This window comes from Rhizobium sp. YTUHZ045, from assembly GCF_051124255.1.
In the GTDB taxonomy this organism is placed as follows: Bacteria; Pseudomonadota; Alphaproteobacteria; order Rhizobiales; family Rhizobiaceae; genus Rhizobium.
In genome coordinates, this window is sequence record NZ_CP101433.1 from 965,337 (window position 1) to 1,023,007 (window position 57,671).

General features: G+C 61.4%; 49 protein-coding genes and 1 pseudogene (2 of these 50 cut by a window edge). 31 read left to right on the plus strand and 19 right to left on the minus strand.

What is annotated here, in order from left to right:
• Together NMA58_RS26755 and NMA58_RS26760 are read left to right on the plus strand one after the other, a co-directional pair.
• Positions 1–368: the final stretch of a carbohydrate ABC transporter permease gene (locus tag NMA58_RS26755; RefSeq protein WP_434713875.1), read on the plus strand. It extends 628 nt beyond the left edge of the window; only the last 368 of its 996 coding nucleotides appear in the window; its start codon lies off the left edge, out of view; its stop codon occupies positions 366–368.
• Position 369: 1 nt separating this feature from the next.
• Complete coding sequence (locus tag NMA58_RS26760; RefSeq protein WP_434713876.1) at positions 370–1,416, plus strand: carbohydrate ABC transporter permease; 1,047 nt, start codon at positions 370–372, stop codon at positions 1,414–1,416.
• Positions 1,417–1,683: 267 nt separating this feature from the next.
• On the opposite strand, the gene NMA58_RS26765 is transcribed toward NMA58_RS26760, so the two are convergent.
• On the minus strand, positions 1,684–2,835 hold the full coding sequence (locus NMA58_RS26765) for an ROK family transcriptional regulator (protein WP_434713877.1): 1,152 nt from the start codon (positions 2,833–2,835) through the stop codon (positions 1,684–1,686).
• 168 nt (positions 2,836–3,003) lie between these two features.
• Between NMA58_RS26765 and NMA58_RS26770 the strand changes: the two genes are divergently transcribed.
• Entirely contained in the window at positions 3,004–4,032 is a 1,029-nt protein-coding gene (locus NMA58_RS26770) for an AraC family transcriptional regulator (RefSeq protein WP_434714414.1), read from the plus strand.
• 90 nt (positions 4,033–4,122) lie between these two features.
• On the opposite strand, the gene NMA58_RS26775 is transcribed toward NMA58_RS26770, so the two are convergent.
• Positions 4,123–4,968 carry an SDR family oxidoreductase gene (locus tag NMA58_RS26775; RefSeq protein ID WP_434713878.1) on the minus strand — a complete coding sequence of 282 codons (846 nt, stop codon included), beginning with the start codon at positions 4,966–4,968 and terminating at the stop codon, positions 4,123–4,125.
• Between NMA58_RS26775 and NMA58_RS26780 the strand changes: the two genes are divergently transcribed.
• Both NMA58_RS26780 and NMA58_RS26785 read left to right on the plus strand, forming a co-directional pair.
• Complete coding sequence (locus tag NMA58_RS26780; protein WP_434713879.1) at positions 4,897–5,970, plus strand: LysR family transcriptional regulator; 1,074 nt, start codon at positions 4,897–4,899, stop codon at positions 5,968–5,970. The two genes, NMA58_RS26775 and NMA58_RS26780, sit on opposite strands and share 72 nt — an antisense overlap.
• A gap of 63 nt (positions 5,971–6,033) precedes the next feature.
• Positions 6,034–6,570, plus strand: a complete 537-nt coding sequence (locus NMA58_RS26785) for a DUF4269 domain-containing protein (RefSeq protein WP_434713880.1) — start codon at positions 6,034–6,036, stop codon at positions 6,568–6,570.
• Here the strand turns inward: NMA58_RS26785 and NMA58_RS26790 are convergent.
• Positions 6,563–7,618: a LacI family DNA-binding transcriptional regulator gene (locus NMA58_RS26790; protein ID WP_434713881.1), complete on the minus strand. Its 1,056-nt coding sequence runs from the start codon at positions 7,616–7,618 to the stop codon at positions 6,563–6,565. The genes NMA58_RS26785 and NMA58_RS26790 overlap by 8 nt on opposite strands.
• Before the next feature lie 112 nt (positions 7,619–7,730).
• Positions 7,731–8,363: a TetR/AcrR family transcriptional regulator gene (locus NMA58_RS26795; protein ID WP_434713882.1), complete on the minus strand. Its 633-nt coding sequence runs from the start codon at positions 8,361–8,363 to the stop codon at positions 7,731–7,733.
• A 110-nt stretch (positions 8,364–8,473) separates the two neighbouring features.
• Between NMA58_RS26795 and NMA58_RS26800 the strand changes: the two genes are divergently transcribed.
• The 6 genes from NMA58_RS26800 (at position 8,474) to NMA58_RS26825 (ending at position 17,819) form a co-directional block, all read left to right on the plus strand.
• On the plus strand, positions 8,474–9,547 hold the full coding sequence (locus NMA58_RS26800) for an efflux RND transporter periplasmic adaptor subunit (protein ID WP_434713884.1): 1,074 nt from the start codon (positions 8,474–8,476) through the stop codon (positions 9,545–9,547).
• Positions 9,544–10,629, plus strand: coding sequence for an efflux RND transporter periplasmic adaptor subunit (locus tag NMA58_RS26805; RefSeq protein WP_434713885.1), 1,086 nt, complete (start codon positions 9,544–9,546; stop codon positions 10,627–10,629). The genes NMA58_RS26800 and NMA58_RS26805 overlap by 4 nt, the downstream gene beginning before the upstream one ends.
• A complete protein-coding gene (locus NMA58_RS26810; protein WP_434713886.1) occupies positions 10,626–13,697 on the plus strand; it encodes an efflux RND transporter permease subunit in 3,072 nt (1,023 codons plus the stop codon). The genes NMA58_RS26805 and NMA58_RS26810 overlap by 4 nt, the downstream gene beginning before the upstream one ends.
• A gap of 184 nt (positions 13,698–13,881) precedes the next feature.
• On the plus strand, positions 13,882–15,033 hold the full coding sequence (locus NMA58_RS26815; RefSeq protein WP_434713887.1) for an alpha/beta hydrolase: 1,152 nt from the start codon (positions 13,882–13,884) through the stop codon (positions 15,031–15,033).
• Between the two features lie 141 nt (positions 15,034–15,174).
• Positions 15,175–16,626 carry an NCS1 family nucleobase:cation symporter-1 gene (locus tag NMA58_RS26820; RefSeq protein WP_434713888.1) on the plus strand — a complete coding sequence of 484 codons (1,452 nt, stop codon included), beginning with the start codon at positions 15,175–15,177 and terminating at the stop codon, positions 16,624–16,626.
• 149 nt (positions 16,627–16,775) lie between these two features.
• Positions 16,776–17,819 (plus strand): magnesium and cobalt transport protein CorA, encoded by a 1,044-nt coding sequence (locus tag NMA58_RS26825; RefSeq protein WP_430957377.1) that lies wholly within the window; start codon positions 16,776–16,778, stop codon positions 17,817–17,819.
• Here the strand turns inward: NMA58_RS26825 and NMA58_RS26830 are convergent, their stop codons facing one another.
• From NMA58_RS26830 to NMA58_RS26840, 3 genes and pseudogenes are all read right to left on the minus strand, one after another.
• The gene (locus NMA58_RS26830; RefSeq protein WP_434713889.1) at positions 17,820–18,593 is read right to left on the minus strand and encodes a phosphotransferase enzyme family protein; all 774 of its coding nucleotides are present in this window, start codon (positions 18,591–18,593) and stop codon (positions 17,820–17,822) included.
• Positions 18,590–19,480 carry an MBL fold metallo-hydrolase gene (locus tag NMA58_RS26835; protein WP_221138260.1) on the minus strand — a complete coding sequence of 297 codons (891 nt, stop codon included), beginning with the start codon at positions 19,478–19,480 and terminating at the stop codon, positions 18,590–18,592. Before NMA58_RS26835 ends, NMA58_RS26830 begins: the two co-directional genes overlap by 4 nt.
• Before the next feature lie 70 nt (positions 19,481–19,550).
• A pseudogene (locus NMA58_RS26840) lies at positions 19,551–19,909 on the minus strand (hypothetical protein).
• Positions 19,910–20,149: 240 nt separating this feature from the next.
• On the opposite strand from NMA58_RS26840, the gene NMA58_RS26845 reads away from it, so the two are divergent.
• From NMA58_RS26845 to glgB, 3 genes are read left to right on the plus strand one after another with little or no spacing between them, the layout of a single operon-like run.
• Positions 20,150–23,374: an alpha-1,4-glucan--maltose-1-phosphate maltosyltransferase gene (locus NMA58_RS26845; RefSeq protein WP_434713890.1), complete on the plus strand. Its 3,225-nt coding sequence runs from the start codon at positions 20,150–20,152 to the stop codon at positions 23,372–23,374.
• A complete protein-coding gene (gene treS / locus NMA58_RS26850; protein ID WP_434713891.1) occupies positions 23,375–26,656 on the plus strand; it encodes a maltose alpha-D-glucosyltransferase in 3,282 nt (1,093 codons plus the stop codon).
• Positions 26,653–28,851, plus strand: a complete 2,199-nt coding sequence (gene glgB / locus NMA58_RS26855; protein WP_434713892.1) for a 1,4-alpha-glucan branching protein GlgB — start codon at positions 26,653–26,655, stop codon at positions 28,849–28,851. Before treS ends, glgB begins: the two co-directional genes overlap by 4 nt.
• A gap of 21 nt (positions 28,852–28,872) precedes the next feature.
• On the opposite strand, the gene NMA58_RS26860 is transcribed toward glgB, so the two are convergent.
• Entirely contained in the window at positions 28,873–30,498 is a 1,626-nt protein-coding gene (locus NMA58_RS26860; protein ID WP_434713893.1) for a thiamine pyrophosphate-dependent enzyme, read from the minus strand.
• Positions 30,499–30,527: 29 nt separating this feature from the next.
• The gene (locus tag NMA58_RS26865) at positions 30,528–31,703 is read right to left on the minus strand and encodes an amino acid aminotransferase (RefSeq protein ID WP_434713894.1); all 1,176 of its coding nucleotides are present in this window, start codon (positions 31,701–31,703) and stop codon (positions 30,528–30,530) included.
• A gap of 150 nt (positions 31,704–31,853) precedes the next feature.
• Here NMA58_RS26865 and NMA58_RS26870 point away from each other — a divergent pair, with 150 nt between their 5' ends.
• Entirely contained in the window at positions 31,854–32,321 is a 468-nt protein-coding gene (locus NMA58_RS26870; RefSeq protein ID WP_221127112.1) for an Lrp/AsnC family transcriptional regulator, read from the plus strand.
• Positions 32,322–32,333: 12 nt separating this feature from the next.
• Here the strand turns inward: NMA58_RS26870 and NMA58_RS26875 are convergent, their stop codons facing one another.
• The 6 genes from NMA58_RS26875 to NMA58_RS26900 form a co-directional block, all read right to left on the minus strand.
• Positions 32,334–33,095: an ABC transporter ATP-binding protein gene (locus NMA58_RS26875; RefSeq protein ID WP_434713895.1), complete on the minus strand. Its 762-nt coding sequence runs from the start codon at positions 33,093–33,095 to the stop codon at positions 32,334–32,336.
• The gene (locus NMA58_RS26880) at positions 33,092–34,132 is read right to left on the minus strand and encodes a FecCD family ABC transporter permease (protein ID WP_434713896.1); all 1,041 of its coding nucleotides are present in this window, start codon (positions 34,130–34,132) and stop codon (positions 33,092–33,094) included. The genes NMA58_RS26875 and NMA58_RS26880 overlap by 4 nt, the downstream gene beginning before the upstream one ends.
• Entirely contained in the window at positions 34,129–35,154 is a 1,026-nt protein-coding gene (locus NMA58_RS26885) for an ABC transporter substrate-binding protein (protein WP_434713897.1), read from the minus strand. The genes NMA58_RS26880 and NMA58_RS26885 overlap by 4 nt, the downstream gene beginning before the upstream one ends.
• 141 nt (positions 35,155–35,295) lie before the next feature.
• Positions 35,296–36,174, minus strand: a complete 879-nt coding sequence (locus NMA58_RS26890) for an alpha/beta fold hydrolase (RefSeq protein ID WP_434713898.1) — start codon at positions 36,172–36,174, stop codon at positions 35,296–35,298.
• Positions 36,175–36,176: 2 nt separating this feature from the next.
• Positions 36,177–36,458, minus strand: coding sequence for a hypothetical protein (locus NMA58_RS26895; protein ID WP_221112738.1), 282 nt, complete (start codon positions 36,456–36,458; stop codon positions 36,177–36,179).
• Positions 36,459–36,485: 27 nt separating this feature from the next.
• A complete protein-coding gene (locus tag NMA58_RS26900; protein ID WP_434713899.1) occupies positions 36,486–36,938 on the minus strand; it encodes a hypothetical protein in 453 nt (150 codons plus the stop codon).
• A gap of 168 nt (positions 36,939–37,106) precedes the next feature.
• On the opposite strand from NMA58_RS26900, the gene NMA58_RS26905 reads away from it, so the two are divergent.
• The 8 genes from NMA58_RS26905 (at position 37,107) to NMA58_RS26940 (ending at position 50,114) form a co-directional block, all read left to right on the plus strand.
• On the plus strand, positions 37,107–43,406 hold the full coding sequence (locus NMA58_RS26905; protein WP_434713901.1) for a HAMP domain-containing protein: 6,300 nt from the start codon (positions 37,107–37,109) through the stop codon (positions 43,404–43,406).
• A gap of 10 nt (positions 43,407–43,416) precedes the next feature.
• Positions 43,417–45,090 carry a response regulator gene (locus NMA58_RS26910; protein WP_097600556.1) on the plus strand — a complete coding sequence of 558 codons (1,674 nt, stop codon included), beginning with the start codon at positions 43,417–43,419 and terminating at the stop codon, positions 45,088–45,090.
• A gap of 282 nt (positions 45,091–45,372) precedes the next feature.
• Positions 45,373–47,148, plus strand: coding sequence for a malto-oligosyltrehalose trehalohydrolase (gene treZ, locus NMA58_RS26915; RefSeq protein WP_434713902.1), 1,776 nt, complete (start codon positions 45,373–45,375; stop codon positions 47,146–47,148).
• Positions 47,149–47,161: 13 nt separating this feature from the next.
• A complete protein-coding gene (gene malQ, locus NMA58_RS26920) occupies positions 47,162–49,123 on the plus strand; it encodes a 4-alpha-glucanotransferase (protein WP_434713904.1) in 1,962 nt (653 codons plus the stop codon).
• A 139-nt stretch (positions 49,124–49,262) separates the two neighbouring features.
• Positions 49,263–49,478, plus strand: coding sequence for a hypothetical protein (locus tag NMA58_RS26925; RefSeq protein WP_221127102.1), 216 nt, complete (start codon positions 49,263–49,265; stop codon positions 49,476–49,478).
• A gap of 10 nt (positions 49,479–49,488) precedes the next feature.
• Positions 49,489–49,671 (plus strand): hypothetical protein, encoded by a 183-nt coding sequence (locus tag NMA58_RS26930; RefSeq protein ID WP_221127101.1) that lies wholly within the window; start codon positions 49,489–49,491, stop codon positions 49,669–49,671.
• A gap of 9 nt (positions 49,672–49,680) precedes the next feature.
• Positions 49,681–49,869, plus strand: coding sequence for a hypothetical protein (locus NMA58_RS26935; RefSeq protein WP_088685813.1), 189 nt, complete (start codon positions 49,681–49,683; stop codon positions 49,867–49,869).
• 83 nt (positions 49,870–49,952) lie between these two features.
• Positions 49,953–50,114, plus strand: coding sequence for a hypothetical protein (locus NMA58_RS26940; RefSeq protein WP_164517833.1), 162 nt, complete (start codon positions 49,953–49,955; stop codon positions 50,112–50,114).
• A 301-nt stretch (positions 50,115–50,415) separates the two neighbouring features.
• On the opposite strand, the gene NMA58_RS26945 is transcribed toward NMA58_RS26940, so the two are convergent.
• The 3 genes from NMA58_RS26945 to NMA58_RS26955 all read right to left on the minus strand — a co-directional run bounded on the left by NMA58_RS26945 (position 50,416) and on the right by NMA58_RS26955 (position 51,372).
• Positions 50,416–50,613 carry a hypothetical protein gene (locus tag NMA58_RS26945; RefSeq protein WP_434713905.1) on the minus strand — a complete coding sequence of 66 codons (198 nt, stop codon included), beginning with the start codon at positions 50,611–50,613 and terminating at the stop codon, positions 50,416–50,418.
• A 74-nt stretch (positions 50,614–50,687) separates the two neighbouring features.
• The gene (locus tag NMA58_RS26950) at positions 50,688–51,050 is read right to left on the minus strand and encodes a hypothetical protein (protein ID WP_097600563.1); all 363 of its coding nucleotides are present in this window, start codon (positions 51,048–51,050) and stop codon (positions 50,688–50,690) included.
• 133 nt (positions 51,051–51,183) lie between these two features.
• Positions 51,184–51,372 (minus strand): hypothetical protein, encoded by a 189-nt coding sequence (locus tag NMA58_RS26955; protein WP_221127100.1) that lies wholly within the window; start codon positions 51,370–51,372, stop codon positions 51,184–51,186.
• A gap of 442 nt (positions 51,373–51,814) precedes the next feature.
• Between NMA58_RS26955 and NMA58_RS26960 the strand changes: the two genes are divergently transcribed.
• The 5 genes from NMA58_RS26960 to NMA58_RS26980 all read left to right on the plus strand — a co-directional run bounded on the left by NMA58_RS26960 (position 51,815) and on the right by NMA58_RS26980 (position 53,642).
• Positions 51,815–52,105 (plus strand): hypothetical protein, encoded by a 291-nt coding sequence (locus NMA58_RS26960; RefSeq protein ID WP_430957602.1) that lies wholly within the window; start codon positions 51,815–51,817, stop codon positions 52,103–52,105.
• A gap of 15 nt (positions 52,106–52,120) precedes the next feature.
• Complete coding sequence (locus NMA58_RS26965) at positions 52,121–52,528, plus strand: hypothetical protein (protein WP_434713906.1); 408 nt, start codon at positions 52,121–52,123, stop codon at positions 52,526–52,528.
• A gap of 65 nt (positions 52,529–52,593) precedes the next feature.
• Positions 52,594–52,842 (plus strand): hypothetical protein, encoded by a 249-nt coding sequence (locus tag NMA58_RS26970; RefSeq protein WP_434713907.1) that lies wholly within the window; start codon positions 52,594–52,596, stop codon positions 52,840–52,842.
• A gap of 205 nt (positions 52,843–53,047) precedes the next feature.
• Complete coding sequence (locus tag NMA58_RS26975) at positions 53,048–53,278, plus strand: hypothetical protein (protein WP_430957397.1); 231 nt, start codon at positions 53,048–53,050, stop codon at positions 53,276–53,278.
• A 100-nt stretch (positions 53,279–53,378) separates the two neighbouring features.
• On the plus strand, positions 53,379–53,642 hold the full coding sequence (locus NMA58_RS26980) for a hypothetical protein (RefSeq protein ID WP_434713909.1): 264 nt from the start codon (positions 53,379–53,381) through the stop codon (positions 53,640–53,642).
• 30 nt (positions 53,643–53,672) lie between these two features.
• Here the strand turns inward: NMA58_RS26980 and NMA58_RS26985 are convergent, their stop codons facing one another.
• A complete protein-coding gene (locus tag NMA58_RS26985) occupies positions 53,673–54,743 on the minus strand; it encodes a LacI family DNA-binding transcriptional regulator (protein WP_434713910.1) in 1,071 nt (356 codons plus the stop codon).
• 179 nt (positions 54,744–54,922) lie between these two features.
• Here NMA58_RS26985 and NMA58_RS26990 point away from each other — a divergent pair, with 179 nt between their 5' ends.
• The 3 genes from NMA58_RS26990 to NMA58_RS27000 form a co-directional block, all read left to right on the plus strand.
• The gene (locus tag NMA58_RS26990) at positions 54,923–55,750 is read left to right on the plus strand and encodes an ABC transporter substrate-binding protein (protein WP_434713911.1); all 828 of its coding nucleotides are present in this window, start codon (positions 54,923–54,925) and stop codon (positions 55,748–55,750) included.
• Between the two features lie 78 nt (positions 55,751–55,828).
• On the plus strand, positions 55,829–57,367 hold the full coding sequence (locus tag NMA58_RS26995) for an amino acid ABC transporter permease/ATP-binding protein (protein WP_434713912.1): 1,539 nt from the start codon (positions 55,829–55,831) through the stop codon (positions 57,365–57,367).
• A gap of 65 nt (positions 57,368–57,432) precedes the next feature.
• Positions 57,433–57,671: the 5' portion of an NAD(P)/FAD-dependent oxidoreductase gene (locus NMA58_RS27000; RefSeq protein WP_434713913.1), read on the plus strand. The gene runs 898 nt beyond the window's last position; the window shows 239 of its 1,137 coding nt (coding positions 1–239); its start codon is at positions 57,433–57,435; its stop codon lies beyond the right edge, outside the window.

Consider the following 57,671-nt stretch of genomic DNA (forward strand, 5'->3'; position numbering starts at 1 on the left):
CGCTGATTCTGCTCGCCGGCCTCCAGGCGATCCCGAAAGATCTTTACGAGGCCGCGTCGATCGATGCCGCTTCGCCGCGCCGCACACTGTTCAGGATCACGCTTCCGCTTCTTGCCCCGAACCTGCTTGTTGTATTCATCCTTCTGATGATCAAGTCGGTGCAGATCTTTGACGAAGCCTGGGTTCTGACCAATGGCGGCGGTCCGGGCACGGCCAACAGCTTCATCGTCCAATATATCTACCAGATGGCTTTCGGCAGCGATCTCCGTCTCTTCGGGCTTGCGTCGGCCGCATCGGTTCTCATGGGGCTGGTGCTTCTGGTTCTCACCCTCATACAGCTGCGCTTGGGCAAACGAATGGAGTCCTGAGATGAACCCGATCAGTTTTCTCTCACGCACACGCCGGGCCGGACGCATCGATATCACCGATATTTTGTCATGGGTCTGGCTGATTGGCGGAACACTCGCCGTGCTCATCCCCGTCGTCTGGGCAGGCCTCTCCTCACTGAAGCCGGCGGCCGAGATCACCCGCTTTCCGCCGTCGCTGCTTCCGCGGGCCGCCGTGGAGCAGACCGTGCCCGGATTCGACAAGCCGCTCAGCCTTTGGAACGTCACGATTGACGGCCAGCAGCGTGAAATGGCCATGATCAGGCGCATCGGTCTCAAGGCCCAGATGGTCGATCCTGCAAATCCGGGACAACCGGTCAGCGTTGACGTGAAGGGAATCACGCCGGTGCAGCATCTGACCGTTGCCACCGAGAACTTCACCGATCCGCTGACGCGCTTCAACTTCCTGACCTTCCTGAAGAACTCGGTCTTCGTCACTGTGGTTGCCACGCTGCTGACGCTTATCGTCAACGCCATGGCTGCCTTTGCGCTGTCGAAATACAAGTTTCGGGGCGATACGACTGTGTTCGTCATCATCATCTCAACGCTGATGATCCCGCTTGCCGTCGTCATGGTTCCCGCCTATCTCGTCATCGTCGGGGTCGGGCTCGCCGATAACCTCTGGGGTGTCATCCTGCCGACCGTCGCCTCGCCGACGGCCGTTTTCCTGCTGCGGCAATACATGCTGACCATACCGGACGAGCTGATCGAGGCGGCGCGCGTCGATGCGGCGAGCGAATTCTGCATCTTTTGGCGGATCATCCTGCCGCTGACGGCGCCGGCGCTTGCGGTGCTGGCGATCTTTTCCGTGCTCTGGCGCTGGAACGATTTCCTCTGGCCGCTCATCGTCCTCAACAGCCGTGAGAATTTCACCCTGCAGGTCGGTCTCAACGCCTTCCAGGGAGAGTTCTCGGTGCAGTGGCACTATATCCTGGCGATGACGTTCCTCAGCCTGTTGCCCGTCACCGTCGTCTTCCTGTTCCTGCAGAAATACATCACCACAGGCATTGCCGGTACGGGAATGAAATGAATGAATCCTGGCGCGCCCCGATTGGGGTCGAGATGAGGAAACCTCCCAAGCATCGAAGACTGCCTTCCCATCTCATCGCGCCGGCTGAAGCGCACCGCATCTGGTCCTGCGGTGCGCTTCAGTCCGTTTAGAGCAATTCCAGGAAAAGTGTGAAGCGGGTTCCGTGGGGAATTGCGTAAAAAAAGACTTAGAGCGGTTCAGCGCTTCCATGAAAAGCTGAACTGCTCCATAGGGGAGGCCGCGCGAGCTTGATTAGCTGAGCCACCATCACAAAACGGTTTCGAAGAGCGGGATCAAGGCCGCGCCGATCGCGCCGGGGGCATCGATGATCTTCGCCACGGCCAGCCCCGGAACGTCGCGCAAGGCGCCATGCCGAGGCAGATTATTGAACTCGGTCCGTTCGATCAGCATTCTCGCAAGTGAATGTGGAAGCTCGCCGCCAAGCACGATCAATGCCGGGTCGAAGATCGCGCAGATCGCATTGACGGCTCGATTGTGGGCCGGAGTGACGCGGTCGATCCATTCCTCGACACCATCCCACTCCACCATATTTTCGTTCTTCAGATCCTTCAGGGTCAGGCCGCCGCGCCCCTTGCTGCGAAGATGCTCGAGCAGCTGGTTGAGAGCGGGGCGATCATCGTAGTCGTGACGCCCGAAAAGAACGGAGATTTCGCCGGCATTTCCGAAACTGCCGCGAAACGGCACGCCGCCGGAGACAAGGCCGCCGCCATAGCCATGAAGGTGGGCGATATAGGCAAAATCGGCAACGTCACGCCCGACGCCGAAAATTGCTTCCGCCAAGGCCGCAGTCCTGGCGACATTGTCCGCCCAGACCGGCAGGCCAAGCCGCTCCCCAAGCAATGGCGCCAGGTCGATCAGCGACCAATGGGCGAGCGGCAGGGGACAATTGAAAGCCGTATCCAGCATGCGATGGCCGGAGACTGCGAGACCGACGCCGAGGATGTCGCGCCGCTTGGCGCCGCGCCGGGCGAGGATCTGTTCGACGGCTACTTCGATCCGCTCCATTTCCAGGGATAGCGACGAGCCGGCCTGGGGAATTTCCATATTGTCCAACGGTTCGCCGAAACCCATGAGGCAAAGACCAATCGTTCCGACGTTGATGGAGATGCCGAGCGTCAGACACCACTCCCTTCGCAGTGTCAGCTCCGGACTTGGTGGACCGGCGCGCCGGTTTTCCGATTGGGAAAAAACGACCATTCCCCGATCATGAAGCCGGCCGACGATTCTGTGCAGCGATTGCTGGGTGAGATCGAGTGGATCGGTCAGACTGGAGCGCTCGATGCCGGGCGACTTCCAGATCAACCGCAAAAGGTCCCGTTCGTTACGGGAGGCTACTCTCGCGGGCTCTGTGTCTCGCAGGAAATGTGGGGCAACGTGGTCCAGCGGAGCGTACTTCATTTTCCAAACATATTGATTTACACTGTAGGTGTGAAGCAGGTGGAGGGGACGCTTTGCTTCTGCGGGGCAACGAAATCATCCGTGGTTTTGCCGGTCCTGCTTAACCCATCAAGATTGGCCAGACCAGTCGCGATGATGTCAGGCGGCAGAAGAAAAGAACCGAGCGGCATGGATGCGTTAAGACGGGAGAAAATGGCAATTGCCGAGCATCGGGGTTACGGATTCGAGCCCACGCATGGAGGCACCAGCTTCGAATCAATGGTTCAGGCCTTTACGGCTGGTTACGGCGTTTTCGGCGCACAGCCGTTGAAGGATGACCGAAACTTCGCTTGGGCCGCGGATCTGAGAAGGACCGAGGCGCTCACGGTGCTTCATTCGGTCTATCAGAGTCCCTGGACGATCCGGACGCTTGATGAGTCTCCGCAGCATCTCGCGTTTTTCATGCCGCACATAGGCTCTTTTCGACTGTCGATGGGAAAGAGAACGGTCGAAAGCGGCGCCGGTTACTTTCTCATGGCCAACAATCACGAAGTCGGCGATCGTGTTGTCCAGGGAGGACCGCACCGCTCGGACGCCCTTTTTCTGGACTGGAAGGTTGTGAAAAGGGTGCTCGCCTCGCTGGTGGAAAAGCCCCTCTCGGAGTCGTTCGATCTCGACCCGATTCTGGATCGCGCGACGCAGTCAGGCCAACTCATCGGCAATCTGCTCCAGACGATCGTGCAGGGGATGCGCGGCGCCGGTCCGTTGCTATCTTCGCCTCTTGCCGCAGCCGCGATGAGCGAAACTCTTGCTCACCTCGTGATCCGATTTGGCCGGCATCGGTTTTCCGATCATCTGGAAAAAAAGAAAGTATCGTTGATTGCACCTTGGCATGTCCGACGCGCTATCGACTACATGCATGCCAATATCGCGGAACCTATCACTATGACGATGGTTGCCGATGGCGTCGGCGTTTCGCTTCGGGCGCTGCAAACGGGCTTCAAGGCGTTCAGGGGAACCTCACCGGCCGGCTATCTTCGCACGATCCGGCTGCAGGCGGCCCGCGAGCAGCTGCGGGATCCAACAAACCAGCAATCCGTCCGCGAAATCTGCGCGATATGGGGTTTTGCGCACGCCGGCAGGTTCTCCATCATCTACCGCAGCACTTTTGGTGAAAGTCCGAGGGATACGCGGTTACGGGCTGAGCGATTGCGCTGATGGGAGCTTCCGAGAAAGCGGGGCGGCCAGACCTGCCGGAGGTGCAGCGCGTAACCTTCCGCTGCCAACGGCCGCTTCGCCCGTCCAACATTAAGGGATGCTTTTCAGGTTCGGTGACATGCGCTCACGCATGAAAGCCATATATTCTTCCTCGGAACTCTCCCGGCGCTTTGCAATCAGGGGTCTGATATCGTCCGTCGCCACATAGCGCAATTGCTCCTTGCCGTCTGTTGCGGCTGTGAAGATAACCTCAGCAACTCCCTCGCTCGTGGCCGCGCCCCTGGCGTGACGAAGGCCGTCGAAGATCTTGCCGGTGGCTGTCACGAAATTGGCATATTCCGACGGGGTAGATATCTGGGAAAGCTCGGTGCCGCTGCGGCTGGTGAAACGGGTGTCCAAAACACCACCGGGCTCGATGATCTTTACCCCGATCCCGAGGGCGGCGAGCTCGTATGAAAGCGATTCAGAAAAGCCTTCCAGTGCGAACTTGGAAGCGTTGTAAAGCGAAATCATGGGCAAGCCGAAGACGCCCGCCCCCGAGCTGACATTAATGAAAAGCCCGCTCCTTTTCTGACGAAAATGGGGAAGGGTTGCCCGCACGACGTTCATGACGCCGAAGAGGTTCACGTCGAACTGTTCGCAGATTTTTTCACGGGATGTTGCTTCAAAGATCCCGAACAGGCCAAAGCCAGCATTGTTGACGACGACATCGAGGGTGCCGAATTTGGCTATGGCTGAGCGAACCGCATCTTCGATGCTTGAGTCATCCTGGACATCAAGCCTGATCACCATCACGCCCGGCAGCGAGGCCAACCCGGGATCAACTTCCGGACGCCGCATGGTGGCGACAACGTTCCAGCCGGCTTGTGCGAAGCGCTTGACACAGGCCTCTCCGAAGCCGGAGGAGCAACCAGTAATGAGAACGGTTTTAGGCATTGGAGCATTCCTTTCTTTTGCTCTGTTGACTTAGATGATGACAATCTGCCAGGTAAGACGGATATTCCGGGACAGGTTGTTGAAGGTTTTTGGACAATGGCTGGTCTTTCGCTCGCGGATCTGAAGGCGGTTTCGCTGGTTGACGCAGCTGGCAGTTTTAGAGGAGCCGCTCGAGAGATGGGTATTTCCGTCTCCTCGCTCAGCCATCAGATCGCCAGCGTCGAGCGCCGCGTAGGAATTCGCCTGTTCAATCGTACGACGAGAAGCGTTTCCCTCACTGAAGCTGGGTCCGCCTTTCTGAATCGGGTCCGCCCGGCCTTGGCGGACATCGATGAAGCGCTTGCCACGGTCGAGCATCTTCGCAGCACGCCCACCGGCCTTTTACGGCTGAATACCTCGGAAGGTGGAGCGGAACGGATCCTTCCGCTCGTGCTCGATTACCTCGCCAAATACCCCGACATGAAAATCGATCTGGTTACCGACGGGCGCCTCGTAGACATCGTTGCGGAGGGCTTCGATGCCGGTCTGCGCCTGCCGGAAACGATACCGCGAGATATGATCGCGATATCGCTCGGAATGACAGAGGCCTTTGTACTCGTCGCTTCGCCTGACTATCTTGCCAATCGGCAAGAGCCGTCGACGCCGGGGGATTTACTGAAGCAGGAATGTATACGGGCACGGATGCCGAGTGGCAGGCTGATTGATTGGGAGTTGGAGAAGGACGGAGAGATCGTGCGCGTTCAGGTGAGCGGAAGACTTATAGCGGGCAGCAGCGATCTCGCCCTTGCTGCTGCCCGCAGAGGGGCGGGAATTGCTTATGTGCCTCTCCGATCAGTCGAGGAGGAGCTTAAGTTGGGCCGGCTTATCCAGCTGCTGAGCGGATGGACGCCTCCATATCCTGGTCTCTCCCTCTATTATCCCAACCGAAAGTTGCCTTCAGCCGGTCTTCGAGCCTTCATCCGTCATATCCTCGAAGGGCGGCGATCCGGCGGCGAAGAATGAATTCGCGAGGATTGGCTTTCTCTCTCGGGTTAGCATTGCCAAGAATATCGGGAATAAACGATCATGCCAGAGCGAGCTGATTTTGCCGCAGCTGTCGAAGCAGTCGGAGTGAGCACGGCGCTGTCGGGATGGCCATGGACTATTGCCGGAACGCCGCCACTCGATATCGCTGTCGAAGGCAGTGATATCGATGTGATCTGTTGCGTCGGGGATAGCGTCAGCTTTTCTCTGACCCTCTGGCACGCCTTCGCGATGATGGATGATTTCGCGCTCTGGCAATGGATTTCGGGCGAGCGTTCTGTTGTGGCGCGGTTCAAGGCAGCCGGCTGGGAGTTCGAGATCTTCGGAAATCCGTTGCCCCTCGCGCAGCAGAAGGCCGTGCGTCATTTCCGGATCGAAAAACGGCTGATCGAACGGGGCGGCCCTTCACTGCGGGATGCGGTTCGCGACGCAAAGCGACAGGGTGAGAAAACGGAGCCGGCTTTTGCAAGGATTCTCGGTCTCACAGGCAGTCCTTATGACGCCTTGCTCGTTCTCGAGGCATATGACGACGACGCGCTGGATGCATTGCTGACAGGCCGCGGTTTCTGCATTACCTGACGGGTGCCGCACACGAAGGCGGTGCGATGCTGCCCCGCAGGACGAGATGGCAGCCGAGTTCGAGGCGATGGGCCGGCCGTTGCGGATCGTTGGCGATCAGCCGCTGTTCGATGAGCGCGAGCGCTGCCGCCCCGAGACGGTCGGTCGGCACGCTCACGGTGGACAGCGGCGGGCGGCTGAACTCGCCGGGAACGATGTCGTCGAAGCCGAGCACAGATATTGCGTCGGGCACGCGTATCTCGCCATCGGCCAATGCCTTCAGGCAGCCGAGCGCCAGATTGTCGGCCGCGCAGAAGACGGCGGTGGCGCCTTTCAGCGTGGGGTCGCGATGGAGCAGCGCGTTGATGGCCGCTTCGCCATGCCGGGGCTCATATCCCTCGGCCTCGATGATCATGTCCTTCGGCACCGGAAGCTGTGCGGCCAAATAGGCATCGGAAAAACCGTCATACCGGCGCTGGATGGTCGTGCGGCCCTTCCAGGTCAGATGCAGGATGCGGCGGTGGCCGAGCGCCATGAGGTGCTCGATGCCGAGCCGTGCGCCGAAGCGGTTTTCAGGCGTCACAGTATCGACCAGCATGGCGGGATCCTCGCCGTTGACGATGACGACGGGCATGTTAGCCGAGGCGAGGCTGCGGATGAGTTCGGGCTGATCATCGTTCAGCACCACGATGCCGTCAGCGCGTTCTGCTATCGCGATCTGCCTGACCTCGGCGCCGTCGATGCGCCGGCCGCTGCTGACATAGGGTACGATGCGGATGCCGCGACGCTCGCATTCCCTGCGAAGACCGTTGAGAATCGTCCAGCTCACCAGGTTGAGATCGCTCTCCGGCGCGGCATCGCGAGGAATGGCGAGAAGCAGAACGTGCAAGGCGGCAATCGTCGCCTTCTTTCTGCGGCGGTCGAGATAACCGAGCCGTTTTGCCGAATCCAGCACTCTTTCCCGCACCTCGATCGTGAGCGGCGCAGTTCCGTTCAGGGCGTGCGAGGCCGTGCTCAGCGACACGTCGGCATCGCGTGCGACATCTTTGAGATTGACTTTGCGTTCCACTTTTTCCGCCAGGAATTCAGATCGTACCTTCGAAGCATAAGCTAACTCGATGTTTTCACATAGAGACTTTCGAAAAGCTATGTGCTTGCGTCGATATTTTCGTCATTCGCAATCAGCGGCGATCGGCAAGCAGCCCGTTGAACAGCAGGTCGAAATAAGCCCGCATGAAGGCGTCCTTGTTGGGCGTCGGCACGCGGCGATCATCGAATATCAGCCGCAGAACCGTCGTCGTCAGAATCGGCGCGACCACGAGGTCGGAGAATTCGACAGGAATTTCGCGAAATTCCCCCAACGCAACACCTTCCAGGATGAGAGCGTCGATCCTGGCGATAATCGGCGCTATGAATTCATCATGATGGCGATCGATCAGGTCGGGGAAGCGCTGTCCTTCGGAAATGACCAGACGCGTCAATTCGCGGGTTGTACGATCCTCCGCGATTTGGTCGTAAAGCAGACCGAGAATGGACATCAGCCTGTTAGTGGCGCTGCCGCTGAGGCGGGCGGTGATTTCAAGCAGTTCCTGAAAGGGGACGGAGAAGTGACTGATCATGGCTTCGAACAGCTTTTCCTTCGTCTCGAAGTAAACGTAGACCGTCCCCTTGGTGACGCCGACCCTGTCTGCGATGTCGTCGACGCGGGCGCCGGTGAACCCGTTTCTGACGAATTCCTCGAATGCAGCATCCAGGATCTGGATGGGTCGCAGCGCCTTCTGTTCCGCGCGTGTGAGTTTCTTCTGAGCTGCCATGCGTGCCTCGCCTCCCTCGTTTTTTGCGCAATCGTTCCTGTGCAAAAGTTTCATTGACTAATCCGTCAGTCAATTATATAGCAGCTGCCGTTGAGAGCAAGAGGTCAACTATGAGAACCATTCTGATCGCCACAGCGATCGTATGCACGATCGGTCTCGTCTCCTGCAGCGAGCCTGGCGGGCCGAGCGAACCTGCCGCGCGCCAGGTCGGCGTCGTCGTCGCGAGGTCTGAGCCGCTGAGTGATGGCGGTGCGCTGACGGGAGAGGTGCGCGCCCGGGTCCAGACCGATCTGTCCTTCCGGGTCAGCGGCAAGATCATTGAACGGCTGGTGGAAGTTGGTCAGTCAGTAAAGGCGGGGCAGGTACTGGCGCGCATCGATCCGGAAGAGCAGAAGGCCGATCTCGATGTGGCGGCGGCCAATCTTCAGTCGGCTGAAGCCCAGCAGACCCAGGCACAGCTCGCCTTCGACCGTCAGCAGAGCCTGTTTCGAACGCAGGTGACGACGCGGGCCGCACTCGACCAGGCGCAGGAGGCGCTTCTGACGGCGCAGGCCTCGACGAAGTCGGCGCAGGCGCTCTTCGAGACCGCGCAGGACACCCTGTCCTATACGGAGCTGAAAGCCGATGCCGATGGCGTGATCACCGCCCGCAATGCCGAGGTTGGCCAGGTGGCGCAGGCCGCGCAGGTTGTCTTCACCCTTGCCCATGACGGCGACCGGGACGCCGTCTTCGAAGTCGTCGAGAGTGCGTTCCTGCGTCCGATCGAAGGCGACGGCACTGTGAACCTGCTGTCGAACCCCTTGCAGAAGATCACGGCGAAGGTCCGCGAGATTTCGCCGACGATCGATTCTTCCACCGGCACCATCAGGGTCAAAGTCGCCATTACGAGCGATGCTCCCATTCCGCTCGGCGCTCCCGTCGTCGGGAAATTCAGTTATGTCCCCCAGGACGTCATCCAGCTGCCCTGGTCGGCAATGACCTCCAAGGATGGCAAGCCAGCCGTCTGGATGGTCGATCCTGCATCCTCAGCGGTTTCGATGAGAGCGATCGATGTCGCCAGCTACGAGACCGGCAGCTTCGTCGTCAAGTCGGGTGTGTCGGCGGGAGATGTCGTGGTGACCGACGGGACCAAATTCCTCAGGCCCGGTGAAATCGTGTCCTATGTCAAGGAAGCATCCAAGTGAGTATTCGTCCGAAGATAATCGTACTGATGATGGGTACGGCCCTAATCTCCTCCTGCACCAAGAAGGAGGAAAGCACGGCGGAAGCGCCCCGTCCCGTGCTGTCGATGACGGTCAGGCAGACGCCCGCCACAAGCCTCAGCCTGACCGGCACGATTGAGCCGACGATCGAGACCGAACTCGGCTTCCGGATCCTCGGGCGGATGATCGCCCGCAATGTCAATGTCGGCGATGTCGTCAAGAAGGGTGACGTGGTTGCTGCCATCGATCCGCTGGCGCTGGAGCTTGCCGTGCGCAGCGCCCAGTCCGACGTCGAGAACAGCGACGCCCAGCTTCGAAACGCAGTGACGACGGAGCAGCGCCAGCGCGCGCTGGTGGAATCGCGCTCCGGCACGGAGGCCTCGCTCGAAGAAGCCGAGCAGGCGAGACGGACGGCCGCGGCCGCCGTCGCCAAGGCGCAGGCCAATCTCGACAAGGCCAAGGAGCAGCTCGGCTATGCGCAGCTTCAGGCGGAGTTTGATGGGGTCGTCACGGCGACATCGGCCGAGGTCGGCCAGGTCGTGTCGGCCGGCCAGACCGTCGTCACGATAGCCCGGCCGGACAAGCGTGATGCGGTAGTCGACGTGCCTCAGGCCGCTGCCCAGAAACTGAAGATCGGCGCGCCCTTCGACGTGACGCTGCAGCTCGAGCCTTCGATCCGCACGACGGGCGTCGTGCGCGAAATCGCGCCGGAGGCGGAAACCGCCACCCGCACGAGCAGGACCAAGATCGCACTTGCCGATCCGCCTGAAGCCTTCAGGCTCGGCGCGGTCATCACAGCCTCCGCAACCATCGCCGCCGACCCCGAGATCGTGCTGCCTTCCTCGGCGATCCTTGCCGGCCCCGACGGCGCCAGCGTCTGGATCGTCGACGTAGCGGCCAAGAAGGTCTCTCGCCGCCATGTCAAGGTCGACGGCGACGTCGTCGACGGCGGCACCGTCCGCGTCACCGAAGGGCTCGCTCCCGGAGAGCGGGTGGTTGTGGCGGGCGTGCATAAACTTGAGGATGGCCAGGCCATCAGGATCGACCAGGAGATCAGCCAGTGAAGTCCTTCAATCTTTCCGACTGGGCGCTCGAGCACCGTTCGCTCGTCTGGTACTTCATGATCGTCTTCATTCTCGCAGGCGCCTTCTCCTATTTGAACCTCGGCCGCGAGGAAGACCCGAACTTCACCATCAAGACAATGGTGATCACCGCCCAGTGGCCCGGTGCTTCCGCCGAGGAAGTGACGCGGCAGGTGACCGACAGGATCGAGAAGAAACTCCAGGAACTGGAATCGCTCGACTACACCAAGAGCCAGACCGTCGCCGGCCAGACGACCGTTTTCGTCGAGCTGCTGCCGACGACCAAGGCTAGGGACGTCGCGCCGACCTGGCTGCGCATCCGCAACATGATCGCCGACATCAAGGGGGATTTCCCGAGCGGGGTCGTCGGTCCCTTCTTCAACGACCGCTTCGGCGACGTATTCGGCAATATCTATGCCTTCACCAGCGACGGGCTGACCCAGCGCCAGCTTCGCGATCTCGTGGAAAATGCCCGCTCCGAAGTCCTGACGGTGCCGAATGTCGGAAAGGTCGACGTGATCGGCGCCCAGGACGAGGCGATCTATCTGGAATTCTCCACGCGCCAAATCGCAGCACTCGGTATTGACCAGCAGTCGGTCATCCAGACGTTGCAGGCCCAGAATGCCGTCACGCAATCCGGGTTCGTCGATGCTGGGCCGGAGCGCATCGCATTGCGGGTGAGCGGGCAGTTCACCTCCGAGGAGAGTCTCAGGTCGATCAATCTTCGCATCAACGACCGCTTCTTCCCGCTGACCGATGTCGCCACCATCAAGCGTGGTTATGTCGATCCACCCTCGGCTTTGTTCCGCTTCAACGGCGAGCCGGCGATCGGGCTAGCCATCGGCATGAAGCAGGGCGCCAACCTTTTGGAATTCGGCGAGGCGCTCGACGCGCGGATGAAACAGGTCGTCGCCGATCTTCCGATCGGCGTGGATGTAAACCGTGTCTCCGATCAGCCGCACGTCGTCGATGAAGCAGTCTCCGGTTTTACCAGGGCGCTCTTCGAAGCGATCGTCATCGTGCTCGTCATCAGCTTCATCAGCCTCGGCCTGCGCGCCGGCATGGTGGTAGCGATCTCCATTCCACTCGTGCTCGCCATCACCTTCGTGGTGATGGAATATTCCGGCATTTCGCTTCAGCGCATCTCGCTCGGCGCACTCATCATCGCGCTCGGGCTGCTCGTCGACGATGCCATGATCGCCGTCGAGATGATGGTGGCTCGCCTGGAAGCGGGCGATGATCTCAGGAAGGCCGCCACCCACGTCTATACGTCGACGGCCTTTCCGATGCTGACGGGAACGCTGGTGACCGTCGCCGGCTTCATCCCGGTCGGGCTCAACAGCAGTGCGGCCGGCGAATTCACCTTCACGCTTTTCGTCGTCATCGCGGTTTCGCTCGTGGTCTCCTGGATCGTCGCCGTGCTGTTCACGCCGCTTCTCGGGGTCACGATCCTGCCAAAGACGATGAAGTCGCATCATGAGAAGAAGGGGCGTTTCGCCGCCGTCTTCTCCTGGTTGCTGACGCTCGCTATGCGCTGGCGCTGGCTCACCATCGTGCTGACGGTCGGCGTCTTCGCCCTTTCGGTCGGCGGCATGGGCCTGGTGCAGCAGCAGTTCTTCCCGAACTCCGACAGAACCGAGCTCGTGATCGACTGGAACCTGCCGCACAACAGCTCGATCGCCGAGACTAACAGGCAGATGGGCAAGTTCGAAAAGGAGATGCTGGCCGACAACAAGGATATCGATCACTGGACGACTTATGTCGGCCAGGGCGCGCCGCGCTTCATCCTGTCCTTTGACGTGCAGACGCCCGATGTCACCTTCGGACAGACCATCATCGTCACCAAAGGTCTCGACGTGCGCGACAAGGTGCGGGCGGAGCTGCAGGATTATCTGACGAAGACCTTCCCCGGCACCGACGCCTTCGTGAAGCTTCTCGATATCGGCCCACCAGTGGGCAAGCCGGTCCAGTACCGGATCAGCGGCCCGGATATCCAAATGGTCCGCGATATTTCCCAGCAATTTGCCGGCGTTGTCGGTACCCATCCGCTGCTGTCGAACATGGTGCTGGACTGGAACGAGCCTTCCCGCGTTGTGAAGGTCGATGTGCTGCAGGACAAGGCGCGCCAGCTCGGCGTCTCTTCCGAGGACATCGCGACCGCCCTCAACGGCATTGTCGAAGGTTCGACCGCGACGCAGATCCGCGACGACATCTACCTGGTCAATGTCATCGGCCGGGCCAGGGCGTCCGAGCGCGATTCCGTCCAGACGCTTGAGAATCTGCAGCTCTCGACCTCCAACGGCAAGGTCGTGCCGCTCTCGGCCGTGGCGAATTTCCGCTTCGAACTTGAGCAGCCAACGATCTGGCGTCGCGACAGGCAGCCCACCATCACGCTCAAGGCGGCCGTCATCGGTTCGACACAGCCTGCTACGATTGTCGATCAGCTGAAGCCGAAGGTGGAGGAATTCCAGAAGAACCTTCCTGTCGGATACAAGCTGGAAATCGGCGGCGCCGTCGAATCCAGTGCCGAGGCGCAAGGGCCGATTGCGGCGGTGGCTCCGCTGATGCTGTTTACGATGGCGACGATCCTGATGATCCAGCTGCAGAGCTTCAGCCGCCTCTTCCTGGTCTTTGCGGTGGCGCCCACGGCCCTGATCGGCGTGGTGGCGGCGCTTCTGCTGAGCAATGCTCCAATGGGCTTCGTCGCCATCCTCGGCGTGCTGGCGCTGATCGGCATCCTGATCCGCAACTCGGTCATCCTGGTGGTGCAGATCGAGCATCTGCGCGCCGAAGGCGTGGCGCCATGGCAGGCGGTCATCGAGGCGACCGAGCACCGCATGCGGCCGATCATGCTGACGGCGGCGGCGGCAACCCTCGCGCTGATCCCGATCTCGCGCGAGATCTTCTGGGGGCCGATGGCCTACGCCATGATGGGCGGCATCGTCATCGGCACCGCGCTCACCCTGCTGTTCCTGCCGGCACTCTATGTCGCGTGGTTCAGGATCCCCAGGGATGAAAGTGTTCGGGCCGAAGCCTTGGCTGAGGCATGAAGACCGGGCTTCGCCGGCCATCGCCTACGGCCGCCGCGGCGGCCGCTGCAACACGGGCCGCGACGAAATCGGTGGGATGGCGCAGTCGATGCCGTCCCACACCGGAGCGGGAACGGCATGGCGAATGATGTCGTGGTCAGAACCACACGCCGGAGAGCGTCTGGCTGAGGGAAACGGATCGATAATGCAGCGACATTTCCGAGGCCTGCCAAAGCCAATGCTCGCGATCATCGTCACCATCGGCCTGGCGACGCTCGCCGGCTGCGCCACGCGGCCATCGCCTGAGGTCTTGACGCCTGTTCATCTGAGCGAGCCGGCCCGTTCGGAAACGGCGCCGGACAGGGTGAGCGTGCTCGTCGCGACTAACAGAACCCCCGATCGCGTGCGGGGCGGGTTCGACAGCACATGGGCCGAGAAGCTGACCTATGAGCAATACGCGTTCTCGGTTCCTCCCGGGAGAAAGGATACCGCGATCACCTATCCCAAGGCAAAGCTGGATCCGGTGCGGCAATTTGCCGTCGTCAAGCGCAGCCAGCTGCCGAGCGATGCTTTCGTGCAGCAGGCGCTCGCCTCCGTGCAGCCCGACGGCACCGTCGGCATCTTCGTCCACGGCTACAACTACAGTTATCAGGAGGCACTTTACCGCACCGCGCAGATTGCCGCCGACGCGAAGATCCCGGGCGCTCTGATTCTGTTTTCCTGGCCTTCGGCGGCATCCGTCGCCGGATATGTCTCCGACCGCGACGCTGCGCTTTCCTCGCGCAGCGAACTCGATTCTCTCGTTACATCTCTCTCGGCATCGGGCAAGGTGAAGCGCGTCATCCTGTTCGGGCACAGCATGGGGGGGTTCCTAGTGATGGAAACGGTGCGAGAGCTCAAGCTGCAGCATCGCGACGCCGTGATCGGCAAGCTGGCGGTGGTGCTCGCCGCTCCAGACATCGACGTCGATGTCTTCCGGTCGCAGCTGAAGGACATCGGTCCAATGCCGAACCCGATCTCCCTTCTGGTTTCCAAGGACGACCGGGCGCTTGTGGCCTCAAGCTTCATCGCCGGCGAACGGGCGCGCGTTGGCCGCCTCGATATCGACGATCCCGTCATCCAGGAGGCGGCCTTCCAGGCGAGGCTCCGGGTCATCGACATTACCTCGATCAAGACCTCCGACGGGTTGGGCCACGACCGCTACGCATCGCTCGCGAAGTTCGGCGCCCAGCTTGCTTCCTTCGAGAGCGGCAGGCGGTCGACCGCCGGCGATGTCGGCGCCTTCGTCTTCGATGCCGCAGGCGCTGCAGTCGCAAGCCCGTTTCGCCTGGCAGGACGTGTCGTTCGCTCGCAATAGAGCGGTTTGCTCCAAGTCGGGAGCCTGTACATCCTGATCATCAGGATTGTGTACAATGTGACTATTAAATTGTCAGATGCCTAAATGAAGCGCAGACTTTCATCGTGGCCGAGTCGGCCACTGGGGACATGGGAGGGCATTATGAGCATTCAAAATCCGTCTCCCTCGTTGTACAACGAGGATCTTGCGCCCGCGGAGCAGCGTAAGTGGGGCGCATTCAGCATCTTCAACGTCTGGACGTCGGACGTCCATAGTCTTTGGGGCTACTATCTGGCGGCAAGCTTGTTCTTGCTCTGCGGCAGCTTCGTGAACTTCGTCATCGCCATTGGCATCGGCTCTCTCGTCATCTTCTTCCTGATGAGCCTTGTCGGCAATGCCGGCGTGCGCACCGGCGTACCCTTTCCGGTTCTGGCGCGCGCCTCCTTCGGCACGTTCGGCGCCAATGTTCCGGCGCTCGTCCGGGCGGTGGTCGCCTGCTTCTGGTACGGCGCGCAGACCGCCGCCGCATCCGGTGCGATCGTTGCCTTGTTGATCCGCAACGACAGCCTGCTCGCCTTCCATCAGAACAGCCACATGCTCGGACATTCGACCCTCGAACTCATCTGCTACATCATCGTCTGGGCGCTGCAGCTGCTGATCATTCAGCGCGGCATGGAAACCGTCCGCAAGTTCCAGGATTGGGCGGGTCCTGCCGTCTGGATCATGATGCTGATCCTCGCCGTCTATCTGGTCGTCAAGTCAGGCACCTTCTCCTTCGGTTCAGAAATCCCGCGTGACGTGCTGATCGAAAAGACCAAGGACGCGGGCGTGCCGGCCGAGCCAGGCTCGATTGCGGCACTTGCCGCCGTGGCGGCCACCTGGATCACCTATTTCGCCGCGCTCTATCTGAACTTCTGCGATTTCTCGCGTTACGCGACGAGCGAAAAGGCGCTGCGGAAGGGCAATCTCTGGGGTCTGCCGATCAACCTCCTGGCATTCTGCCTCGTCGCAGGTGTCACGACCACGGCCGCCTTCACCGTATACGGTGAAGTCCTGCTGCATCCGGAAATGATCTCGGCGAAATTCGACAGCTGGTTCCTGGCGCTGCTTGCGGCGCTGACATTCGCGGTTGCAACGCTCGGCATCAACGTCGTGGCAAACTTCGTCTCGCCGGCCTTCGATTTCGCCAATGTCTTCCCGCGCCAGATCAACTTCAAGCGCGGCGGATATATCGCCGCTTTGATCGCCCTCGTGCTCTATCCGTTTGCTCCCTGGGAGACGGGTGCTGCGCATTTCGTCAACTTCATCGGTTCGACGATGGGGCCGATCTTCGGCATCATGATGGTCGACTATTATCTCATCCGGAAGAGCCAGTTGAACGTCGAGGCGCTCTACCGGGAGAATGGCGAATTCCGGTTCCAGAATGGATGGCACGGCAATGCCTTCATCGCATTTGCGGTGGGGGCGCTGTTCTCGTCGATCCTGCCGACCTTCACCTCCATCCTGCCGGATTGGTGGGGCACCTACGGCTGGTTCTTCGGCGTCGCCATCGGCGGGGCGATCTATTTCGTGCTGAGAATGGGCGCTCGGCGCAATCCGGCCTTCGCCTCATGACGAAACAAAGGCGCCTGGCCGTCGCCGGGCGCCTTCATGTTCTGTCAGAAGCGGATGCATGTTTTGCGAAATGGCATTATGATCGGCGCAACGCCTGACCGGCGTTTGTTGCGGATACGTGATCCGCGGGACGGGGAGGACGGCAGGATTTGGAGCGGCTGAAGGATCTGGACAGTGTTTCCGCGCGGGTCGGCAGCGGGTCGGCGTCGCCTCCTTATGAGCGGCGCGGCGTCGTGGCCGCGGCCGTCTACGAGCATGGGCAGCGTATTCGCGACATCAGGATAGAGGAAGCCGGCGAGTGGCGAAGCCGGGAGAATGCCATCGTCTGGATCGGCCTGCACGAGCCGGATGAAGTGCTGCTGCACCAGATCCAGGCCGAGTTCAATCTGCATCCGCTAGCGATCGAGGACGCGGCGCAGCCCCACCAGCGCCCGAAGCTGGAAATTTACGGCGAGGCGATGTTCATCGTCGCCCGCACCGCCCATATGAAGGATGGCGAAATCATCTTCGGCGAAACGCATCTCTTCGTCGGCCGCGGTTACGTCGTGTCCGTTCGTCACGGCGAATCCTCGTCTTATCTTGCGGTCAGGCAGCGGTGCGAGGCGACGCCCGCCGCCCTTGCCCACGGCGAGAACTACATCCTCTATTCCATCCTCGATTTCATCGTCGACAACTACATGCCTGTCATCGAGGTGGTGCAGGAAGAGGTCGAGATGCTTGAGGATCTCGTGCTGCGCGAACAGCTGGGAAAATCCGACATCGAGCGGCTTTACATGCTGCGGCGCAAGCTTCTGCGGCTGCGCAACGCCGTGGTGCCGCTCGTCGACGTCTGCCGACGATACGAGCATATCGATCTTCCCGGCATGGATCCGACGCTGCAATCGCTGTTTCGCGATGTCACCGATCACGTGCGCCGGGTTCAGGAAGATATCGATGCATTGCGCGAGGTGCTCGCCTTCGCCTTCGAAGCCAGCGTCATGATCGGCCAGACGGAACAGACGGCGATCGCCCGCAAGCTCGCCGCCTGGGCGGCGATCCTCGCCGTTCCCACCGCGATCGCCGGCATCTACGGCATGAATTTCAGCGATATGCCGGAATTGAAATTCCAGTATGGCTATTTCGTCGTATTGGGCGTCATCGCTGTCCTGTGCCTCAGCCTTTTCGGCTTCTTCCGCCGGCGAAAATGGCTTTAGTCAGGACAGCGCTTTCAACAGCCGATTTCGGTGCATGCCGATATAGCCGATGTCGTTCAGATAACGCCTGGCGTCTCCTGCATCGACGTCTTCCGCAAAGGTCTCGTCTCCGGCGGCGGCACTTGCCAGCATGAACTCGACGAGGGCTTGAAGCCGCCTGCAGATCATCTCGGGAAGCCCATGCCGTTCTTCCGTCGTCGCGCCATAGGCGTTGCAGAAGATTTTCGCCCGCCGCAGCTGGTCGTCCAGACCGAATCCCACCGAGGGGTTGGCAGGATCGGAGAGGGGCGCCCAGCGATAGACCGCATAGGCGAGATCCCAAAGGGGCGGGGCGGGATGGGCAGTGTCGAAATCGATGATCCCGACAGCCTCCTCATTGACGGTCGCCACATTATAGGGCGCATAGTCTCCGTGACAGACGATCTCACGTGGCTCCTGCGGCGGCAGCATCCATATCTGAGCATCGTCATCCAATTCCAGAAAGCCTTGAGATGCAGTATGAAAATCGCGCAGAAGTCTCGCTGCTGACATCAGCATGCGCTCCGATCCGACAAGGGGATCACTGAGGTCTTCACAGACGCGCCCTGCGACGTAGCTGACGACTTCCTGATCGTCGGCGGTAATTTGAATGGGCTGCGGAGCCGCCGAAAAGCCTTTGCTTCCGAGATGGCGCAAGAACCGGTGCGTGGTCGGCGTCCATGCGCCGGACGGTCTGATGACGGTATCCCCGTCGCGCCAGATCTGTCCGGTTCGCCCGCCCTCCAATAATTTCACGCATGGCCTCCAGATTTCAGTTTTTCGATGTGGGCCTGAACCGTAGCGGCAAGATTCGTCTCATGGCAGTTCCGGTAGAACGCCGCCGTATCCAAAGGCATCCCGTCGGGAATGGCGACGAAGTCGTCAAGACGGAAACCACTTGTACTGCCGAGTTCAGGGTCAGCCAGCTGGCTTTCACTCAGGCCGCCGATGCGAACAGCCAGGGCTTCGAAATAAGCAAGGTTCTCATCCACTACCGAAGGTGAAGATGACCTGCCGTGCGCGGGAATGACCAGTTTCGCATCAAGGTCACGGATCCGTCTGAGCGAGGAACGGATCTGGCGAAGATCATCGGCACTCCTGCTCCAGACTTCGGGAATGGGATATTCCACCGCGTCGACGGCCAGGCAGATGCGGAGTTCCGGAATCCAGACGGCGATATGGTCAGGCGTGTGTCCCGGCGTATGAATGAGTTCCAGCGTCAGATCGCCGCCGTGCAGGACCATCGAGCCGGAGAAGGTGATATCCGGGCCGATGAGCTCGACATTTGCAAACCGCGTTTCCTGGCTCGCCTTGTCCTTCAGGATCTGCTGCGTGGAAGCATCACGCAGACGGTCGAGAGCTGCGGCATGCGCAATGATCGGAGCACGCCCTGAAACCGCAGAGTTTCCCCAGAAATGGTCCCAATCCATATGCGAATTGACGACGATCAGCGGGCGATCCTCGCCTCTGTCGCCAAGCAGATCCAGCGCCATCCGGCACAGCTCGGGCGTGCCGAGCGTATCGATCAGGACATTGAACCTCTCGGTCCGCACAAACACGGCATCGACCTCGTCTCCCGCCCGGAGGATTATGATGCGCTCGTCAAGTCCGGGATAGGAGCACAATTCTACCGCTTGGTTCACGTCTGCCCGCCTTCGTTGCAATCGCAGTGATATTGTCTACTACCTCAAATCTCGTCTGAATGCTCGCCCTCTAAGGGCTCCCCGATGTCCGCTCCACCGGCACTGGCACATCCCACCGTTCCATCACGGCGTTCGGCACGGTCGCGCAGGTCACCATCACACTGGGCTTCGAGCGGCCGAGGCTCTTCGGCGTCCATTGCGCCTGGAGCGGAACGACGCATCGGGGAACCAGCACCTTCGCGTTCGGTTCCAGCACGTCCCAGCGCTCGTGACCCTTGGCGTTCTCCTGCGTGATGAAACGCCTGCCTCCTCGCGGATTTCGAACAGGCCGTGCTTATCAGGTGTCGAGTGGTCGGTCTCGATGCTCCAGGAGGCGAGGAAGGGTATGCAAGCCGTGAGGGCGGTAATGACGACTATTGATCGAAGCATTGATGGGCTCTAACCGCTCGATGATTTCTGGATCGGAAACAGTCAGAGGATCTTTTAGCGCATGGCGGCAATATCTCTACCGGCAAATCCCAAGACTTCCTTCTCTCGTTGAGCGCGACGACCTGGCTGATGATGTCGTCTCCCGTCCCGCATGCCCCATGCAGCCGTGAATTGACGGTTTGAGTGGAACAACCTCCGCCAAAGGAAGTTTGCCTGAAAAGCAACTCGAGGCGGCGGCCGATGTTACTCTCTGCGAAGCAGGGTGCTTTCAGCACCCCACCCCGGATCTATTATGTCAACCCGCTACTTCTCCAAGGTATCGATGCATGGCGCGAGGTTTTCGGCCATGCGGCGGATACCGGCTTTGATTATGTTCTGACGGCGCCGCTCTTCGACCGAGGCGGGAACTGCAGCGTCTTTACCTTCCGGGATTTCGATCGCCTCGATTCTGAATTGCAGCTCGGAAGCGAGGTCGATGATGGGATATCGCGCTTGGCGGAGGCCGCGGAGAAGAGCGGCGTCGGCCTGATGATGGACCTGATGCTCGACGGGAAAGTCGGCGATGCGCAAGCGGGCTTTCGTCCGGTCGATCCTCGACGCTCGCCGCTTGATCCGGCGGAGCCGATGAACACGATCGGGTCCGAGCGGCAATTGCGTTTGTTGGGGGAGTGGACCGAACGGCTATGGCGGCTGTCCGGGCTCGGCCTCTCCGGCTACCGGGTGCTCGGGATCGACCGCGCCGCACCATCGCTTTTCAAATCGCTGATCGCTGCGGTGCGCGAGAAGGCTGACGCTCAATTTCTCGCCTGGACGCCCGGCACCGATTTTGCGGTAAGAAGAGCGATCGCCGATGTAGGCTTTTCAGGATGTTTTTCATCGATGGCCTGGTGGGATCTCGACGAGAGATGGTTCGTTGAGGAGCACCGCGTCCAGGAGGCGCTCGGCTGGCAGGTTGCCTTTCCCGAACCGCCCTTTGCCAGGCGGATCGCGCATGGGACCGAGAGCCGTGAAATCCTCGAGCGGCGTGCCGTCAGAGCGCTGCGGCTTGCCGCCTCGCTCGGCGGTGGTCTCATGGTTCCGATCGGTTTCGAATATGGTGCGGCGACACCGCTCGATCCGACCCATGGCGACGGTTCCGGGCTGCGGAGGCTGCGCCATGATCTCGCCTTCGACATCTCCTCCGAAATACGCGTCGCCAATGCCGAGATCGGCAGGTCCGGCCACGCGCGCGCTCCATCGCTTCGCCTGATCCGCAACGCCAATGGGCCGGTTTCGGCGCTTGTGCAATCCGAGGAGCAGGATCTTCGCAGCGCATCGAATGTGCGGTTCGTCCTGATTAACAAGGACCTCAGGAGAAGCGCTTCCGCACCAATGACGGCCCTTCGCGAAGCTGCCTCCGGTTATCTTCCCGTCGCCGCCGATGCGGTCCTGCGCTTGCGGGCAGGGGAAATGCGGATCATCGAAGCCAAAGCGCCCGAGCCGATCGCATCCCGGCCAGCTATCGACGTTGAGCAGGCAATCGCTTCGCCGCGGCTTGCCATCGAAAACATCATGCCTCGGGTCGATGACGGACGATTTCCCGTAAAGCGTGTCGTCGGCGAAACCGTCACAGTCGAGGCCGATATATTCGCCGACGGCCACGACCCGATCGCCGCCGTGCTGCTCTGGCGGCCGCACGATGCCATGGCGGAGTGGAACGAGACGGAGATGCAGTTGGTCGAGAACGACCGCTGGCGTGCCGAATTCCTGCTGGAACGCGTCGGGCGCTATGAATTCGCGGTCGAAGCGTGGAAGAACCCGTTCGCGATCTTCCGCTACGAGCTGACCAAGAAGAACGATGCCAGGCTGGACCTGAAACTGGAGCTGCAGGAAGGATTGGACCTCGTCCGCGCCGCAAAAGCCGAAGCGCAGGCGGCACTCAGCGCAGAGTTGCAGGCGCTCATCGACAGTCTTGAAAACGCTTCCGATGCCGAGCGCACGGCGATCTTGCTCGACCCCGAGACAGCCGAGTTGATGAAACGGGCCGATAAGCGGCCTTTCCGGCTTCGCTCCACGGCAAGCGCCGTCGATGCCGAACGCAAGTCGGCGGCCTTCGCCAGCTGGTACCAGATCTTCCCGCGTTCGCAAAGCGGCGATCCGAACCGGCACGGGACCTTTGACGACGTCATCCCGAGACTGCCGGATATCCGCGGCATGGGCTTCGACGTGCTCTATTTCCCGCCGATTCATCCGATTGGAACGACCAACCGGAAGGGGCGCAACAACAGCCTGAAGGCAGCACCCGGCGATCCGGGAAGTCCTTATGCCATCGGCTCCGAGGAGGGCGGCCATGATGCAATTCATCCAGAGCTTGGCGATTTCGAGGATTTCGGCCGGCTGGTCGAGGAGGCGGGCCGGCATGGGCTGGAGATCGCACTCGACCTTGCGATCCAGGCTTCGCCGGATCATCCCTGGCTGACGGAGCATCCCGGCTGGTTCGATTGGAGGCCCGATGGCACGATCAAATATGCGGAGAACCCGCCGAAAAAATACGAGGACATCGTCAATGTCGATTTCTATACGAAAGACGCGCTGCCCTCTCTGTGGGTGGAACTTAGGGATATTGTCCAGCTTTGGGTCGACCAGGGCGTCAAGCTGTTTCGGGTCGACAATCCGCACACCAAACCCTTCCCGTTCTGGGAATGGCTGATCGGCGATATCAGGGCGCGCCACCCCGAGGTCGTCTTCCTGTCGGAAGCCTTCACCAAGCCGAAGGTCATGTACCGGTTGGCGAAGATCGGCTTCTCCCAGTCCTATACCTATTTCACCTGGCGCAATACCAAGTGGGAGCTCGAGCAATATATGCGGGAGCTCACCGAGACGGCGCCGAAGGAATTCTTCCGCCCGCATTTCTTCGTCAATACCCATGACATCAATCCGGATTTTCTGCAGAACGCGCCGCGCCCGGCCTTTCTGATCCGCGCGGCATTAGCCGCGACGCTTTCCGGACTGTGGGGCGTCTATAACGGCTTCGAACTCTGCGAGGGGCGTCCCGATGCCAAGCGCAAGGAATATGCCGACAGTGAGAAATACGAGATTCGCGCCTGGGATTACGACAGGCCGGGCAACATCATCGCCGAAATCCGGATGTTGAACCGCATCCGGAACGAAAACACCGCGCTGCATTCGCATCTCGGGCTGACGCTGCTGAACGCGTGGAATGACAATATCCTGTTCTTCGAGAAGGCGAGCCGCGCCCGCGACAATGTCCTGCTGATCGCGATCAGCCTCGATCCCCACAATTTTCAGGAGAGCAATGTCGAGCTGCCTCTGTGGAAATGGGGGCTTGGGGACGGCGGCGCGCTCGACGCCGAGGATTTGGTCACGGGGCACCGGTTCAGGTGGAACGGCAAATGGCAGAGAGTGAGTTTCAATCCTCAGATCCTGCCCTTTGCGATCTGGCGCGTTCGCGCAGCGGAGGCATGAATGGACACGATGAATCCCGGTAGCGTCGACCCGCTGCTCTGGTACAAGGATGCGATCATCTATCAGTTGCACATCAAGTCGTTCTACGACGCCAATGGCGATGGTGTTGGCGATTTTGCCGGACTGCACCAGAAGCTAGATCACATCGCAGCGCTCGGCGTCAACGCCATCTGGCTTTTGCCTTTCTTTCCCTCACCGCGCCGCGACGACGGATACGACATCGCCGACTACGGCAATGTCAGCCCGGATTACGGGACCATGGAGGATTTCCGCGCCTTTGTTGATGCCGCCCATCAGCGAAATATCCGCGTCATTATCGAGCTCGTCATCAACCATACCTCCGACCAGCATCCCTGGTTCCAGCGCGCACGCCATGCACCTGCGGGATCGCCGGAGCGGGATTTCTATGTCTGGTCAGATAGCGACCAGAAATTCCCGGAAACGCGCATCATCTTCCTCGACACGGAGAAATCGAACTGGACGTGGGATTCGGTCGCCGGCGCCTATTATTGGCACCGCTTCTATTCTCACCAGCCCGATCTCAATTTCGACAGCCCGCTGGTTATGGAGGAGCTGCTGAAGGTGATGCGCTTCTGGCTGGAGACCGGCATCGACGGTTTCCGCCTCGACGCAATTCCGTACCTCGTCGAGCGCGAGGGGACGATCAACGAAAATCTGCCCGAGACCCATGCGATCCTCAAGCGCATCCGTGCCGCTCTCGACGCCACTCATCCCGGCGTGATGCTGCTTGCGGAGGCCAATCAGTGGCCCGAGGACACGCGGGAATATTTCGGCGAAGGCGACGAATGCCACATGGCGTTCCACTTCCCGCTGATGCCGCGCATGTATATGGCGATCGCCAAGGAAGACCGCTTCCCGATCACCGACATCCTGCGTCAGACGCCTGAAATCCCGGAGAATTGCCAGTGGGCGATCTTCCTGCGCAATCATGACGAGCTGACGCTTGAGATGGTCACCGACGCGGAGCGGGACTATCTGTGGGAGACCTATGCATCCGACAAGCGCGCCCGCATCAATCTCGGCATCAGGCGGCGCCTTGCGCCGCTGATGGAGCGCGACCGCCGGCGCATAGAGCTGATGAACGCGCTGCTTCTGTCAATGCCGGGAACGCCCGTGATCTATTATGGCGATGAGATCGGCATGGGCGACAACATCTATCTCGGCGACCGCGACGGGGTGCGGACGCCGATGCAATGGTCGCCCGACCGCAATGGCGGCTTCTCCCGGACGGATCCGGCGCGACTCGTCCTGCCGCCGATCGCCGATCCGCTCTACGGTTTCGAGGCCGTCAATGTCGAAGCCCAGAGCACCGACGCGCATTCGCTGCTCAACTGGACGCGAAAGATGCTGGCGTTGCGTGGCCGGCATCCGGCCTTCGGACGCGGATCGCTGCGTTTCCTGTCGCCTGAGAACCGCAAGATCCTGGCCTATCTTAGGGAATATAACGGCGAGACGCTGATGTGCGTCGCAAACCTCTCGCGACTGCCCCAGGCGGTCGAGCTCGACCTCTCGGCCTTCGAGGGCCGCGTGCCGATCGAACTAACGGGCATGTCGCCGTTTCCACCGATCGGGCAACTGACCTATCTCCTGACACTGCCGCCCTATGGCTTCTTCTGGTTTCAGCTGGAGGCCGATGCCGATCCGCCGGCATGGCGCACTGCTCCACCCGAACAGCTTCCCGATCTCGTGACGATGGTGATCCGCCGCGGTCTGCTCGACCTGGTCGATGAGCCGCGGTTAGGACGCGTCCTTAGCAACGAAATTCTGCCCGCTTATCTCGCCAAGCGGCGCTGGTTCGGGGCGAAGGATCAGCCGCTTCAGGCGGCTCGGCTGATCTCGGCAACGCCGATCCCCTATGCCGAGGGGATCGTTCTCGGCGAATTGGAGGTGGATCTGCCGGATCACAGCGAATCCTATCAGTTGCCGCTGGCGGTCGCCTGGGATGATGCGCAACCCTCCGCTCTGACGCAGCAGCTCGCCCTCGGGCGGGTTCGTCAGGGCAGGCGGGTCGGCTTCCTGACGGATGGGTTCGCGATCGAGCCGATGGCGCGCGGCATCCTGCGCGGGCTGGCCGACCGCTCGCGCATCACCGGACGCACCGGCACACTCGAATTTCTCGGCACCGAGCGACTCGACCGCCTGCAGGTTACCGACGACATGCCGGTTCATTGGCTCTCGGCCGAGCAATCCAACAGTTCGCTGATCGTCGGCGACGTCGCCATGATCAAGCTAATCCGGCACATCTTCCCCGGCGTCCATCCGGAGGTCGAAATGACGCGGTTTCTGACCTGCGCGGGTTACGACCATACCGCGCCGTTGCTTGGCGAAGTAGCCCACACCGATTCCAGCGGCCGCCGCTCGACCTTGATCATCGTCCAGGGTGCGATCCGCAACCAGGGCGACGCCTGGAACTGGATGCTGAACAATCTGCGCCGCGCGGCCGACGAGCTCGTGTTGAACGATCCGGCGGTCGAGCCCGGCGACGATGTCTTTCAGCCGCTGATCAACTTCGTTGCCATGGTCGGCATGAGGCTTGGCGAATTGCACGTCGTGCTGTCCGGTGAAAATGCGGACGAGGCTTTCAGCCCTGTCGTCGCCGGCAACGATGAGGTCGAGGCGATCAAGAAGGCGGTGGCGGGCGAAGTCGCCTATGCCATGTCGAAACTGGCAGAACGCGAGGAAAATGCCGAGCCCGCGATCGATCAACTCGCCCGCCCGCTTCTGGAGCGCCGTTCCGAACTCATCGAGCTTGGCGCGCGTCTGGCGGAGAGCGCCCGCGGCGCGCTGATGACGCGCACCCATGGCGACTTCCATCTTGGCCAAATCCTGGTCAGCGAGGGTGACGCCGTCATTATTGACTTCGAAGGCGAGCCCGCCAAAAATCTCGCCGAACGCCGCGCCAAGACCGTTCCGCTCCGCGACGTCGCCGGACTTTTGAGATCGCTGAGCTATCTCGTCGCCACTGCCCAGCTCGACAATGACGCGGTCACCGAACACGAAAACGAGGTGCGCCGGGACGCGATCGCGCGTTTCGGGCGCAATGCCGAAGAGGCTTTTCTCGATGCCTATTGGCAGGCGGTCTCCGTATCGAGGGCGCTCGCCATGCCGACCGAACAAAGACGGAGGATTCTCGATGCCTTTCTTCTCGAAAAGGCAGCCTATGAAATCGCCTATGAGGCCCGCATCAGGCCGAAGTGGCTGCCGATCCCGCTTGCCGGCCTTGCCGAAATCGTATCGCGCTTGGCGAGGGTCGAGGCATGAATGTTGAACGCTCCGAACTTCTCGCCGGCATCGGGCATGATGCGCTCTGGGCCCTGATCGAGGGACGCCACGGCGATCCCTTCTCGATCCTCGGTCCGCATGAAAGCGGCGGCATGACGATCGTGCGCGTCTATCTGCCGGGTGCCGAAGGCGTCGATCTCATCGAAGCGGCGAGCGGCAGGGTGGTGACGCCCTTCAGCATCGCTCACCCCTCCGGCCTGTTTGCGGCGGCGATGGGTTCGAGGATGCCCTACCGGTTGCGGATCACGTGGCCGGATGGCGAGCAGATAACCGAGGACCCCTATAGCTTCGGGCTTCTGCTCGGAGAGCTCGATCTCCACCTGATCTCCGAGGGCACCCATTACAGCCTGAGCCGGACGCTCGGCGCGGTCGAAATGTCGGTCGACGACGTCGCGGGCGTCCGCTTCGCCGTCTGGGCGCCGAATGCCCGCCGCGTTTCAGTTGTCGGCGATTTCAACGCCTGGGACGGGCGACGAAACCCAATGCGGCTAAGGCAGCCGGCGGGCGTCTGGGAGCTGTTCGTGCCACGGCTGGCGCCTGGCGAGAGATACAAGTTCGAGATCATCGATCCGCATGGAAACTGCTTGCCGCAGAAAGCCGATCCGGTGGCGAGAGCGAGCGAAGCCGCCCCGTCCACCGCTTCGATCGTCGCATCCTCGACGCGATTTCGATGGACTGATGACAATTGGATGAAGGGCCGGTCGCGGCAGCAAAGACTGGAAGGGCCGATCTCCGTCTACGAGGTGCATGCCGGGTCCTGGCTGCGGGAGAATGGCGGGCGGTCGCTCGACTGGGTCGAGCTCAGCCAGCGGCTCGTTCCCTATGTTCGCGAGATGGGATTCACCCATATCGAGCTGCTGCCGATCATGGAGCACCCCTTCGGCGGCTCCTGGGGATATCAGCCGCTAGGCCTCTTCGCCCCGACCGGCCGTTATGGCACGCCTGAGGATCTCGCCTATTTTATCGACCGCTGCCATGGCGCCGGGATCGGCGTCATCCTCGATTGGGTGCCGGCGCATTTTCCCACCGACGTCTGGGGGCTCGCCCGCTTCGACGGCACCGCGCTCTACGAACACGAGGATCCGCGTGAGGGCTTTCATCGCGACTGGAACACGCTGATCTACAATCTCGGTCGCAATGAGGTGAAAGGCTTCCTGATCGCCAGCGCGCTCGAATGGCTCGAACGCTACCATATCGACGGATTGCGCGTCGATGCCGTCGCCTCGATGCTCTACCGCGACTACAGCCGCAACGAGGGGGAATGGATTCCCAACCGGTATGGCGGCCGTGAGAACCTGGAAGCGGTGGAATTCTTCAAGCACCTGAACAGCATCGTCCATGAGCGCTGCCCGCATGCGATGACGATCGCAGAGGAGTCGACCGCTTGGCCCGGCGTGACGAAACCGCCGGAAGAGGGTGGGCTCGGCTTCGACATGAAGTGGAACATGGGCTGGATGCATGACAGCCTGAGCTATATCGAGAAGGATCCGGTTTACCGGAGTTACCACCACGGCACGATGACCTTCAGCATGATCTATGCCTATTCCGAACGCTTCATTCTGCCGATTTCGCACGACGAGGTGGTCTACGGAAAGGGCTCGCTGCTCGGCAAGATGCCCGGCGACGAGTGGCAGAAGTTCGCCAACCTGCGCAGTTACCTCGCCTTCATGTGGGGCCATCCCGGCAAGAAGCTGTTATTCATGGGAAGCGAGATCGCTCAACCCGGCGAGTGGAACCATGACGCTTCGGTGAGCTGGGATGTGCTGGATCGGCCCGCGCATGCAGGAATCCAGCGGCTGGTCAAGGATCTGAACGGCTTTTACAAAGACGAGCCGGCCTTGCAGTTTGGCGATTTCCATCACCAAGGCTTCGAATGGGCGGCGGCTGATGACGCCGTGAATTCCGTCCTCGGCATGCTGCGGTATGCCCCTGACCGCTCCTCGTCGGTGCTCGTCGTCTCGAATCTCACGCCAGTGCCGCGCTATGGCTATAGGATCGGCGTGCCGCAGGATGGCGTTTGGATCGAGAAGATCACGACGGATGCGGGCGAATATGGCGGCTCGGGCCTCGTCAACGGCGCAGTGTCGAGCGAACCAGTATCTGCCCACGGGAGGCCGCATTCGCTCTCGCTGACGCTGCCGCCGCTGGCGACGATCTTTCTCAAGTCGCCTTGATAGGGCTTCGCCTCCTTCCGGTCATTCGTGCGGAGCCGGATGGATGAAGGGCCAGGGGCTTGCCTCCGATCCCTTTTCAACTGGAACTTCGATGAGGACGGGCTCGTCGAGTGCAAGGGCTTTCTCCAGCACGTCCCTTAATTCGCCGGGGCTCGTCGCCTTGAAGGATCGGATGCCGAAGCTTTCGCCGAGAGCGACGAAATCGGGATTGGTCAGATCCGAGCCGAGAGTGCGGCCCTTATAGGTCTGCTTCTGGTCGCGCAGCACATTGCCATAAGCGGAATTGTTGAACACGATGGCGACGACGGCGATCCTGTGCTGTACGGCGGTGGCAAGCTCCTGAACGCCGAACATGAAGCCGCCGTCACCCGAAACGGAGATCACGGCTTTGTCGGGATGGGCGACTTTCACACCCAAGGCGGTGTTGAAACCGAAACCAAGATTGTCCTGATAGCCGCATGTCACGTATCGGCGTGGACCATAGCTCGGGAAGGCAAAGCGGGCGGCAAAGCCCATCTGACTGATTTCCTCGACGAAGAAGCCGTCTCTCGGCAGGGCCTCGCGAATGGCTTCGAGATAGCCAAGCTGCGGCTGCACCGCCGAAAAACGAGACCTTGCTTCTTCATTGAGTTCGGTAAATTCACGTGTGCGATCCTCGCGGCCGGAACCGGCCAGCGCATCGATCAGCGCCTTCGTTCCATCCCTGGCGTCCGCGACGATACCGACATCCGGCTTGAGGCGGACCATTTCGGTCGGATCGATATCGATGCGGATGATCTTGAGCCCCTTGGGAACCCACTTCCAGCGCATGAACTGCAATTCGAGCCGGCTGCCGACCCCGATCAGCACGTCGACCTTCTTCCAATATTCATAGGCGGCGACGAAATTCAGATAGTTCGGATGGTCGTCGGGGACGATGCCCTTGCCGGAGCGATGCGATGTCACCGGTGCCTGCAGCAGTTCCGCAAGCGCGGCGATATCCGCGCCGGCATCCGCCGCGCCACCGCCAACCATGATCATCGGATTACTGGCGCTTGATATCAGCGCCGCCGCGGCCGCGATCTGATCGGGATTGATTGCCGGATGAGGCGCTCTCGCGTCAATGGGAATGTCGATTTCAGGGCCGGATTGTCCGAACACGTCCCAAGGGGCTTCAACCGCTCCCGGGCCCTGGCGGCCGGATAGCATCTTGGCGACGACCCCCGCCGTGATGACACCGGCTTCGGACTGGTGATTGATGCGTTCGGCCGTCTTGGCAATCCCGCGCATTGTCGTGAGTTGATCCGGCAGTTCGTGCAACTGTCCTCTGCCTCGGCCGATGAGCTGCGACAGGATGTTGCCGGTGACGCAGAGCACCGGCGCGTTGGCGCCGTAAGCGGTGCAGAGGGCCGCGCCCGAATTGAGAACGCCCGGGCCGGGCACGACGGTATAGGCGCCGATCCGGCCGGTGGATTTGGCATAGCCGTAGGCCATATAGGCCGCACCCTGTTCGTGCCTTGTATGGATGAACCGGATCTTGTCGCCGGCGTCATAAAGCGCATCGTTGAAATCATACATATGGGCGCCGGGGATGCCGAAGACCGTGTCGATCCCATGGGCGACAAGCGACCGGGTGATCGCCTGGCCGGTCGTTTCTTTCCTGCTCATTCGGAGGCTCCAACGGAGTGTTGATTTATTTACTTCAGGCAGCCTTCGGCCCTGAGCGCGGCGACGATGGCGCCGGCATCGGCGGGCTGCATGCCGGCAAGATTCATGCGGCCGGAATCCGCCATGTAGATGCCATGGTTTGCCCTGAGCGCGATCGCCGTTTCCTTACGCATGGAGAGATTGGAAAACAGGCCGCGCTGCCGGCGGATGAAGGCCAGTTCGGTCGAGGCAGCAGCCAGCGCCGCGCGATTGCCGTTAATGCGCTCGCACATTTCTTCGAGTTCGGCGCGCCACATTGCCGTCATTTCTGCGCTTTCGAGAATGGCCCTGACGACGGCAGCCCCATGATCCGGCGGCATGGACCAGTTGACGCGGGCAAGCGCCGCCATGTTGCTTTCCGCCTTTCTGACGTCATCGGCATTGCGAGCCACGACATAAAGTGCGCCGACGCGTTCGCGATAGAGGCCGAAGTTCTTGTCGCAGGAATAGGCGATCAGCGCCTCGTCGACCGCATCGAGGATCATGCGTGTCGGGGCGGCATCCTGTTCGAGGCCGTCGCCGAGCCCCTGATAGGCAAGATCGATGAAGGGCACCAGCCTGTGCTTGACGAGGAGGTCGGTAATCTTTCGCCACTGCTCGATGGTGAAATCGATGCCAGTTGGGTTATGGCAGCAACCGTGAAGCAGCACGACGTCGCCTTCCCCGGCGGAAGACAAGGCGGAGACGACGCTGTCGAATGTCACCTGCTGTGAAGGCAGGTCCACGAAGGCGTATTCCTTCACGTCCAAGCGCGCCGAAGCGAAAATCGGTGCATGGTTGGCCCAGCTCGGCGTTCCCAAAAAAACCTTTGCTGATGGGTTTGCCGTTTGAATGAGCTCCGCGCCGAGACGGAGCGCGCCGCTGCCGCCGGGCGTTTGAATACCGGCGAGCCGTTGGGCGAATTTCGGCGCGTTGCCGAAGATGATCGGCTCAAGCAGGCGCACGAATTGCAGATCGCCTTCGGGGCCGAGGTATTTCTTGCTGCCCTGGGTCTCCAGGAGAAACTGCTCCGCCGCCTTGACGGCCCGCATGACGGGCGTGCGTCCCATGCCATCGCGATAGACGCCGACGCCGAGGTCGATCTTTCCGGGACGATCGTCGGCCTGGAAGGCCTTGATGAGGGCGAGCAGGCTATCGGCCGGCCGGCTGTTCAGTTGGTCAAACACAGTTCCACCTCGCTTTTGCATTGTGGCTGGAGATTAACTGAACTGTCACGGCGAATTTCTGCGATTTTCACCCCTGGAGTCCGCGATCGTGCAGACAATCGGCGGAAGCGGCCTATAATGTGCAGAAAATCACCGTCTGGAGTGATGGTCATGCTTGATCCGTTCGATATCAAATTGCTCGCCGCCCTCCAGCAAAACAGCGAGATGACGCAGGGCGAGTTGTCCCAGAAGGTCAACCTGTCCGCCACTCAATGCGCGCGCCGTTTGGAAAGACTGCGCAAAGAGCAATATATCCAGAGCGTCGTCGCTATCCTCAATCCGGTGAAACTGGGTTTCACCGTCGTCGCACATACGCTCGTCAGCCTTCGAGCCCATACCGAAGGCGGAAACGAGCGGCTCCATCGTTTCATCGAGACTGCGCCGGAGATCCTGGAATGTTACTCGCAGACAGGCGACGCCGACTTTCTGATGAAGGTCATGACGCGTGACCTCGACCATCTCAGCCAGTTTCTCGAAAGAATGATCCGGGTCACCGACAATCTGGCGTCGGTCAAATCGAGCATCGTCCTCAAGACGATCAAAAAGACGACCGCTTTGCCGCTGCAGATCGTGACGTGAGAGCGGCCGTTCTCACCTGAGATAGTGGATATGCGGGCGCGAATGATGGGGGGAGGCTTCGATGCGGGCTTCGACCGAAAAGACCTCGCGCAGCAGCGCCTCGCTCAGCACATCCTCTGGCGCGCCTGACGCGACGATCCGGCCCTGCTGCATGATAGCAAGCTCGTCGCAGAACATGGCGGCATGGTTGAGATCATGCAACGCGACGATGCTGGTGATCGGCAGGCCGGAAACGAGCCGCATCAGGCCGATCTGGTGCTGGATGTCGAGATGGTTTGTCGGTTCGTCGAGGATGAGTTCCTGCGGCGACTGGGCAAGCGCCCTGGCGATGTGGGTGCGCTGCTTTTCGCCGCCCGATAGGCTCTGCCAGCGATCGTCGCGCTTCTCCGCCATGCCGGCACGCGCAAGTGCCGTCTCGACCGCCTCTTCGTCGGCCTTCGTCCAGCCGGAGAACATCGACCGGTGCGGGAAACGGCCGAGCTTGACGACGTCGACGACCTTGAGATTGGCGTTCGTCGTTGCGTGCTGCTCGACGAAGGCGATCCGCCGAGCGATCGAGCGGCGGCTGATCGTGCCGATATCGCTCCGGTCGAGTGTGACGCGGCCGGAATGCGGCCGCTTCAGGCCCGCGAGAAGCCGCAGCAGCGAGGTCTTGCCCGAGCCATTCGGCCCGAGCAAGCCGAGCATCCGGCCGGGCTGCGCCTCCATGGAGACGCCGTCCAGAATGGTCTTCCTGCCAATTTTCCAGGTGAGGTTGTCGGCCTTGATGCTCATGACGCGCGCTGGAACCGGTAGAGGATGATCGAGAAGAAAGGAACGCCGACCAGCGCCGTGACGACGCCGATCGGCAGGATTTGACCGGGAATGAGGGCGCGCGCGGCGATGTCTGCGAGGACCATAAAGATCGCTCCGCCGATGGCGCAGGCCGGCAGCAGACGGATATGCAGCGGCCCGACGACGAAGCGGGCGACATGCGGCACGACGAGGCCGACGAAGCCGATCGAGCCGACCATGCTGACGATCGTGGCGGTCATCATGGCAGTCAGCGCGAAGAGCACCATGCGGGCGCGCCCGACATTGACGCCGAGCGAGGATGCCGCCTCGTCGCCGAAAGCGAAGGCGTCGAGCACGCGGGCATAGAGCAGACAGGCGGCAAGGCCGAAACCGACGACCACCGAAACCAGCGCGAATTCCGGCCAGCGCACGCCGCCGAAACTGCCGAGCAGCCAGAACATGACGTCGCGGGCCTGCTGCGCATTGGCCGAGGTGGTGACGATATAGGAGGTCGAGGCGTTGAAGAGCTGCGACGCGGCGACACCGGCGAGAATGGTGCGGTCGGCGCCGCCGCGGGTGCCGTTCGACAGCAATGCGACGAAGAAGAAGGCTGCGAAGGCGCCGGCAAACGCGCCTGATGACAGCGATACCGCGCCCGAGCCGAGCCCGAGGATAACGATTGCGACGGCGCCGGTAGAAGCGCCGGCCGAGATGCCGAGCACATAGGGTTCGGCAAGCGGGTTGCGCAGCAGCGACTGCATGATGGCGCCAGACAGCGCCAGTCCCGCGCCGCAGACGGCGGCGACGAGCGCGCGGCTTAGGCGATAATCCCAGATGACAGTCTCATGAATGCGGTTCAGCTCGACCGCGGTCCATCCGAGCCGGTTGGTGACCGCCGAAAAGGTGGTCGCAAGCGGAATCGGCAGATCGCCGATCCCGACGCTGACGCCGATGGCGACAGCGATGAGGCAGAAGGAAGCGAGCAGCAGTGCGGTGACCGCTCCCAGCTGCCGGAAGAGACGGCCTGCGTCGGTCACTTCCGCAGACCGAGCGCCTTCAGCTGCTCGGCTACCTGCTCGGCGCCGTAGATCGTGCGGATGGTCGGGTTCATGGCCTGGCCGTCCATGACGACGAGAGCCTTGTTCTTGACGGCCGGAATCTGGCTGACGGCCGGATCGGAGTTCAGGAAGTTGATCTTGGCTTCGGGCTTGTCGAGCTCCCAGCGGTTGCGGTCGAGGCTGGCGACGACGATGACGTCGGGGTTGGAGGCGATGATGCCTTCCCAGCCGACGGTCGGCCATTCTGCGTCGGCGCTGATCGCATTATGTCCGCCGAGCAGATCGGCGATGAAGCCGGAGGCGCTGTTTTTACCACCAACATAGGCGTCGGCCGACGGGCTGGGGCTGGAAAACCAGAAGACGTAGGACAGGTTCTGGCCGTCCTTGGCAACGCTCCCGCGAAGCTTGGCTTCACGCGCCTTGAAATCGGCGATCAGCGCCTGGCCCCGATCGGCGACATCGAAAATCTGAGAGAGTTCGTCGATCTCCTTGTAGAGAAGATCCATGTTCCACAACTCGCGGCGGCTGCCGTACTGGTCCTTGACGTCCTTGGTGCTGAGGCAGGTGCTCGGCGAGAGGTAGGTTGAGACGCCGACCCTGTCGAAATCCTCGCGCTTGGCGATCTTGCTGTTGGGGCCGACCAGGCTTGGCAAGGCCACCGCCACGAAATCGGGATTTTCCGCGAGCATCGACTCGAAGGTCGGCATCTCGACGGTGAGAAGCTTGACCTTGGCATTTGCCTCGGCGAGCTGCGGCAGAACCTTGCTCGGCCAGAAGGCGGTGCCGACCATCTTGTCCTGAAGGCCGAGCAACAGCAGGATTTCCGCGCTGTTCTGGCCAAGCCCGATCGCCCGTTCGGGCGCCTTCTTGAAGGTCACCTCAGCGCCGCAGTTTTCGAGCGTCAGCGGGTAGGTGGTCGAGCCGGCAAATGACGGGGCCGCGGCAAGGCCGATTAGAGCGGAGAGGCCGCAGGCGGCCAGAAGTGATTTAAAGCAGATCACGTAGAAATCCCGGTGCGTGAGTTTATGGGCGGGGGTATAGCCACAGGAGGCGCAGGAAAACAAGACCAAACGGATCAACTTATCGCAGAAATCGACGGTGCTGGACACTGCGCCCAGTTAACTCGCCTGCCAGACCATGTCCTAAGTCCAGATACTGCTATCGTTTTCGAGAAACTTCCGGATCGCCTGCGAGAGAGCTTGTGGGTTCTCCTCGGCCACGTGATGGCCGCTGTCGATGCCGAAGCCGTGCACGTCCTCGGCCCAGTTTCGCCAGATAGCGACGGGATCGCCGTAGATCTGTTCCATATCGTCGCGCAACGACCAGAGGCACAGCATGGGGCAGATCACTTTCCGGCCGGTATCGCGGTCCTCGCGGTCGTGGCGGTGGTCGATACTGAGGCCGGCGCGGTAATCCTCGATCATCCCGTGGATCACGGCTGGATCGTGGATAATGTCGATAAGGTCGTCATAGGCCGGCCTTCCCATCAGTTCAGGCGAGAGTTTGTCGTACCATGCCAAGGGATCGGCCATGATCGCCCGCTCCGGCTTTTCCGGCTGAGCGAAGAAGAACCAGTGGTACCAGTCCCGGGCAAATTTCCAGTCGGCGCGTTCGAGATGCTCGATCACGGGGATGCCGTCGGCGATCACGAGTTTCTGCACGCGATCGGGATGGTCCATCGCCATGCGGAAGGCAGTCAGGCTTCCGCGGTCGTGGCCGACCACCGCGAAGTTTTCGTGCCCCAGTCGCCGCATCAGCGCGACCAGCGCTTCAGCCTTGGCGCGCTTCGAAGAGTTGCTACTGTCGGGAGCATCGGCCGGCTGGTAGGAGCGGCCGAAGCCGGGAAGGTCGGGGCAGACGACCGTGTAGTCGGGCGCCAGCAGCTCCGCCACCTTCCCCCAGGTCATATGCGTCCTGGGATGGCCGTGGAGGAGAAGAACGGCTGGTCCTGATCCGCCGTGTCGGACGCGAAGCGAACCCGGTCCGACGTCGACGGAATCGAGAGAAAAGCCTTGGAACATGGTCAGCTGAGCTTGCCCACGAGCTTGGCATAATCCGAAAATGTCGCCCCTTCGCCTTTGCTGCCGGCCTCGCCGGCAAGCTGCAGCACACGGATTGGAAATAGGATTGCCGCCAGGTTGGCGCCGGAGAGCTCATGGTCGTCGTCCTCCTCGATCGCCCTTTTGGCTTTCGAGAGCGCGGCATCGATTTCCGCGCGCGTAAGCAATTCCTTTTCGACGATCGCGTCGCATATCGAGGCCATTGCCATGATCAGGCCCTTGAGCTGCAGATTGGCGGTATTCATGAGAACTCCCGGGTGAAGAAAGGATTTCTAGTCCTGTTCGACCGGCCGGATTGTGTCGACCGAGACCGTGCCGTCTAGGATACCCCGCTTTATATCACGTCTGTCCCGATCGATCTCGATCACGGTGTAGAGTTTGTCGTCACGAAAGGCGCTGGCATTGGCCGTGGTGACATCTTCGGCAGGCGCCGCATCGACTTCCATGAAATCGAGCTCGCGTGCCGCGGCAACGATTCTGGCATCGCCCGGCGTCCGGGCGGCGACGACGATGGCGCCGTGATTGGGCGCATTGCCCCATCTGGGATCGTCGGGTTTGGCGATCGGCTCAAGCCGGTAGATGTTCAGCACCTCGCCGCCGGTTTCGGACGATGCCTCCGCCGCGGCATCCTGCATCTGCGCTTGGCTCTCGACCGACTTTCCGAAGGTCGTCGGGCTGGTCGCATTGTTCATCTCGTCTTTCCCTGTCCTTGAGACGTTCGACATGTCGTTCTCCTTGTCAGGACGGAAACGACGGCCAGCGGGAAACTGTTCCCACGCCGGCAAAGTTTGGCCGTCGACACTGGGTTAGGCCTACCTCTGCAACCCTGCGGCACACCCATAGCCTTTTTCCAGTCGAGCACTAATTACCCTCTGTCGAACAGGGGGGATTTCGTGAGCACGCAAACCGGTGAATTTTCGCGCGACGACGCTGCTGCTGAGAGCATCAACGGGTACGACCACAAAAGCATGGCGTACGACGATGCCAGCGCCCTTTTAGAAGTGCTGGTCGCGGTCAGGCGCGGCGACTTTTCCGTGCGGATGCGCTCTGACCTGACCGGCGTGACCGGCAAAGTCGCCGATGCGCTGAACGACATCATCGCCGCCAATCAGCGCATGGCCCGGCAGCTCGAACATGTCGGCCAGGTCGTCGGCCGCGACGGGCGGACAAGTACCAGGGTGCGCTTCGGCCTGTCGGATGGATCATGGTCGGAAATGGAAGGCTCGATCAATGGCCTGATCGACGATCTCCTGTGGCCGACCACGGCGGTCACCCGCACGATCACCGCGGTCGCCAAAGGCGATCTCTTGCAGACCGTGCCGCTCGATGTCGACGGGCGGGCGCTGAAGGGCGAATTCCTGCGCTCGGCCGATATCGTCAACACGATGATCAAGCAGCTCAGCGTCTTCACCTCGGAGGTGACGCGCGTTGCCCGCGAAGTCGGCACTGACGGCAAGCTCGGTGGCCAGGCGCAGGTGCCCGAGGTGACGGGCGTCTGGAAGGACTTGACCGAAAGCGTCAACTCGATGGCGTCGAACCTGACGGCGCAGGTGCGCAATATCGCGGAGGTGACGATCGCGGTCGCTAACGGCGACCTCTCCAAGAAGATTACCGTCGACGTGCGCGGCGAGATCCTGCAGCTGAAGGAAGCGATCAACACCATGGTCGATCAGCTGCGCTCCTTCGCTTCCGAAGTGACGCGCGTCGCCCGTGAGGTCGGCACCGAAGGCAAGCTTGGCGGCCAAGCGCTGGTGCCGGGTGTCGCCGGCACCTGGAAGGACCTGACCGACTCGGTCAACGCGATGTGCGGCAACCTCACAGCCCAGGTGCGCAACATCGCGCAGGTGACGACGGCGGTTGCGCGCGGCGACCTCTCGCGCAAGATCACCGTCGACGTCTCGGGTGAAATCCTGGAGCTCAAGGAAACCATCAACACGATGGTGGATCAGTTGAACGGCTTTGCCGGCGAAGTCACGCGCGTGGCGCGTGAAGTCGGCACGGAAGGCCGCCTCGGCGGTCAGGCGCAGGTGCCGGGCGTCGCCGGCACCTGGAAGGACCTGACCGACAACGTCAATTCGATGGCCTCGAATCTGACGGCGCAGGTGCGCAACATCGCCGAAGTTTCCACCGCGATCGCCAATGGCGACCTGTCGAAGAAGATCACGGTGACGGTTTCGGGGGAAATCCTCGAGCTGAAGGAAACCATTAATACGATGGTCGATCAGCTGAACGCCTTTGCCTCGGAGGTGACGCGTGTCGCCCGCGAAGTGGGAACGGAAGGTCGGCTCGGTGGTCAGGCGAATGTACGTGGCGTCGCCGGCACCTGGAAGGACCTGACCGAAAACGTCAACTCGATGGGCGGCAACCTGACGGCGCAGGTGCGTAATATCGCGGAAGTCTCCACAGCCATCGCCAATGGCGACCTGTCGAAGAAGATCACCGTCGACGTGAAGGGCGAAATTCTCGAACTGAAGGAAACCATCAACACGATGGTCGACCAGCTGAACGCCTTCGCTTCGGAAGTGACGCGCGTGGCGCGCGAAGTCGGCACGGAAGGCCGGCTTGGCGGCCAGGCGAACGTGCGCGGCGTGGCCGGCACCTGGAAGGACCTGACCGACAGCGTCAATTCCATGGCCTCCAACCTGACCGGCCAAGTGCGCAATATCGCCGAAGTAGCGACTGCCGTTGCCCAGGGCGACCTTTCGAAGAAGATCACCGTTCCGGTGTCGGGCGAAATCCTCGAACTGAAAGAGACCATCAATACGATGGTCGACCAGTTGAACGGCTTTGCCGGCGAGGTCACGCGCGTCGCACGCGAAGTCGGCACCGAAGGCCGGCTCGGCGGCCAGGCCAACGTGCTCGGCGTCGCCGGCACCTGGAAGGACCTGACCGACAGCGTCAATTCCATGGCCGGCAACCTGACGGCGCAGGTGCGCAACATCGCCGAAGTCTCCACGGCGATCGCCAATGGCGACCTGTCGAAGAAGATCACGGTGTCGGTTTCGGGCGAAATTCTCGAGCTCAAGGAAACGCTGAACACTATGGTGGATCAGCTGAACCGCTTCGCCTCCGAGGTGACGCGTGTGGCCCGAGAGGTCGGCACCGAAGGCAAGCTCGGCGGTCAGGCGCAGGTGCCTGGTGTGGCCGGGACCTGGAAGGATCTGACCGAAAACGTCAACTCCATGGCCTCGAACCTCACCGGTCAGGTGCGCAACATCGCCGAAGTCACGACCGCCGTGGCGCGCGGCGACCTCTCACGCAAGATCACTGTCGACGTGAAGGGGGAAATCCTTGAGCTGAAGAACACCATCAATACCATGGTGGACCAGCTGAACGCTTTCGCCGGCGAAGTCACGCGTGTTGCCCGCGAAGTTGGCACCGAAGGCAAACTCGGCGGCCAGGCGCAGGTACCAGGCGTTGCCGGCACCTGGAAGGATCTGACCGACAGTGTCAACTCCATGGCGGGCAACCTGACGGCGCAGGTGCGAAACATCGCCGAGGTGGCGACTGCGATCGCCAATGGCGACCTGTCGCGCAAGATCACCGTCGATGTGCGCGGCGAGATCCTGCTCTTGAAGGACACGCTGAATACTATGGTCGACCAGCTTCGCTCCTTTGCCGGCGAAGTGACGCGTGTGGCCCGCGAAGTCGGCACTGACGGCCGCCTCGGCGGCCAGGCCGTCGTTCCCGGCGTCGCCGGCACCTGGAAGGACCTGACGGACAACGTCAATCTGCTCGCCGCCAATCTGACGACCCAGGTTCGCAACATCGCCGAAGTGACGACCGCCGTGGCGCGCGGCGACCTCTCGCGCAAGATCACCGTCGACGTGAAGGGAGAAATCCTCGAACTGAAGAACACGATCAATACGATGGTCGACCAGCTGAACGCCTTCGCCGGCGAAGTCACACGCGTCGCCCGCGAAGTCGGCACCGAAGGTAAGCTCGGCGGTCAGGCGCAGGTGCCCGGCGTCGCCGGCACCTGGAAAGATCTGACCGACACCGTCAATGTCATGGCCGCCAATCTGACCGAACAGGTGCGCGGCATCGTCAAGGTGGTGACGGCGGTGGCGAACGGCGACCTGAAGCAGAACCTCACCGTCGCCTCGAAGGGCGAAGTGGCGGCGCTCGCGGAAACCATCAACAACATGACCAATACGCTTGCGACCTTCGCCGATCAGGTGACCACAGTGGCGCGCGAAGTCGGCGTCGAGGGCCGCCTCGGCGGCCAGGCGAATGTTCCCGGTACCGCGGGAACGTGGAAGGATCTGACCGGCAACGTCAACCTGCTTGCCGCCAATCTGACGACGCAGGTGCGCGCCATTGCCGAGGTGGCGACCGCCGTCACCAAGGGCGACCTGACGCGCTCGATCAAGGTCGATGCGCGAGGCGAAGTGGCCGAGCTCAAGGACAACATCAATACAATGATCGACAACCTGCGCCTGACGACGGAGCGCAACACCGAGCAGGACTGGCTGAAGACGAACCTCGCGCGCTTCACCAACATGCTGCAGGGCCAGCGCGACCTGACGCTGGTCGGCAAGATGCTGCTGTCGGAGCTGGCGCCGCTGGTCGGTGCGCATCAGGGCGTCATCTACCAGGTGGACGCCGACGAGAGCCAGCCGTTCCTGTCGCTGCTGTCGGTCTATGCGCAGGGTGTCGAGGCGGCGCATCCGCTGCGGCTCGACTTCGGCCAGGGCCTGGTCGGCCAATGCGCCAGCGACGCCCGCCGTATCCTCGTCACCGACCTTCCCGACAATGTCGTGCCGATCAGCTCGGGCGTGTTCACGACGCTGCCGCGAAGCGCGATCGTCCTGCCGGTGCATTTCGAGGGGCAGGTGAAGGCGGTGATCGAGCTTGCCTCTGCAGGTGAATTCACCGAGTTGCAGCTTTCCTTCCTCGACCAGCTGACGACGTCGATCGGCATCGTCCTCAACTCGATCGAAGCGACCATGCAGACCGAAGGCCTGCTCAAGCAGTCGCAGCAGCTCGCGGCCGAACTGCAGACGCAGCAGCGCGAGCTGCAACAGACCAACGAGCAGCTCGGCCAGAAGGCGCAGCAGCTCGAGGAACGCAACGTCGAAGTCGAGGCGAAGAACCAGGAAATCGAGCAGGCCCGCCGCGCGCTCGAGGAAAAGGCGACGGAGCTTGCTCTGACCTCGAAGTACAAATCCGAATTCCTCGCCAACATGTCGCATGAATTGCGCACGCCATTGAATTCGATCCTTATCCTCGGCCAGCAGCTTGGCGAAAACCCCGACGGCAACCTCTCGGCAAAGCAGGTCGAATTCGCAAAGACCATCCACGGCGCCGGCACCGATCTGCTTAACCTCATCAGCGATATTCTTGATCTGTCAAAGATCGAGTCCGGTACGGTCTCGGTCGACGCCGAGGAGATCTTTGTCAGCAATCTGCTCGAAGTGATGGCGCGGCCATTCCGGCACGAGGCGGAAAACCGCAACCTGTCCTTCGCGATCGAGGTCGGCGCCGATGTGACGAAGAGCATCATTACGGATTCGAAGCGGCTGCAGCAGATCCTCAAGAACCTGCTGTCGAACGCCTTCAAATTCACCGCGCAGGGCGGCATCACACTTCGCGTCGCCTCGGCGGCGAGCGGCTGGTCGCCGGAGCATCCTTCGCTCCGGCATGCGCCATCGGTCATCGCCTTTGAAGTGATCGATACCGGTATCGGCATTCCGCCTGAGAAGCAGCGCATCATCTTCGAGGCGTTCCAGCAGGCGGACGCCTCGACCAGCCGCAAATATGGCGGCACCGGCCTGGGGCTCGCCATCAGCCGCGAACTGGCAAACCTGCTCGGCGGCGAGATCCAGCTGCGCAGCACGCCGGGTGTCGGCAGCACCTTCGTGCTTTACCTGCCGCTCACCTATGTCGGCGCCGGCGCGGTGGCGCCGAAGTCGGCTCCGGCAGCGGCGAATGTCGTCGAATTCGCCGAGGCGGCTGCCCGCCGGGCTGAGAAACCCGCCGAACATGTCGCGGACGACCGCCACCGGATCGAGCCCGGCGACTCCGTGCTGCTCGTCGTCGAAGACGATGCGCATTATGCCCGCGTCCTCGTCGATCTCGCCCGCGACAACGGCTTCAAGGTGTTGGTGGCGATGCGCGGCAGCGATGCGCTTGTTCTTGCACAGGAATACAGGCCGTCGGCGATTTCGCTCGACATCTTCCTGCCCGACATGCTCGGCTGGACGGTGCTGAGCCAGCTCAAGCAGAATTCGCAGACGCGACACATTCCGGTGCAGATCATCAGCCTCGACGAGGACCGCCAGCACGGGCTGACTCGCGGCGCCTTCGCCTTCATGAGCAAGCCGACAACGCCGGAAGGTCTCGGCAAGGCGCTGTCGCGGCTGAAGGCTTATGCCGAGCCGCGCCGCAAACAGCTGCTGCTGGTGGAAGACAACGAAGCCGAGCGCATGAGCGTCACCGCCCTTCTTGGGCACGATGACATCGACATCACAAGCGTCGGCTCCGGGTCGGAGGCGCTCACGGTTCTCCGGCAGGGCTCGGCCGACTGCGTCGTGCTCGACCTCACGCTGCCTGACATGTCCGGCTTCGAAGTGCTCGAGCAGATCCGCGACGACGCCGAGATCGCCGAAGTCCCGGTCGTCGTGTTCACCGGCCGGGAGCTTTCGCCCGAGGAAGACGCCACGCTGCACAGCATGGCCCGCAGCGTCGTGGTGAAGGGCGTGGAGTCGCCCGAACGGCTGCTCGACGAAACGGCGCTCTTCCTGCACCGCGTCGTCGCCGACTTGCCGGCGGCAAAGCAGGCGACGCTGCAGGAACTGCACAGCTCGGACGAGGATCTTGTGGGCGAGACCGTGCTGCTCGTCGACGACGACGCCCGCAACATCTTTGCGCTGAGCAGCGTTCTCGAACGTCGCGGCATGAAGGTGCTGACCGCGACGACCGGCAGCGAGGCAATCGAGGTCATCAACACCGAGCCCTCGGTGGCGATCGTGCTGATGGATATCATGATGCCCGGGATGGACGGTTACGAGACGATGCAGGTGATCCGGTCGGAGCCCCGCTTCCGACGGCTGCCGATCCTGGCGCTGACGGCTAAGGCGATGAAGGGTGACCGGGAGAAATGCCTGGAAGCGGGCGCGTCGGACTACCTGGCAAAGCCCGTCAACACCGAGCAGCTCCTGTCGGCTCTGCGTATGTGGCTGCACCGCTGAGGATCCGGCCATGAACCCCGTCAACATCCTCCTCGTCGACGACCAGCCCGCCAAACTCCTGAGCTACGAGGTCATTCTCGAAGAGCTCGAGGAAAATCTGATCAAGGCGCAATCGGCACGCGAAGCCTTCGAGCACCTGCTGCGCACGGAAATTGCCGTGATCCTCGTCGACGTCTGCATGCCCGAGCAGGACGGATTCGAACTGGTCAGCATGATCCGGCAGCATCCGCGCTATCAAAACACACCGATCATCTTCGTCTCCGCCGTGATGCTGGCCGAACCCGACCGGTTGCGCGGCTATGCGGTGGGCGCCGTCGATTACGTCTCCGTCCCGATCGTGCCCGAGGTGCTGAGGGCCAAGGTCAGGGTCTTTGCCGATCTCTACAGGAAGACGCGGGAACTCGAACGTCTGAACGCCGAGCTGGAGGCCAGGGTGCATCAGCGCACCGCCGAACTCGAAGCGTCGGCGGCGCAGCTGCGGCAGCTGAACGAGGAGCTCGAGCATCGCATCGACCAAAGGACACGCGAACGCGAGGAGGCGCTGGCGCAGCTCTTCGAAGCACAGAAGCTCGATACGATCGGCCACCTGACAGGCGGCGTGGCGCACGACTTCAACAATCTTCTGATGGCGGTGCTTGGCAGCCTCAGTCTGCTCAAGAAGCGGCTTCCGGCGGATGAGCGCAGCGAACGCCTGGTGACGAACGCCATTCAGGCGGCCGAACGCGGTACGGCGCTCACCCAGCGCCTGCTTGCCTTCGCTCGCCGACAGGAGCTGAAGCCGCAGGCGGTCGATTTCCTCCGCCTGTTCGAAAACGTCGAGGATCTGCTCGCCAAGGCGGTCGGACCGCGCGTCGAAATCCGAAAGCGCATCCCTGCGGATCTGGAGCCGCTGCTGGTGGACAGCAATCAGCTGGAACTGGCGCTGCTCAACTTGTTCGTCAATGCGAGGGATGCGCTCGAAAGCGGCGGTGCGGTGACCGTCGCGGCTGCGGCGGAGGAGACCCGGCCGGCCGGTCTTGCAGGTGGAAATTACATCAGGATATCGGTGTCGGACGATGGCGAGGGAATGGACGAAGCGACGGTTCTGCGCGCTGCCGAGCCATTCTTCACCACGAAGGGGATCGGCAAGGGCACCGGGCTCGGCCTGTCGATGGTGCACGGCCTGGCAGCGCAATCGGGCGGTTCGATCCAGATTTCGAGCACGAGAGGCAAGGGCACGACCGTTTCGCTCTGGCTGCCGGTCGCGCAGAGCATTGCCAAGGCGCAGCCGGCAGTCGTGCCTGCGACCGCGGAACCCCTGAATCCGGTCTCGCGATCGCTTGCCATCCTCGTCGTCGACGACGATGCACTCGTCAGGACCGGAACCGTGGCAATGCTGGAGGACCTCGGGCACCTGCCGCGGGAAGCGGCTTCCGCTACCCAAGCTTTGGAATTCCTCGCCGGCGGACAGGAGTGTGATCTCGTCATCACCGATCATGCCATGCCGGGCATGACGGGCGCCGAGCTCGCACGCCATCTTCGTTCAGCCTTCCCCAACCTGCCCGTTATCCTCGCTTCCGGCTATGTCGAGCTTGCCGAGGATCAGGGGCTCGGCCGGATGCTCAGGATGGCGAAGCCGTTCACGCAAGAGCAGCTCCAAGCGGCCATGGACGAGGCGCTGAGAGACAAGGTCGCAGCGGCATGATGATCGAAGCGGCAGCCGTTGGGGGATGCTGCATAATCGACGTTTCTTCATTCACCCCTAAGTCACCAGCCTGAGTGGCGGAGGAATCGGCTGCCGTGCCCGCGGATGCCGCCCATGAGGCCCGCGGTTAACATGGAAAACTGCTCTTCGTCCGTGTGAACCTTTCAGCATGAACACGCCGCGACCGCTGATGAGATTTCGTCGCGCGTACTCTACCCCGGCGAAACTTTTCGCTCTGCTGAAAGTTACTCAAACCCATCCTCACTCACCGAAGGCTTCCCCTTGACCAAAACGATGTTCGGCCCCGCATTCACCGAAGATGGCGTTCTGTTTCGCCTTTGGGCTCCACTGCATGAAAGCGTTTCGTTGAAAATCGAAGGCTCTGATCCGCGCCCGATGCAAGCGGCTGAAGATGGCTGGCATAAGTGCGCGGTCGCGGATGCCGGCCCTGGTACGCAGTATCGCTTCATCCTGGCGGACGGTCTTCAAATTCCCGATCCTGCTTCGCGCTTCCAGCCGCAGGATCTGCATGGTCCGAGCGAAGTGGTCGACCTTTCCGCCTATCGCTGGAAAACGGGCGACTGGACGGGCCGGCCATGGGAAGAGATGGTCATCTACGAACTGCATATCGGCTGCTTTACACCGCAGGGGACCTTCAGGGCCGCGATCGAACGTCTCGACCATCTGCGGGAACTGGGCGTCGCGGCGCTGCAGATCATGCCGCTCAGCGACTTCCCCGGCCGCTACAACTGGGGCTATGACGGCGTGCTTCCCTATGCGCCCGACAGCAGTTACGGCCGGCCGGAAGATCTCATGGCGCTGGTGGATGCGGCGCACGAACGTGGCATTTCGGTCTTTCTCGACGCGGTCTACAACCACTTTGGGCCAGACGGGAACTATATTCCCTCCTACGCACCGCTCTTTACCGATCATCATAAGACACCCTGGGGCCACGGCATCAATTATGACGGTGACGGCTCTGAGATGATCCGCGAATTCATCATCGAGAATGCCATCTATTGGATTAGCGAGTTCAGGCTCGACGGTTTTCGCTTCGACGCCGTCCATGCCATCAAGGACGACAGCTCTGAGCACCTTCTTCACGCACTGGCCGGCCGCGTCAGGGCTGAAGCCGGTGACCGGCATGTTCATCTGATCGTAGAAAACGAGGAGAACGACAGCGACCTTCTGAAACGTGACGCAGATGGCGGGGCGAGGCTGTTCACGGCCCAATGGAACGACGATGTCCACCATGTGCTGCATATTACTGCCACGGGTGAAACCTTCGGCTACTATGCCGATTATGTCGGCGACGCCGGCAAGCTCGGCCGGGCGCTGGCGGAAGGCTTCGTGTTCCAGGGCGAGCACATGCCGTATCGCGGCGGAAGCCGAGGCAGGCCGAGTGGCCACTTGCCGCCCACCGCCTTCGTGTCCTTTATCCAGAACCATGACCAGATCGGTAACCGGGCGCTCGGGGACCGGATTATGGCTTCGAGCTCGACCGACGCTGTCAAGGCCGTCACATCGATCTACTTGCTGGCACCGCAGATACCGATGCTGTTCATGGGCGAGGAATGGGGCGCGCGAGAGCCTTTTCCGTTTTTCTGCGACTTCGACGAGGATCTGAACGAAAAGGTCAGAAAGGGCAGGCGTGAGGAGCTTTCGCGCCTGCCGGGGTTCGATGTGGACGAGCATCTCGATCCGACGGCGCCGTCGACCTTTGCGGCTGCCAAGCTCGACTGGTCGAAACGCGCGTCTGAAATGCTTGAATTCTACAAGATGCTTCTCGACCTCCGACGTCGACGGATCGTACCCCTGCTGAAAGGAGCCAGAGGCGGAAACGGGGTCTACCGCTCCGCAGGTGCAACGCTCGCGGTGGATTGGGTCCTGGCCGGCGACCGGCGCCTTCATCTGGATGCCAATCTCGGCGGCGAGGCGGCGCCGCTTCTGCGGCGGCGCCAAGAAGGCGAAACGATCTTCCGCCTCGGCGGCAGCGATGGAGGACAATTGGCGCCCTGGACGGTGATCTGGAGCATCTCGCGTGAGGGCCTGGCATGAAGGCGATCGGACGATGAAATCCGCCGAGCTCGAAAAGCTCGCCCGGCGATACGGGATCAGCCCGACCAGGCCCAGTCCTGAGGATCGCGAGGTGGCGATTTCCGCCGACACCAAACGCAAGATACTCTCGGCTTTGGAAGTCGATCTGTCAGGAACCACCCATCGGCAGACGGTTGCACCGCGGCGGGAGCAGGAGCCGGGGCCGGCGAATGACGCAATTCCTAAGTCATTTCTGCCGGACTTCCTGCTCAAGACGCGGGTTTGGGGGATCAGCCTGCAGCTTTACGAACTGCGGTCGGCGCGAAACTGGGGCATCGGAGATTTTGAGGATCTGTCCGCTGTGGCCGACCTGGCGGGGAAGCTTGGCGCTGATTTCATCGGTCTCAATCCGCTTCACGCACCATTTCTTGCCGATCCCGATCGCTGCAGCCCTTATGAACCTTCAAGCCGTCAGCATCTCAACCCGCTCTATATCGCGGTCGATAGGTTGCCAGGTTTTGTCAGTAGTGCCGAACTCGAACGGCAATTGGAGGCACTTCGCCGAAGCGACCTTGTCGATTATGCCGGAGTTGCGAGGACCAAGCTTGGAATTCTGCGGGACCTATGGAGCGCCTGGCTGCAGGCGGGTGCAACCGATGAACGCTACGATCCCGTTGATTTCGATGCCTTCGTCGCGCGCGGCGGCAACAGCTTGCGGCGCCATGCGCTCTTTGAATGTCTTTCGCTCTCCATGGCGGAACGCGGGGCAGGCGCCGGCTGGCGGGGGTGGCCGGCAGATTTCCGGCGCTCTGACAGCGCCGCCGTCGCCGAATTCGCGCGTGAGCATGCGGACGAGATCCGCTTCCACATGTGGCTGCAGTGGCTCGCTCATCTGCAACTGCTTCAGGCAGCGGATCGAGCGCGGGAAGCCGGCCTGCGGATCGGACTTTATCTCGACCTCGCCGTGGGCGAGGCGGTCGACGGATCGGCGACGTGGAGCGAGCCGGATGTCTATATCTCGAAAGCGACCATCGGCAGCCCTCCGGATCCGTTCGCCATAGAGGGGCAGGACTGGCATCTTGCCGGATATCTGCCTTCCGCGATCGCTGCGGGAGACAGCTCGCCTTACCGGCGCATGGTAAGCGCCGCCATGCGCTATGCCGGTGCAATCCGTATCGATCACGCCCCGGCGCTACGACGCCTCTTTCTGGTGCCGCTCGGCAGCAGGCCAGATGGCGGCGCCTATGTCAGCTACCCCGAGCGTCGGCTTCTGCAAATCCTGGCCGAGATCTCCGCCGAGCATCGATGCCTCGTCATCGGTGAAGCGTTGGGAATGATCCCGCCAGATTTGCCTGACGAGCTGGCGGCGGCGCAGATCTTTTCGTATCGCATTCTCTCCTATGAACAGGACGAGAAAGGCTTCAAGCCGCCGGATGCCTATCCCGTTTTTGGCCTGACCTGCATTTCGACGCACGACCATCAGACGCTTGCCGGATGGTGGCGCAGCGCCGACATCCAGGATCGCCGCGACCACGGCATCGTGCCGCCCGATCTCACGGCAAAACATCTCCAGCACCGCCGGCGCGAGCGACGAAATCTGAAGGCAGCGCTCCTCGCTGCCGGCATCGACGTGCCGGCTGGTCTCAGTGCGAGGTCCGGCCGGGAGACTTTGAGGGAATTGACGGTCAGCGCGTACCGCTTCATCGCCCGTACTCCGTCGCTTCTTGTCGCGGTTCGGCTTGCCGACCTTACCGACGAGAAAAGGCCCACCAATATCCCTGGCACGAATGACAGCTACCCCAACTGGAAGCCTAAGCTGTCGGTTTCGCTGGAAGACTTGGCGTCGAACCGTCTGCTGCATCGCATTACGGCGGCGATGGGGGAGGAAAGGCCACGGATTCAGGCGGCAAGGGGACGACCGGGGAGCAGGCGGATTTCGAATAGCCAGGATAAGGATCGCCGAGAAGCCAAAGACCGCTTGTCGAAGTCGCCGTAGAGACCGTGGAACGCGTACCGGTGGGCATCATGAACGCCAAGCAGGCATTGTCATTCTCTGACGATCTCTGTGAAGGTCTCGCATCCCGGAACCTCCACGGGTCTGGCGTGTTTGACTCCAAAAATGGAAGGAGAAAATCATGGCACATGCCGACCGGAAACATATTGGCGCGGGCGCGAAGGGAAAGCGCGACGGAAGCGGCGCGATGACCAATCTCGACGAGGAAAAGCTTCCCGAGAATACGGTTCTGTCGAACCGCGACAAGACCCGGCACTCCAAAGAGCGCGGCCTCGACGGCAAGACGATTCAGACCGAGCAATACTCGGATCACAGCTCCAATCGGAATCCTAAATGAGGACAAGGTGATGAGCAGCAGATTACCTCCCATTCCCGCCGACAACGTCAGCAACAAGGGAGCCGGCAAGCCGCGGCGGACCGAGGCAGAGGATACTGCGGTGGCAAGCGGCAACGAAAACCCTGAAAAGAAGGGTCAACAAGGAAACACCAAAGTCAACACCACCCATCAGGGTTACCAGCAGGACAGGTAGGAGGCATCGATGTCTACGTCGAAGAAGAGCCCATCGACTATCCGCCAGGGCGGCCCAGGCGCATCCCATGAAAACGCCAAGGCGCCGCTCGAGATACCGAAGCCGCCAGCCGAGCCGGATAGACGTACGCGAAGCAAGGTTTCGGGCGGCGGCGGCGAGCATGATCGCCACCACACCCACGACGCAAGAGAGAAGTGAGGGACAGACCTGGCGGTGGAACCCGATGAGCCCAAAGCACGAGGTCCACCGCTTCACATGATCAACATGACGGAAAACAGACCATGACGACCGCATTCATCCTTGTTGCACTGGCTCTCATCGTCATCTACGCCGGCCCGACATTGCTTTACATCTGCGTCGGCTATGCTGACTACATGATCGAACGGCGCCGACATTTGCTGGCTGTAAAACACGCGGTAAAGCGCCGCAGCGACGAGCTTTAGTTATCCGGTCGACGGCGGGCCAGGGTTTCATTCACGCTTCGGATGCCGATATCTTCGGCCGCCGCAGTGTCACTCGATTTTCATCGGCACGCTGGGTGATCGCGAAGTCCTGAAGGATGCCGGCCATTTCGGGGTCGTTGCCGGCATGTGCAATAAAAGCGTAGAAGGCCGCACGAAACCATTTCTTTTTCGGTGGCCTGCGGATGTGATTTCATCACAGCCTTGATCAGCTGCTTCGGTGTGATATTGGCCCGCTTTTCCTTCAGAATGGGCTCGCCAGGCTCCTTCAGATCCTGGTCTTTCAGTCGATTTCCCCGGAATCCTTGTCTCCGATTTCCTCGACATCATGATCAGGTAGAATGCGATGCTTTACTTCCTCGGCCGCGACCGCGATGCCTCTGGCCGTTCCCGCCAGGGCAATCTCGGCCGCGATGAGAGGGTGCTTGCGCACAAGCTTTCCGAGCGCCTTGGCCGTCGCGGCCGCTTTGGCCTGAGACAAGACCCCTTTATCGGCCCGTTGGCGCAAGAGAGATTCCAGCTTTCGCTTCGAATGCTTTCGGGGCGGCGTCGCATCTAATGCACGGCGACGCCCTTCCGAGGGTTTTCTTCCGCCTGCTTCCGGATATTCTTCGGAAGCGCCGAACTGGCGGCCTCACGCACAACATCGATGGCCGCATCGGCGGCACTATGGAAGGCCTGCCCGACCAGCCCAAGAGTCTTCGCGCTCTTGCGCGTACTCGATTTTGCGGCGCCGGCAATGTCCTCGCGGTCCTCCACCAGCACGGCCGCAGCAGCGCCGGCTCCCGCAATCAGCGCCTTTCCCAGCGTGTCACGACCGGTGGGGCTCGCCAGTAAGGTTTTCAGTATCGAATTCTTTCGGATGGCTTTCGGCACCTTGTAACCTGCAATCTTCTTCGGAATCTTTGTCTTGGCCATAACGCACCTCCTTCAGACCGTGAGAACGCGGCAAAGCGCACCCTGTTCCGAGAGTGGGTGGCACCGCGCGAAGGAGGAGCTTCGCCTCTTGTTTGCGGCAACTTCGGCTCGCCGAAGCAAAGGTTAGCAGATGTTAGTGGATCGAGTGAGAGGTGGCAGCATTGATCTTGAGCAGATCCGGGGCGGGAAACATCTCGATCAATCCTGCGGCGAGTTCGTCGACATCGGTCTTGCCTTCATTGAAGAGCTGGATGGCGGCGCTGCACAGGATCTGGCTGTCGTGTTCGCTTACCGAGACGCCGAAATGGCGATACCAGCTCATGACAGCCTTCGACAGGCATCTGAAATCCCGAGGGAGTATCGGTCGGTAGAAAATCGACATGAAAGTCCGCCACGATTGCCGGTTAACGTCATCGCTCTTCACCTAATCAAGATAGTAGCCGCCCCGTTTGATACCAAGCGGCCTGTTTCCTTGGTGCGTTAGCGCACGGAGCCGCTATTCGAGAGCTTCGGAGCCTCTCTTGCCTTTACGCCAGGACACCGGCCGCAATGGCCGCCTGGATGAAACGTTGGCGCGCCAGTTCGGCGCTTCCGCGTCGGCGATACGCATCGACGCGGCGCCGCGCTTCGCTTCGAAATAACCGCCGCCCCGGTGTTCCTGTTCGAAGAGGAACTCCTGCCTGCTGCCACCGGGTTCCGGAACAATGTCCGCCGCGCCTTGTTATTTGTGCGACAGGCGAATGCCGAAGCAGCCGGAGGATTCGATGAGGCGGAGCATGGGACTGGCGCTGATTTTGGCCGTCGCGCTGACAGGCTGCATGACCAGCGCAGGTAATTACTCGTCGGCCGGGTTGGAGCCCATCCCAGGCAGCATCACCTATCACGGTCAGCCGCGCACCAAGTTGACCAGATCGCCGGTCGGTTCATCCTTTCCGCACACCTTCACGGATCAATGGGGGCGGCAAGTCGAGGAGATTTATATTATCCAGCCCGACCGAAGCTTGGTGATTTCCCAGCGCCATTACCGACCGGTTTTTTCGCTCGATGACGACTAGGAAGGAGACCTGATCATGCCGCGCCGCAAGAACACTGTCGGGACGACGCTTGATACCGAAGGAGCCAAAATCGGCGAGCCGGTTCCGAAAGCGATCATCGATATCAACACCGCCTCCGTCGGGGTCCCCCGCCAGGCCGAGGACGATCTGCGCACAGAATTGAGCGCTCTGCGGCAACAGGTCGATAGGCTTCAGCAGCAAGTGATCAGCGCCGGGCGGTCGGCCAAGGCCGGCGCCGAAGAGGCTGCCCGCCAGACCGGAGCTCTGGTGAAACATTATCCGCTATCATCCTTTGCCCTCATGGCTGCTGTCGCGGGTTTGTTGGCGCTTGCCTCGCGTCAGCTCTCCTCACCGCGCCATCGTGGGCCGTCGGCCTTGCGCGAACTCAGGGATTTGTACGAAAGGATGCGCGGGCGGATCTGACAAGATTTTAGGATTGCCAGCATCCCGATTCTGCCCGACTCTCTGTCGGGCAAGGAGGGAAATGCATGCTCGACGTCCTTATACGAAGCGCTCTCGATATTGTCCGGCGCGCGGAGCGCTTGATCGAAGCGGCGAGAGGGCTGCTGGACAGGCATGATCTTGATGAGGTCGAGCGATATGAACTCGGTTATGAGATCGAACGGCTGAGGGACGCCCTTCTTGCGGTGGACGAGGCCGTCCGGTCGCTCGCGCGCAGGAGCGAACGCTGGCCACAGGTCGCTCGGGTCCACGCATTGCAGACGACATTGCATTAATCGCGTGACTTTTACAGGCACTTGCCGCTTGCATAAGCTGCTGATTTCTATGCATTTTTTCAGACGAAACTGCATGTCACGCTGATGTCACGCGACCATGGGCGCAATATATGCTTGATTGGGCCGCTTAGCGCTTATGATTTCCGGGCCGGATGCACTGAACAGGGGGCGAGGGACAGAGCGCTGTTATCGTTGGGGCATCGCGATGACTTTGAACACCTCCGGGCAAATATCCGAGCCCGACGAATGCGTATTTCCGGTTCACACCCGGACGATCGCTGAGATACGCTATGATATTCTCAACCAGGTCATGACGGTCGTCTATCACGACGGCCGCTTGCGCACGACAACCGGCATACAGGGTCCGGCGATGCTTAGGATCCTCGCCCAGCGTCCGCTGGAGCGGTCCCCGTTTCTGCTGCAGACGGTCATCTGATCGAGAAATCCGGCACATCCGCCGCTAAATCGTCTTCGTCGTGCATCCATTTCGGAAGAGATGCGTTCATTCTGATAGTCAGACTATGGAGGGAACGCCGATGACCTTTCCACCGCCAAAAGCCGAGGCTCCCGCTCAGCGCTTCGAAGAAGCAAGTGCTGCTGCGCGCGACGCTTTGGAGAGGCTGATTGCAGCCGCCAACGAAGCCGGTTGGGGAACCGAGGAAATCTCGGTCGCATTCCTCGAGGCGGCGCGATTTCTGACCGAAGCAAATAAAAAAGATCCAGATCCTGCCGACGATCCCGTGATTGGCGACGTGCCGGGCAAACGGGAGCAGATCGGCCACGGCGAGCTTTTCGATTAGATGCCGCTTCATTCCTGCTTTGGAACAAGCTCACCCGCCAATCCTTGCGACCGAGTTGCGGATGACGAGGCTCGTACTGACCCGCAGTCGTTCAACGGCAAGGGGGATCTGTTCGATGCGGGCGACGAGCCGCTCGCCGGCGAGTTTGCCCATCTCGTAGACGCGCTGGTCGACGACTGTAATCGGCGGCACGGTCACGCTTGTCCAATCGGCGTCCAGGAAGGAAATCATCGAGATATCGCCGGGAATTGAGAGACCGAGTGATTGCAGCGACTTGAAGACGCGCAGCCCCACCAGGCTGTCCGATGCGAGGACCGCGGTTGGCGGCAATGGGTCCGCCAGCAGGCGTTTGATCACGGCGTCCGTCTGCGGTTGATCGGTCGCGCCAAGCCGCACATAGTGAAGGGGGTCGGGCAAGCCCGCTTCCGTCAGCACGCTCATGAAGCCTTCCACGCGTTCACGCACGGCAGAATTCGATATCCGGCTGATATCGGTCACTCCGCCGTCCTCGGCGTCCATGGCTGAGACGTAAGCGAGACGTCGATGTCCTGCGTCGACCATAAACCGGGCAGCGGCGATGGCGGCCTCGCGATCATCGCCGGTCACCGCGTCGACATCGAGCTCCGCGATGCTCCGGTCGAAGAGGACCAGCGGCATACCGGCGCGGCCGACGTGTCGGAGATGGTCGAAGCTGTCACAGCGCGCGGGCGTCACGATCAGGCCGTCGACACGCTTGCCGATCAGGAGGTCGACGGCTGATTTCTCCGATTCGAGCTTCTCGCCCGAATTGGAGATGATCACATCGAAGCCGGCGAGCCGAGCCGCATCGCTGATGCCGCGCACCGCCAGACTGAAGAAGGCGTTTTCGATATCGCCGACGACGATCCCGATGATGCCGGACCGGCCGGTGCTCATGCTGCGCGCAAGTTCGTTCGGCCGGTATTCGAGAGCGGCTGCCGCCGCCATGACCTGATCCTTGATCTTGCCGCTGACGACGCCGTAGCCGCCGAGCACGCGGGCGGCCGTCGCTTTCGACACCTTTGCCGCCTTGGCGACGTCGGCGACCGTGACTGAACGTTTTGGAGCAGCGGAATCTTCCATGCCGCAGCACTACAAGAGTTGTTGACGGCCGGTCAATTGACAGTTATCAAATCGTTGTGAGACCGGTCTCTTTTTGTTGGAGACCGGTATCTGTGCAGATCGTGTTGCCGCAGAAGGGCGGCAAGGCGGCTGAATGAATAATGCCGACAAGAGCATTCCTTCTGGAGCGGAGAACGAACATGAAGCTTTTTGAATCACTTCCGGCAGTCATTGCGCCTCTGCAAGCCGGCCTCGCGGCTTGCTTTCTGGCGATGGGAGTCGGGTTGGCAACGGCGGCCGACAATCCCTATAATCTGATCGAGCCCGGCGTCATCAGCGTCGGCACGATGGGCGATGCCAAGCCCTACACATTTGCGACCGCGGATGGCCAGTTCACCGGTTTCGACATCGAACTGTTTCTCAACGTCGTGTCCCGGCTCGGCTTCGCGAAAGACAAGGTCACGTTCACCGGCCAGGAATTCTCGGCGCTCCTGCCATCGGTGGCAAACGAGCGGTTCGACGTTGCCGTCGCCGCGATCGGAACCACCGAAGCCCGCAAGAAGACCGTGGACTTCTCCGACGGCTATCTCGCCGGTTATCTCTCCGTGCTGACGTCGGACTCCGCCATCAAGGACGCGACCGGGCTGAAGGGCAAGCGGCTCGGCGTCGTGCAGGGAACCCTACAGGAAGTCTACGCCGCCAAGAATTTTGGCGAAACCGATCTCGTGAAATTTCCCGACAACAATTCCGCCGTCGCCGCTCTCAACAACGGCACGATCGATGCGCATTTCCTCGACTACGAGGCGGCCAAACAATATGGTGAGCGCTATCCTGCGCTGAAAGTCGCCGTCAACATCCCGTCCTTTGATGCGCCGGCGGGCTTTGTGATCAGAAAGGGCAACGATACCTTCCGCACGGCACTGAACGGCGCCCTTCACGAGGCAATGCAGGACGGCACCTGGAAGACCCTCTATGAGAAGTGGTTCCCCGGCTCGCCGATGCCGGACCAATATCTCCCCAAAAAGTGAGGCCGCGAGCCGTCCGTTAAAAACGGACGGCTGACCTCGATGGCGGCACGCCCGGCAAGGGCTTCGATGGGGATTTTTATGAATTGGCTTGAGAATCTGCGCCGCAGCTTCCTCGACTGGGAGGCGATGGCGGACGTGCTGCCGAGCATGATCAATGTCGGCCTGAAGAATACTTTGATCCTGGCCGCGTCTTCGACCGTGCTCGGCGTCATCATCGGCATGGTTCTTGCCGTCATGGGCATCTCGCAGTCTCGGTGGCTGCGGCTGCCGGCGCGCATCTACACCGATATCTTCCGCGGACTGCCGGCCATCGTCACGATCCTGATCATCGGCCAGGGCTTTGCCCGGATTGGACGCGATATCTTCGGTCCGTCGCCGTTCCCGCTGGGAATTCTTGCGCTCAGCCTGATCGCCGGCGCTTATATCGGCGAAATCTTTCGCTCGGGCATCCAAAGCGTCGAGCGTGGGCAGATGGAGGCCTGCCGGGCGCTCAGCATGAGCTACGGGCAAGGCATGCGCCTGATCGTCATACCGCAGGGCATCAGGCGCGTACTGCCGGCGCTGGTCAACCAGTTCATCGGCAACGTCAAGGATTCGAGCCTCGTTTATTTCCTCGGATTGCTCGCCTCCGAGCGGGAGATTTTCCGCGTTGGGCAAGACCAGGCGGTGGTGACCGGCAATCTGTCGCCGCTGCTGCTGGCAGGCGTTTTCTACCTCGTGATCACCGTGCCGCTCACCCATTTCGTCAATTATATCGATGCGAGGCTGCGATTGGGTAAGCAGGGGCGCGGTCCCAGTCCTGCGAGCGGATTGGTCGAGGTGAGCGAGCTTGCGGCGGCAGCCGGTCCCCACTCCATCGTCGACGCCTCGAGCTGCGATCACCGGCATTTCAGGGGCGGGACCCTGCAAATCCGGGATTTGAGCATGTCCTACGGCGAGCTCGAGGTACTCAAGGGTGTCGATCTTGATATCCCCGCCGGAACCGTCACTTGCATCATCGGCCCTTCCGGCTCAGGAAAATCAACGCTGCTGCGTTGCATGAACAGGCTTGTCGAGCCGAAGGGTGGCGACATACGGCTCGACGGCGAAAGCATCCTGACCATAAGGCCGGAAAAGCTTCGTCGCCGGGTCGGCATGGTGTTCCAGCACTTCAACCTGTTTCCCGATCATACCGCTCTCGAAAACGTCATGCTTGCGCTGACGAAGATCAAAAAGATGCCGAGGCACCAGGCGCGACGCGTCGCCGAGGCGCGCCTGGCTGATGTCGGTCTGGCCGCGCGCGGGGATCACCGGCCGGCGGGCCTTTCCGGCGGGCAGCAGCAGCGCGTCGCGATCGCTCGGGCGCTGGCCATGGATCCGGAGGTCATCCTGTTCGACGAGGTGACGAGCGCGCTAGATCCCGAATTGGTGAAGGGCGTGCTCGACCTGATGGCGACGCTCGGCCGTCAGGGCATGACCATGGCCGTGGTGACGCATGAGATGGGATTTGCCCGCCGCGTGGCCGACCAGGTGGTCTTCATGGACGAGGGCCGTATCATCGAAGCCGGCTCGCCGCAGCAGATTTTCGACAATCCGCAAAGCGAGCGGCTGAAGCGCTTCCTTGCGGAAGTTCTCTGAGGCGCCAGGCCGGCAACGCGCGCAATTCGGTTCGATCAAACAAGAGCAGGAATAGGGTACCCGACATGAATGCTTACACTAAACCTTCGAAGGTCGTTGTCATCGGCGGCGGGATTTTCGGCGTCTCGACTGCGCTCCATTTGGCTCGACTCGGGGTTGATACACTGCTTGTCAATGACGGCGCGCTTGCCAATGGTGCCTCCGGCCGCTCTCTCGCTTGGCTGAACTCGGCGCGAAAACGCTCCGATGCCTATCACCGGCTGCGTCTGGCAGGCATTGACCGCTATCGCACGCTGGCTGCTCG

What these genes read in the sequence shown, in the direction of transcription:
- NMA58_RS26760 (WP_434713876.1), top strand. Translation starts at nt 370, where the DNA reads ATGAACCCGATCAGTTTTCTCTCACGCACACGCCGGGCCGGACGCATC.
- NMA58_RS26765 (WP_434713877.1), bottom strand. Translation starts at nt 2,835, where the DNA reads ATGAAGTACGCTCCGCTGGACCACGTTGCCCCACATTTCCTGCGAGAC.
- NMA58_RS26770 (WP_434714414.1), top strand. Translation starts at nt 3,004, where the DNA reads ATGGATGCGTTAAGACGGGAGAAAATGGCAATTGCCGAGCATCGGGGT.
- NMA58_RS26775 (WP_434713878.1), bottom strand. Translation starts at nt 4,968, where the DNA reads ATGCCTAAAACCGTTCTCATTACTGGTTGCTCCTCCGGCTTCGGAGAG.
- NMA58_RS26785 (WP_434713880.1), top strand. Translation starts at nt 6,034, where the DNA reads ATGCCAGAGCGAGCTGATTTTGCCGCAGCTGTCGAAGCAGTCGGAGTG.
- NMA58_RS26795 (WP_434713882.1), bottom strand. Translation starts at nt 8,363, where the DNA reads ATGGCAGCTCAGAAGAAACTCACACGCGCGGAACAGAAGGCGCTGCGA.
- NMA58_RS26800 (WP_434713884.1), top strand. Translation starts at nt 8,474, where the DNA reads ATGAGAACCATTCTGATCGCCACAGCGATCGTATGCACGATCGGTCTC.
- NMA58_RS26815 (WP_434713887.1), top strand. Translation starts at nt 13,882, where the DNA reads ATGCAGCGACATTTCCGAGGCCTGCCAAAGCCAATGCTCGCGATCATC.
- NMA58_RS26820 (WP_434713888.1), top strand. Translation starts at nt 15,175, where the DNA reads ATGAGCATTCAAAATCCGTCTCCCTCGTTGTACAACGAGGATCTTGCG.
- NMA58_RS26845 (WP_434713890.1), top strand. Translation starts at nt 20,150, where the DNA reads ATGTTACTCTCTGCGAAGCAGGGTGCTTTCAGCACCCCACCCCGGATC.
- treS (WP_434713891.1), top strand. Translation starts at nt 23,375, where the DNA reads ATGGACACGATGAATCCCGGTAGCGTCGACCCGCTGCTCTGGTACAAG.
- glgB (WP_434713892.1), top strand. Translation starts at nt 26,653, where the DNA reads ATGAATGTTGAACGCTCCGAACTTCTCGCCGGCATCGGGCATGATGCG.
- NMA58_RS26860 (WP_434713893.1), bottom strand. Translation starts at nt 30,498, where the DNA reads ATGAGCAGGAAAGAAACGACCGGCCAGGCGATCACCCGGTCGCTTGTC.
- NMA58_RS26870 (WP_221127112.1), top strand. Translation starts at nt 31,854, where the DNA reads ATGCTTGATCCGTTCGATATCAAATTGCTCGCCGCCCTCCAGCAAAAC.
- NMA58_RS26875 (WP_434713895.1), bottom strand. Translation starts at nt 33,095, where the DNA reads ATGAGCATCAAGGCCGACAACCTCACCTGGAAAATTGGCAGGAAGACC.
- NMA58_RS26890 (WP_434713898.1), bottom strand. Translation starts at nt 36,174, where the DNA reads ATGTTCCAAGGCTTTTCTCTCGATTCCGTCGACGTCGGACCGGGTTCG.
- NMA58_RS26895 (WP_221112738.1), bottom strand. Translation starts at nt 36,458, where the DNA reads ATGAATACCGCCAATCTGCAGCTCAAGGGCCTGATCATGGCAATGGCC.
- NMA58_RS26900 (WP_434713899.1), bottom strand. Translation starts at nt 36,938, where the DNA reads ATGTCGAACGTCTCAAGGACAGGGAAAGACGAGATGAACAATGCGACC.
- NMA58_RS26910 (WP_097600556.1), top strand. Translation starts at nt 43,417, where the DNA reads ATGAACCCCGTCAACATCCTCCTCGTCGACGACCAGCCCGCCAAACTC.
- malQ (WP_434713904.1), top strand. Translation starts at nt 47,162, where the DNA reads ATGAAATCCGCCGAGCTCGAAAAGCTCGCCCGGCGATACGGGATCAGC.
- NMA58_RS26925 (WP_221127102.1), top strand. Translation starts at nt 49,263, where the DNA reads ATGGCACATGCCGACCGGAAACATATTGGCGCGGGCGCGAAGGGAAAG.
- NMA58_RS26930 (WP_221127101.1), top strand. Translation starts at nt 49,489, where the DNA reads ATGAGCAGCAGATTACCTCCCATTCCCGCCGACAACGTCAGCAACAAG.
- NMA58_RS26935 (WP_088685813.1), top strand. Translation starts at nt 49,681, where the DNA reads ATGTCTACGTCGAAGAAGAGCCCATCGACTATCCGCCAGGGCGGCCCA.
- NMA58_RS26940 (WP_164517833.1), top strand. Translation starts at nt 49,953, where the DNA reads ATGACGACCGCATTCATCCTTGTTGCACTGGCTCTCATCGTCATCTAC.
- NMA58_RS26950 (WP_097600563.1), bottom strand. Translation starts at nt 51,050, where the DNA reads ATGGCCAAGACAAAGATTCCGAAGAAGATTGCAGGTTACAAGGTGCCG.
- NMA58_RS26955 (WP_221127100.1), bottom strand. Translation starts at nt 51,372, where the DNA reads ATGAGCTGGTATCGCCATTTCGGCGTCTCGGTAAGCGAACACGACAGC.
- NMA58_RS26960 (WP_430957602.1), top strand. Translation starts at nt 51,815, where the DNA reads ATGAGGCGGAGCATGGGACTGGCGCTGATTTTGGCCGTCGCGCTGACA.
- NMA58_RS26965 (WP_434713906.1), top strand. Translation starts at nt 52,121, where the DNA reads ATGCCGCGCCGCAAGAACACTGTCGGGACGACGCTTGATACCGAAGGA.
- NMA58_RS26970 (WP_434713907.1), top strand. Translation starts at nt 52,594, where the DNA reads ATGCTCGACGTCCTTATACGAAGCGCTCTCGATATTGTCCGGCGCGCG.
- NMA58_RS26975 (WP_430957397.1), top strand. Translation starts at nt 53,048, where the DNA reads ATGACTTTGAACACCTCCGGGCAAATATCCGAGCCCGACGAATGCGTA.
- NMA58_RS26980 (WP_434713909.1), top strand. Translation starts at nt 53,379, where the DNA reads ATGACCTTTCCACCGCCAAAAGCCGAGGCTCCCGCTCAGCGCTTCGAA.
- NMA58_RS26985 (WP_434713910.1), bottom strand. Translation starts at nt 54,743, where the DNA reads ATGGAAGATTCCGCTGCTCCAAAACGTTCAGTCACGGTCGCCGACGTC.
- NMA58_RS26990 (WP_434713911.1), top strand. Translation starts at nt 54,923, where the DNA reads ATGAAGCTTTTTGAATCACTTCCGGCAGTCATTGCGCCTCTGCAAGCC.
- NMA58_RS26995 (WP_434713912.1), top strand. Translation starts at nt 55,829, where the DNA reads ATGAATTGGCTTGAGAATCTGCGCCGCAGCTTCCTCGACTGGGAGGCG.